Genomic DNA, 57,671 nt, shown 5'->3' on the forward strand with positions numbered 1-57,671 from the left:
CCGGCCAAGCTCGCCGTGGTCCAGCGACCAACCCTGCACTAACTTTGACCTTGGACCACCTCGTGGGGGCCGATCAGCCTAGTCACTCCATCACCCCTCCACCTGTCGAACAGGTCCGACCGACGACAGCAATCGCGCGCTGCGTTCCCGCACACCTGTCTCGTGCAACATGACCCGAAAGGATTTCGCCATGACTACCACCACTCCGCATCAGTCCTGGTTCGTGACCGCCGAAGGCCCCGCCGGATTGAGATCCAGTCTCTCGCCGCTGCGCTGGTCGCTGGTCGTCATCTTTCTCTGGTTCGGCTTCATGAAGTTCACGGCCTATGAGGCTGGCGGGATTGCCCCGTTCGTGGCGAATAGCCCCATCATGGGCTGGTTGCACGACGTCTTCGGCATTCAGGGAACAAGCCGTGTGATCGGCATCTTGGAGCTGTCGACCGCGATCGCGCTCGCAGTCGGCGCCTTCGTTCCAGTGGTTTCGGCCCTGGGTGCCGCGATGTCGATCACGACGTACCTGATAACACTGACGTTCTTTGTGACCACCCCCGGCGTGGCCGAGCACACCGCCGGTGGATTTCCCGCAATCTCCGCGATGCCCGGACAGTTCCTCCTCAAGGATCTCGTCCTGCTGGCGGCGTCGATAACGCTGCTGCTGGCATCCGTGCGACGGCCCGACGGTCGGCCGCGCGGCTGACGTCACGATCTCGATCCACCTTACGATCGTCGGATCGGTGAAACGACAGACGATAGGGGGCAGCCTCGCTACGGTTGCCCCCGCACAGATCTACTGTCCAACCCCGATCTTATGGATCGGGGTTGTAAACTTCGCCTTCTTGTATCGCCTTTCGATTTCGATACTCGCTCGGATCGATCAGGTACGTCTTCTTGAAGGCTCTCGAGAAGCTGCTGCGGTTCCGATACCCGACAGCTTGAGCGATCTGATCGATCGGCAGTACGTTCGTGGACAGAAGTGCCGCCGCGTGTCGTATGCGCAGCTGCCTGAGCGTCGACATCGGCGAAGTGCCGAAGGCCTTGGTGAAGCGAGCCAGGAAGGCGGATCTGCTCAGACCGGCGACATGGGCGAGGGACGATACGGTATGGTCCGCCGCTGGTCGCGCGGCCATTTCGGAGAAGGCCCGCGAGATCTGCGGATCGCTGAGCAACGAGAACCGCTCCGCCCAAACTTGCTGCGAGACGAGCGATCTCCGGAATATCGCAATGAGAACAAGCTTGAGCAGGCCTGCGGCCATTGCTCCGGTGCCGACCTCCTGTGCGGCGAGCTCGTCGACCGCCTCACGAAATTTGTGGTCGATTTGATCGATTTCGTCGAAGTATTCGACGATGGGCACCCGAAGCGTGTCGAAGACGTCGATCGATGTGCCATACAGCGCCCGAAAGTAACCGCAGACGAGGACGAGGTGGGCCGCACTCGGGCCGGCTGTGAAGCGTCGGACCGATCCGGGCGCCGAACTCAGAGGCCCCCGGTTGACGGTTCGCATGGGTAATGCGCCGGGGGTTTCGAGGGCGAACGCCGTGTGCCTCGGAAGAATGACGAGGGTGTGCGGCCGAAGATCGATGGGCGCACTCCTGCTCGTGATGAGCGTGCCTCGACCGGCTATGTTGTAATGGATGCTCGGTGCATCGGTGCCGGCCAACTCGAGGCGCCAGCCGGATGCGACGAGGCACTCCACCAACTTGACGAAGCTCACTTCAAGTACGTCGATGGCCGCATCGACGGTGTGTCGTGAAATCGTAGCTGGCACAATAGGAACTTTCAATTCTCCGTACCTAGATCAGGTGCAGCTCGTGTGCGTGAACACAGGTCCGTGTCAAGCAATCGATGGTCAATTCGTCGCCCCGTTCACAGGACAGGTGGGATGTGCGGTCCTATCGACATCCGAAGCAACCTCGGCGGCTTCGCCGTGGCTACAGGAAACCTCGTGATGTGCGATCAGGGCGCGCCCATGTGGGATGCTCGCGGTCCGCCATCAACCCTCGTCGCAACGGTGACGACAGAGGTGCGAGACGTTCTGCAACCAATTCCGGACCTTCGGCACGCTCCATTTCGGTAGGCTCGCAGATGGGCGCTCAATCGCACGCTACGTTGCGGCGCCTCAAGGCGGTTGAGAGAGGGGATGACGTTCGATGTCCAGGTTTGCATTCCTCCGGGTTGCTGCTGCATCGGTGGCGGTGTCAGGATTAATGTCGAATCCGAGCCCATCGATTGCGCAACAATCGAGCTGCTACAAAGCGGAGTACACGTCGGATGGGGAGCTGGTCCTTCCGAAGCACTTCGAGCGATGGATCTATGTCGGCTCGCCTCTTACACCGAATGCACTCAATAACGGGCACGCCGGCTTCCCAGAGTATCACAACGTCTACATCGAGCCGTGCTCCTACGATGAATATAAGAGGACCGGAAGTTTTCCGGAGGGCACCATCCTCTTCAAGGAACTTCAGTTGACTCTACCTAAAGAAGAGGCCGACGGGTCGCGCGTCGAGCCATCTGGGCGTGGCTTTTTTCCGGGCAAGCTCAACGGAGCCGACGTGACGGTCAAAGACACAGCGCGGTATACCTCGACCGGCGGATGGGGTTACTTCAACTTCAATCACCACGAGCCGAAAGCGGCAACTGCAACGGTGCGCCCGAAAAGCGAATGCGCCTACTGCCACATGGCCTCAGCAAAGAAAGATGAAGTCTGGACACAGTTCTATCCGCGATTGGACGATTAGTTAGATCGTATACTGTGTGGAGATACGATATGTATCGTCGCTATCTGCTCCATGTCTCTGGCGCATTGACGCTGCTGGCCACGTCGGCGGGATTGCTGAGTCAGCCTTCCGCTCAGCCGATAGACCAAAAGAAGCCGCAGCTTGTGGATGAATCCGGCAATATCCGCGTGCCGAGCGACTACCGGGAACGCTACCGGTTCCTCGGTTCCTGGGCGGTCGCATCGGAGAATGGCCGGGGTTCGAAGGAGATGCACGTGGTCTACGCATCACCCGGTGCTGCGCAGACCTATCGCAACGAGGGTTCGTTTCCAGACGGCGCTACCCTGGTCAAAGAAGTTTATGAAACCAGCACCGGTGAATTTACGACCGGGACGGTAAGTCGTGCGGATCATCTCAAAGGTTGGTTCGTCATGGTGCGCGACGCCGGAAATACTCACCAAGACAACCCACTTTGGGGCGAAGGTTGGGGCTGGTCGTGGTTCGATGCGGGTCAGCCCGACAAAGCCACGACAGTCAGCTATCGAGACGAATGTTTAGGGTGTCACGTTCCTGCTCGATCGACGAACTGGATCTATGTCGACGGATACCCATCATTGAGAAAATGATGCGCGGCAGCTTCCGGAGTGACAGGCAGGGTTTACAGAGACCCGGTTTGGCTCGGTGAACCTTGAAGCGGCGTGTGGTGCCTGCGGCCGCTCCGCCGAGCCTTGTGGTTGGCTCGATCGGACAGGCACGCGGGCATCGAGCGGTTCCAGCCAGGACTTCGCACGCCCGCTCCGAAAGGCTGCGTGCGTCATGACGGATATCGCTCGACGCACAGCATCCGCGGCTGAGAAGCCACCCGTACTCGAGAGGTACAACGATGTTCAGAGCGCTTGCACCCCTTCTCGCGACAACGGCGCTGATTGCTTCTCCAACTGCGTCGGCCGAGACGGCCTCAATGACATCCGTCGACACAACCTATCGTACGGTTGCGGTCGACGGCGTTACAATCTTCTATCGAGAAGCCGGCCCGAAGGACGCTCCGACAATCCTTCTGCTTCACGGCTTTCCATCATCTTCGGCCATGTTCGAGACGCTGATCCCTCGTCTCGCAGACCGCTTCCATCTGGTGGCACCCGATTATCCGGGCTTCGGCCTGAGCGAGGCGCCACCGCCGGAGCGATATGCCTACACGTTCGACCATGTCGCCGGCACGATCGACCAGTTTGCGGAAAAGATCGGCCTGAACCGGTACAGCCTCTTCCTTCAGGATTATGGCGGCCCCATAGGCATGAGGCTGGCTCTTGCACATCCCGAACGTGTGCAGGCGCTGATCATCCAGAATGCTGTCTCTCATGAGGATGGGCTTGGACCGCTCTGGGCAACCCGTCGGGCATTCTGGCACGACCGCGCCTCCCATGAGGACGCGGTGATCGATAGCTTCCTCTCCCTGGAGACGACGAAGCAGCGTCATCTCGGAACCAGCCCGCATCCAAAGCGATACGACCCGCATCTGTGGCTCGACGAGTTCGCCCATCTGTCCCGGCCAGGTCAACGACAGATCCAGTCCGATCTGTTTTATGACTATCGTACCAACGTCGCCTCCTATCCGATGTGGCAGACTTGGCTCCGGCAGAAGCGGCCTCCAACCCTCGTCGTCTGGGGGCGATACGATCCGTCCTTCGCGATCGGCGGTGCCGAAGCCTACAGGAAAGACCTTCCGGACGCAGAAATCCACATTCTCGATGCGGGACACTTCGCGCTTGATGAGCGCGTCGACGAGATTGCAGCGTTAGTCCGAAACTTCATGGCCAAGCAAAACCTCGATTGAAATGGCGAGGCTTGACTGCAAGGCCGTCATCGCAGTTTCGATTTGATAATGAGCATTGCGCGAGCGACTCTCTTTTCGTGATTCCCAGGTCTTGCGTCTGTTTGCATTGCGCGAGAGAATTACCCAGAAGGTGGGTGGCCTTATCGATGTCTGTTGCGGACACTCGCAGTTCTGTCACTCCGTCGATCTGTCGTCTCCGCTGCCGGTCGCAGTGATATGTACTCTATTCGATGTGTCCGAAGCAGACGAGTCGCAGCTTCCACGTAGCCGATGAGGTATCCATAAAGCCTGTATCTCGATGAGGCTTCCATCTGAGACTAGCTGGTCACGCACCTGAGCCGAAACACCAGCGCGTTCGGGATCGTTCAGTCCAAAATAGCAGCAATCGACGTGCACGCTGCGGTCGCGTATTCCTTGCGAGCTGCGGTCGATATATTCGGAACAGCTACACTTCGTTCGCGACGCCGAGTGAGTGTTCTCAATTCCAAAGCTACGGAGTTTCAAGATGAAAGTCCTGATCGCGGCCTCGGCTTTGACAGGGCATGTCAATCCGCTGCTGGCCATCGGAAACCTCCTGCGCGCCCGCGGCGACGACGTGCTGTTCACAACGGCCGAGACGTTTCGGACCCGGATCGAGGCAGCAGGTCTGCGTTTCGTCCCGTGCAATGATGGTGGAGCCGCCGCCTACCTCGACGTCAGCCTGCCGCCGGGACCGGAACGCTGGCGGCATGAATTCGAGCGGCGCTTCATCGACGGCATGCCTGGCCAAGCAGCCGGCTTGCGGAGGCTGATCGCAGATCATCGGCCTGATATCGTGATCGCCGGCAGCCTTTTCCTTGGCGTGCTGCCCTTGCTCCTCGACAGGCAACCCCGGCCGCCGATCGCCGTCCTGAACGTCAGCTTCCTCTTCCTCGATCGGCCTGATCACGCGCCGGTGGGGGCCGGCCTGCCGCCGGCAGGAGACGAAGCCGAGCGGATGCGCTACTCCGCCTTGAAGGCGGGGACGGATGCCGCCTTCGTCAATCCCGTGCGCGCCCACACGGACGGCCTGCTCGCCGGACTCGGGCTTCCGCCCCTGCCGGCTTCCCTGCCTCACTCGATCGTCGTGCTGCCGGATCTCTTCCTCCAGCCGACGGTCCCCGCCTTCGAGTACGACTTCGGTGCGCTCCCGTCCGGCCTACGCTTCGTCGGCCTCTTGCCCAACCCGCACGCCGACATACCGGTGCCGACTTGGTGGCCCGAGCTCGACGCGTGGCGCGAGGAGGGCGGCCACGTCGTGCTGGTCACGCAGGGCACACTCGCCAATGCGGACTTCGGGGCTCTGGTCGAGCCGACACTGACCGCGCTCGCCGACCGGGACGACCTGCTCGTTGTCGCGACCACTGGCGGGCGGCCCTTGGACGTCTTGCGGGGACCGCTTCCCGCCAATGCCCGGGTCGCGAGCTTCCTGCCGTTCGACCTGCTGCTGCCGAAGGTAGACTTACTTGTGACCAACGGCGGCTATGGCAGTGTCTCGCAGGCGCTGGCCGTGGGCGTGCCGATCGTCTCGGCGGGGCGGACGGAGGACAAAGCCGAGGTCGGCGCGCGCATCGGCTGGTCGGGGGTTGGTATCGACCTCACGACGGACGCGCCTACCGTTGAGACCTTGCGCACGGCCGCCCTACGCGTGTTGAACGAACCGAGCTTCCGGGTCCGGGCCGGCGAGGTAGCCGAGGCGTTCGGAAGCCTTGACAGCGGCGACGAGATCCTCGCGGCGCTCGATGCCCTCGTCAAGGGTGGCGCTCTCGTGCCAGCATCGCCGAAACGGGTTCTTTGCAGATGAGACCTGCATGACCGGGCAATCGGCGTGTCCAGCAGGGCAAAGTCCACGCTCACTGCATCTGTAAGCCGTGTCTTATACCTTCTTGGCGCTGCACTACCAGGCGATCTGGCTGCGGGCCTAAGGCAAACTGCAGTCCGAAGTTGCGGCGCTGGGGGATCGCCGCAGCCGCTACGGGACGACGGCACGGCTGCTGATGCCTGAGCTTCTGGACCGCCTGAGTACGCGCTCGGAAACGCTGCCGCTCATCCGCTATGACTTCTTCCAAGAGCTGAGCGACCTGCGGCGCACGGTGAAGGCCGTGCGCCTGTCGCGGCGGATCAGCCGGACCACTCCTTCAGTAACGTGGTCGAGGTGGAGATGTATCCCGGCCCCAGCGGACCTTCCGGTAGCGACCATGTCTGTTTCAAAGCCCCGCCCGCTCTCAAGCAGACCGCCCGCTTTCCACCCTACCCGGTTGTAGGCCCCGCCCTCACCGGCAGCCTGGAAGAAGGCCTTCCCAGAGCGCACATCGGATCCCAAGGGCCACGGAGGCACTGCGCCGCTCCATATCGTGCCCTTATGCGAATGGGCCGCCGCCGCAGCCTTCACGGTGAGCGTCCGCTATGGAGGCGCGTCGGCGGCTCGTTAGATGGCCGGAATGGGCGCAAAGCTGAACGACCGGTTCTGCGTGCGCTGGCGCTCTCACGTGACGTAGTCTAACTGAAAGCGACTGAGCCGCATTTGTTGTTTAGTCCAGAGAAGTGGACCTTCGTTGCGGCTCGTCCAATCGTCTCAAAATGCTCTTTCCGCGGACTTGTAATTACCCACGGGGTGGATCGGTCGGCGGCGGAACGCCCGCGGCTGCGCCGCTTGCCGGGACGAGCTTGCCTCTTGCGCGGGTCGGATTTCGCTGATTCCCTGGCGGGATGGGCCGCAGCGAACTGGAACGGCTGAGCCGCGAGGAGCTGATCGAGCTGGTGCTGCGGCTGCAGCGGCCAGAGAAGACCTCGCGCACCTCATCCAAGCCGCCCGCGACGGATCGCAAGGAGCAGCGGGAGCATTCTAAGCCCGGCGGCGCCAAGCCCGGTCACGAGGGTCACAGCCGGGTGCTGAGCGATGATCCCGATACGATCGTCCAGCATCGTCCCGAGGCGTGCGCGTGCTGCGGCGCCAGCCTGCACGCCGCACTTCCGGCAGAGATCGTCAGCGTCTCTGAGCAAATCGAGCTGCCTGAGGTGGCGCCGATTGTGACGCAGCACCAGCGCCTTGCCGTTTGTTGTCCGAGCTGCGGGACGCGCGTGATCGCGCCACCGCCCGAAGCGGCGCGCGGCACGCCCTTCGGTCCGCGGCTGCATGCGGTGGCGACGTACCTCAAGACCTTTCAGGCGCTCTCGTACGAACGGCTGCAGGCGGCGCTCTCCGATCTGTTCGGCCTCACCCTCAGCCAGGGCGGGCTGATGAACCTGCTCCGGCGCGCGCAGGACCGCTTCCGTGCCGGTCGCGACGCGGCCATCGCGACCCTGCGCAAGGCTGAGGTCGTCGCCTGCGACGAGACTGGCGTGCGCATCGAGGGCTCGAACGCTTACCACTGGCTGTTCCACTCGGCGCAAGCCGTGGTGCACACCGCCTCCCCGACGCGCGGCGCTGTCGTGGTGCGCGAGATGATGGACGGGCACCGACCGGCGGTGTGGATCTCCGACCGCTACACCGCCCAACAGGGCCACGCGGATGAGCACCAGACCTGCCTGGCGCATCTGGCCCGCGATGTCGCCTATGGCGTCGAGGCCAGCGACGATCCCGTGCCCTGGCGCCTGCAACTCTGGTTGCAGCGCGTGTTCGCCCTGGCCGAGCGCGTCACCGACTTGGCTGCCGCGACGCTCTCGGCCAAGCGCCGCAGCCTGGATCGGCAACTGGGTGCCATCCTCGCCACGTCGAGCCGCTGTGATCTGAGCCGCGACCTGCAGGCCAAGATCAGCCGCGCCCGCGATCAGCTCCTGGTCTTCCTCGCCTATCCCGGAAAGGTCGAGCCGACCAACAACGGCTCCGAGCGGCTGCTGCGTCCGGCTGTCGTGCAGCGGAAGGTCACCAACGGCTACCGGGCCATGTGGGCGGCCGAGGGCGAGGCCGCCATTCGCACCGTCGTCGACACCGCGCGCCTCACAGGCAGCAGTCCCTTCGGCGCCATCCTCAAAACCATCGGCGCCTGAGCCCAGCCATCACAGGCCTGGGTAATTACGCGGACTTTGAGCCTGGCCTGTACGGACTGCGTTCCCGCGCAGTAAAAGCAGGCACGCAGTCTCGTCTCGCTATCAGCGCACAATCCGGGATGCGCCCTTGGCCATCAGCGGACTGCCCGGCTGGCATCTTGGCCATGGCCACTTGGTCCCTCCCCCCATTCTTGGCGGTGTAGAGTGCCATATCGGCGCAGTGCATCAGAATCTCGTATCCGCCCACACCGCACGCTTGTGCGATCCCGATGCTGACACTGACTCGCAGCTCAGGGAACTCGGCGACGAAAAGTTGCGCAAAGGTTCGGCGGAGTTCCTCGGCCCGGGCAAGGGCCTCCTCGGGGGAGGCATCCGGCAAAAGGCAGGCGAATTCCTCGCCGCCGAGGCGCCCCAGCAGCGCGTCCTGCGGCAGCAGGGAGGTGGCCATGGCGCAGAAGCTCACCAGCACCGCATCGCCGACCGCGTGGCCATAGCTGTCATTGACGGCCTTGAACCGGTCGAGATCAATAAGCAATAGTACACTATCTCGATGCTCAGCCAGTATAGACTCGGCGGCTTTCGCGAAGGCGCGTCGATTGTGTACGCCCGTAAGCGCATCGGTAGAGGCGGCGATGCGCTGCTCGCGCTCGGCCCGCTCCTTCACAAGCGCCAAGAAGGTGAAGGCCGAGGCGATCGAGAACAGCATGGTCACGAAGCACAGGATCGCCACCCAGGGTGTGGCGATCGGGTTGGATCCGAGTTGTGGTGCCGTCAGGGTCGGCGGGATCCGGACGAAGTAGACTGCACCATGAAGGCCTAGCACAGTGAAAGCCGGAACTCGGGAGGCGAGCCGCTCCGCGCGGCCGCGCCAGATCTCCACGGCGGCCGAACTGCAGTAGAGTGTCGCCACGGCCGAACCATATAGGATCCGCAGCGTAACTGACGCGTAGAAGGCCGGAACCAGGCAGAGGACACACCAGAATATCGCGCCGACGAACGCAACGCCTAGGCGGATCGAACGACCCTCGAAGGAGCGGACGCCGCTCCAGATCAATCCATAAGCGGCCTGAACGAGCACGTTGGCCAGCCCGATGGAAAGCAGGTCAGGGACTTGGTCGCGTAGAGCGATGCCGACGGAACCGATGGCGCCAATGAGATGTGCCGCTCCCCAGAGGCTCAGAGAGCGGGATCCCTGCGACTCACGCCCCGCTACCAGAAGTAACGTGCCAACCAGGAAAGTTGTCGCAGAGCTGGCGATCAGCAAGGTGGCCGGATCAAGGTACATGGAAGTCGCCAACACTTAGTCTGAACAGGTGCGCGTCTATGCACTTCATTTCACTTCCGAGCCGATGAGATCGCTGACGCTCCGCTTCAACTATCAGTATAGCATGTCTTGATTGTGGCAGTAGACCGGCTCGCTCCGAAGCGCTGCATCGCGGAGGTGGACGTTTGCCGCTGCTCAGCCGACCGCCTCGCTGATCCATAATGAGTCTGGGCAGTATGTTTCCGCCTGATCTGGTTTGGATGGCCTGCGCGCCAAGTGCAAATCCGAAGCAGCCCTATGCGATTGAAGGATATTGCTCGGTACCTTGAGTATGATGGCTCTTAATATTGACTTTAATATTCATTCTTTGCAATCGCTGTTTGGCAATCATAACGATATGGGCGTTTTAATTCATAATGTGTCGAGGCGATTTTGCCAGCTATCCTTAAGGGTAGCGCAACGGATGCCGGTGCAGGGACCGGCGCATCAACTCGGTATTTGGCAGTTCCTGATGCGTATCTCCCTGGCCCATAAACTCGTGGCCGTGATCAGCCTGCTCGGCCTCGTCGCCGCCGGCATCTCCGGCTTTGCCCTCCGCCAAGCCGATCAGGAGCAGCAGCGCGCAGCAGCGACCGAAGCGGCCTGGAACGCCGGCCTGCAGGCGCGGACCTTGGCCCAGGCCATCGAGCACGCAGTGGTGCAGGCCACCGCGGTCTACACCGCCGAAGACACCCAGGAGGCCAAAGCCCGGCTCGCCGGGCTCCAGAGCGCCCTCACCGATGTGGAACAGGCGCGCGGTCCCTTTCTCACTGCCATGGACGCGCAACTCTCGCCCGAGCGCAAGCGCAAGCTCGACCTCGCAGTGAAGGAGTTCATCGCCTATCAGACCGAAACAGCCGAAATGGGCCTGACCCTCTCGCCCAAGGCCGCCCTGATCCAGGCCACCGACGAAGCCACGGTGAAGAACCGTGAGCGCATGGTCGCTGAGATCAGCAATCTCGGACGCGAGATGCTGGCCCACCTCGACGCGCAGCGCGCAGCTGTCGCGGAGGAGCGCCATCGGGCCACACTGACCCTTCTGGTCGCGCCGGCCGTCGCTCTGCTTCTGGGTCTCGGTGTCGCCTTCTGGGTTCTCGCAACCCAGATCCAACGACCTCTGCACCGGCTCAAGGCCGCCATGCAGGCGCTCGCTGCCGAGAAGCTCGACGACCAAGTCCCCTTCACGCGTCGCGCCGACGAGATTGGCGAGATGGCGCGCGCGATCGAGGCCTTTCAGGTCGCGCTGATCGAGAAGCGGGATCTCGACGCTGGCGCGGAGAAGCGAGCGGCTCAGGACGCAGTCCGAGCCCAGGTCCTGGCCGAGGCCACGCACGCCTTTGAGCTCGAGACCAAGCGAGCCGTAGCGAGCTTGGCGTGCTCGGCTCAGGCGATGCAGGCCACGGCCGATGCCCTGTCCGGCACCGCCGGGGACACGACGGCGCAGGCTACGCGCGTGGCGGTCGCATCGAGCCAGTCGGTCGAGGTGGTCAACAGCATCGCCGGTGCCGCGGAACAGCTGTCGAGCTCAGCCCGGGCCATCGAGGAGCAGGTACGGCACACGAGCGAGATCGCGGCCGCGGCCCTGGACGATGCGCGCGGCCTGGAGACGACCGTGGTGAGCCTGTCGCAGGCCGCCGGCGAGATCGGAGCCGTGGTGACGCTGATCCGCAGCGTGGCCGCGCAGACCAACCTGCTGGCCCTCAACGCGACCATCGAGGCGGCGCGCGCCGGCGCTGCGGGCCGCGGCTTCGCGGTGGTGGCGGCTGAAGTGAAGGAACTCGCGACGCAGACCGCATCCGCGACGGACCGCATCACCAGCCAGGTCGCGGCGATCCAAGCCGCCGCCGACGGGACGGTCGATGCGATCGGCTCGATCGGTGGCACCATCGCGGAAATGAGCAAGACGGCCTCCGACGTGGCCGCGGCCGCTGAACAGCAGGGACACGCCAGCCAGGAGATCGCCCGCGCTATCGCGGGTGCTGCGGCCGAAGCCCGGACCGTATCCAACAGCATCGGCGGTGTGCAAGAGGCGGCCGCCTCGAACGCGGCACAAGCTGATCAGGTCCGAAGTGGCGCCTCGCAGGTCAACACAGGCACCGCCAGCCTGCAGGCTGCTATCGACACCTTCCTCGACCGGGTTCATGCGGCGTGAGGCGGGTCACGCGCATTCTCGGCAGACCAGGCGCCCCAAGCGAGCCTGAGCACGTCGCGCCGATGATCTAACCCGCGCGTCGTATGAACGCTGCGTATCGCGCTCCAACCTCAGGGTTTGCGGGCCTGCCAGCCTTGTCGGGGGCCAGTTTCTTCGCCTTGCGCTTGCCGACCTTCAGCGCCGCGTCCGCATCCTCGTCGCCGGCCCGCTCGGACAAGGCAAAGTTGTGCAGGTCCGGCAGCGCATCCTGCCCCACAGGAGAGGTCTCAGTCATAGCGTAAAAGGCGGCTCGAACGATCTCCTTCTTGTTCGCCTCAGGGTACCGTTCCCGTATGGCGGCGCGCAAAGCCTTCGGCTTCATCCCCGGCGTCGCGATGCTGCGCAGCGTCGCCGCGATCTCCTCGATGGAGGCCATGCCTTCCTCCTCTCTCAACGAACGCGTCACCTGCCTCTTAACACATGTGACGTTTCGATGACACGGACACACGCCCGGCTTCTTACCTGCGGTGGCTTGTTCACGCCGGCGTGAAGTCATAGCAGATCGACACGTTCCTTCCCGAGACCGGAACGCACTCAGGGCGCTCCTCTCAAAGGAGAGCGCCCGTTTTTGCCTCGCCGTATCGAGACCTCCGCGCGAGCGGCGAACCGTACGGTCCTCGCCGCTCACTGTTCCCGAAGCTGGTCGGCACGCTGGCAAGCATCGACACTTTCTCCAGTTTGCCAACTAGTCGCGAGATTGAGGACTGGATCATAGCCCGGAGACGGCCCCCAACAGCGCGCTGGCTCAAAACCGGTTGACGGCATGCCACTCACTCGCAAATTTCTGACGGCTCCTTCTATTGCATATCTCATCCTCTCATTGCTTCAGCGCTGGCAGGTAAATCGGTCTTATACCCGAACCGGCCTCGGCAGGTGTGTCGGAATTGAGTAAGTATTGATCTCTTCCGATCGCCATTGAAGCGCCGCATCTCACGGCGGCTTCCCGATTTTAATCCAATCTCAACCGCCGCGTTGCATTGGTGATCTTATCTGTCTGTGCGATCTCCCCGGCGACATGTCGATCCAGGCTCAACATCGCCCATCCGACGCGTCGGGCAGCGCAGCTCACATCCTAAGCGAGCGTTGGTCTGCTGCTCGAAAGCCGGGTATGGCGCTGCCTCGCTACGAGGACGTTGCCCTTGGCACGCTCGGACGGTTCGCCGATAGCACCGCCATCGTGCGTCTCGATGGCGATGAACTCTCCATCGTGCGCATCGCACCACACGTCGCAGTTTGGCTGCATGGGGCGGCCGATGGTCAGTCCCCGCGGGAGCGCAGCGACTGCACACGGGTCCTGCGCCAAGTCGTGCACCGGGCCCTGCAAACCGGCCGGCCCGCGCAGGAGGCGGCCAGCCGCGTCGAGAACGGCGTCGTCGAAGTACATCAGATCCTGGTGTTGCCCCTGGAAACGCACTGGGGCTTTCCCGTCGCGCTCGTCCATGTCGGCGAACCCGAGAGCCGATCCAGCCTCGTCGAACAGGTCTATCACTCGACTACCGAGGGGATCCTCGCGTTGATCCCCGTGCGTGATGTCGATGGTGCCCTGCAGGATCTCCAGATCGTCGCTTTGAATGCCGGCGCTGCCACGTTGATGCGCCAGCCGGCCAGCGCCCTGTTGTGGCAGCACCTCTCAGCGATCCGGCTCGGAAGCCGGGCGGAGGATATCGTCACCCGCCTGCACGCTGTCGTCGAGACTGGCGGCCGTATCGATTTCGAGCTGGATTATGTCGTCGATCAGAGGGAGTTGTTCCTCAAAGTCGCGGCCTCAACCTTGGGCGACCTGCTCGTGATCACGCTGGTCGACATCACGGAGTTGCGCACCCGCGAGGCGTCATTCCGGATGATGTTCGAGGCCAATCCGTTGCCGATGTGGGTCTGTGACGCTGCCTCGTTGCGGTTCCTCGACGTCAACGCCGCCGCGGTCGAGCATTACGGCTACAGCCGCGAGCGCTTCCTCACGATGACGGCTCTCGACATCCGGCCCGAGGCGGACCACGCCGCGGTCCAGGCGGTCCTGACGAACCGCGTGAGCCCCTACGACGGCGAGCAGATCTGGCGTCATATCAAGGCGGATGGATCCTCGATCGAGATCCTGCCGTACATACGTTCGCTGATCCTCAGGGGGCAGCCGGCCGTGCTGGTGGCTTCCATCGACGTCACCCAGCGCCGACTCGCCGAAGCGGAGCTGCGAAAAACGCGCAGTTTTCTCGACACAGTCGTCGAGAACATTCCCGCGATGGTGTACGTGCAAGACGCAGTCGCACACCGTCTCCTCCTGCTGAATCGGTCCGGAGAGGAACTGCTCGGCGTGCCGCGGACGGAGCTGATCGGCGAAACCGCCCATGAGCTGTTTCTGGCTGCCGAGAAAGGGCCTGCCGCTTCTCGCGAAGAGCGCGTTCTCCTAACGTCTGATGGCGGCGCTCTCGTCGAAGAGCGCGAGATCAACACACCCGCCAACGGAAAACGCCTCCTCCACATCAAGCAGCTGTCCGTCGCGGATGAGGCGGGACGGCCGCAATACCTGCTCGGGATCGCCGAGGACGTCACTGAGCGGCGCGCCGTCGAAGCGCGGATCGCCCACATGGCGCACCACGACCCGCTGACCGACCTGCCGAACCGAGCCTATTTCCGCGAGCGCCTGTGCGCCGTCCTGGAGCGACAGCAGCGCCGTCCGGACCAGTCCGCGGTGCTTTGCCTTGATCTCAACGGCTTCAAGGGGATCAACGATACGCTCGGGCACGCGGCCGGCGACGCGGTGCTGCGGGTGGTCGCCGAGCGCCTCAGGGCCTGCGTGCGCGCGGAGGACATGGTCGCCCGCCTGGGCGGCGACGAGTTCGCGATCCTGCAGGAGAGCGCGTCATCGCCCGAGGCGGCGGGCCACCTCGCGGCGCGCCTCGTCGAGCACCTGGCCCGACCGTTCACCGTCCTCGGGCAGGAGGTGGTGATCGGCGCCAGTCTGGGCATCGCCGTTCTGCCGGGCGACGGAACCACCCCCGATCTCCTGCTCAACAACGCCGATCTCGCGCTGTACCAGGCCAAGGCGGAGCGACGCGGCACGTTCCGGTTCTTCGAGGCGGGGATGAACGCGCGGGTCCAGGCGCGCCGTGCGTTGGAGCGCGCGCTGCGGGAAGCGCTGAACACGGGTGCCTTGGAGCTGTACTACCAGCCGCTCATGAACCTGCGAGAGAACCGCATCATCGCCTGCGAGGCGCTGCTGCGCTGGCGTCATCCCGAACGCGGCTTCATCTCGCCGGCCGAGTTCATCCCGATCGCCGAGGAGACGGGTCTGATCGCACCGATCGGCGAGTGGGTCCTGCGCGAAGCGTGCCGGGAAGCGTCCACCTGGCCGGGCGAGATCAAGGTCGCGGTCAACCTCTCGCCGCTGCAGTTCCGGCAGCCGGGCCTCGTCCCCGCCGTCGTGTCGGCGCTGGCGAATGCGGGGCTCGATCCGAAGCGCTTGGAGCTGGAGATCACCGAGTCGGTGCTGCTCGTCGACAGCGACGCCAACCTGGCGGTCCTTCACCGTTTGCGCGACCTCGGTGTGCGCATCGCCATGGATGATTTCGGCACCGGGTACTCGTCGTTGAGCTACCTGCGGGCGTTCCCATTCGACAAGATCAAGATCGACCAGTCCTTCGTGCGCGAGCTCGGCGCTAACCGTCACTGCGCGGCGATCGTGCGGGCGGTAGCCGGTCTCGGCGCCGCTCTCGGGATCACAACGGTGGCCGAAGGTGTCGAGACCGCCGAGCAGCGCGATCATCTCCAGCAGGAAGGCTGCGACGAGATGCAAGGCTACCTGTTCAGCCGCCCGCTGCCGGTCGCCGATCTCGCGCGATTGCTCGCCCAGCCTGAGGAAACCGCGCAGGCGGCTTGACGCACTCTGATGCGCGGCAACAGCTGTGCAGTCGGGGTGTGGACGGGACGACTGTCTGGTCCCGCCAACAAGGACTTAGCGCGACCGTGCCGCTCGAGTGCCGCTCGTTTTCTTTTCTGATCAGCCATGGTCTTGCTTTGAGCCCCACGGCGGCTTCAACGCCGACCGCTAAGCGCGCGGCATTCGGTCTACGGTAGCTTTCGTCGTCGAACATCCTGCGCGTGTCGAACGCTTCACCATCACGAGCAGAGGCCCTCGCGGAGCTGCGGGATGTAACGGTCCGCCGCTCTCCGCAGAAGGGCAGAGCTGGTGAAGAGTGGTTGACCCCGATCAAGCGGGTTATTTAGCTCCAGCCTGGTATATTCAACTGAGGCGCTCGACTGTCGCATCGCGAGAGCCTGCCCTCTTGCCGTCGACGTGTGGCGTGTCTCCCGACGCAATGCGTCGCTTGGTCAAGCAGGCGCCAATCTCCTGCGCAGCTTCAGCATAAAGTTTGGCGCGCTGTCCTAACATATTCCGCGTACTGATAGTCCGATTGCTGCTCATCTTCGCGCGCGCCTTATCAGATTTGGATTGCAGCTTGTTGATCAGCTTCTCGTATGCTCCTTCAATCTTGGTGGAAATTTCATCGGCTTCCCGAGCCAAGCGATCTAATTTCTGCGCCATGAGGTTCGCCTCCATCTTCCATACTGGAATCCGATCACCCTCTACGCGCGGCGGCCTTGATGCAGGTCAACGCATCCAGTGCGTCGAACGTTGAATTGCTCAGCGACCGCAGACCGGAATCAGCGACATCATCACGGCCGCGCCGAATGAGCACGCCTCGGAGCGCACCTTCGCGAAGCGGTCCGGAGCCTGACAACGAAGGGTCTCGATCATGGCCATGAACTCACATCCCGCTCACGAGCATCACATGCTTGCGGCGACGCACCATGCCGCGGCGGCTCATCATCACCACGAAGCCGCTCATCACCATGCTCACGGCAACGCGGAAGAGGCGAAGCGCCACTCCACCAGCGCGCACGAGCATGCCGAACACGCGCATCGCCATACGGCCAACGCGCACAAGCATTCCAGCAAATGATTAGAGAGGCAGGACGCGACTTTCGAACGGCGCCCTGCCCAAGGCCGCGCGGACAGATCGTCGGTCGCCCCCGATGCGATCAGCGGCCCGGCTCTATACTGCCCTGAACCGGGCCGCTTACGAACTTTTTCGCAACAAGGGATCGTAGGATCTACTCGGTATGAGCCTCAACCTGCTGCGGGGTGTGATCGTCGCCCGTTGGCTTTGGGCGGTACGATCCTATTGGTGAGACGTTGCGACAAGAAGCTGGCGGTCGGATATCTTGCCCTTAGCCGCGGCGCGATGGCACGAAATGCTGGCTGCGACGGCAGCAACAACGCATGCACGCAGATGCTGGGTGGTGAACATAGGATCTCCTTGAGCGTCACCTCAGCACTCGGTGTCGAACAGCCGCCGCAGAATGGCCGAGCATGAGCAACGTCGTCTCCTTTCCAAACGACCGAAGCCGCAGCGGTTATGGCAGACAAGCGATCGTCGTGACCGTTACCGATCACGACAGGTCGATGCTCACGACCATTGCGATCTTCGCGCCGTCCAAACCGGTGTGCTTACTCGTACCGATCGAGCCCGTGCGGCGGATGCGCGCCATCGCCGCGCTACGCTACGCGCTTACCAGGCTCGAAACGCCCAAAACCGACCCTGAACTCGATCCTGAGCTCGGATCCGACGGGACACTGCTCTGACGCAGCGGCGACTGGACGAAATAACTCTGACCTGACGACAGCGCGTGTCAACCATCCACTTTGAACCGAAGATGCTTTGTCATCCGCTAGTTCTTCATGAGCTTCGGCTGCGGCCGTCAAATGCTCGTGCGTACGACCCCGCGATTCGACGAAGTGTGGTTCACACGGGTTCGGCTGCCTCGCGGCCCCGGCCCCCGTTCGGCCCAAACCTCATTTGGTACGGCGGAACGGCCACCAAGAACGGGGCTGATTGATCGCTTGGCACTGGCTAGCCGAGGTTTTGGCCGGCGGCCGCCGCAGGTTCTAAGCGCGGGATGCGACCACGCGAGGGCCGCCGCTGCCGTCCGTGACGCGGCGCACCGGGAAGTAGGCGGCCTTTCTCGACGCGTTCGGCTATGTCCGGGCGGTCGCGCTTGCGGCGAGCAGCGAAGTCGCCGGCTGAAGTGCCGCCGCAGTTCCGGGCTCTAACCGTAATATTATTACAGCTAGTGGCGCGCCGGCCCAACGTAGCCGTTGATTCAGATCAAAACGCAACTGAGCGCGGGGTGCATCTTGCCTTTCCTAAGCAGGGAGCAGGCTCATGCTGCTTACGAGGTGCCCAGCATGCCGACAACGGCTCCGATCCTCTGCGAGGATATGTGAGAAGTGCGGCGTCCTGACGGGCGTCACGCGCCGCAGTAGCCACGATCCGCCCATTCACGACTGGGTCGGCGTCGGCGTTATAATCCTCATCGCGGGCATATACTTGATCGCACTTCACGCCGTGGTCTATGAGGCGGCGCGCCCGCGACAGCTGCTGCCAGCGCTTACCGCCGAGTGATTACCCTTCTGATCGACGCTCCGGTCAGAAAGAAAACCCGGTCGATCGGGGGAGATCGCCGGGCGGAGTTCCAAGGTTCACATGCTGAGACGGTTCCCAGCGCGGTTGAGCTAGCCTCGATCGCGCGCGATGGCAATCGACTGTCTGCTTACAGCGTGACACTTCCGACAGGATCGTCTCGTGCGGGGGAAAGGTCGTTTCACGGCGGCGCCACATGAAATAGCTACGCTACAACGGTGAGGATTGCGAGTGCGATTGGCGCCGCCAGAACGATGCTCGTATTCCAGCGTGGTCATGTTCGCACGGCAACGATGAGCGAACATTCATCGATTTCAGTGACATCCCTCAATATTCTTAACGCAGTGACATCATAGATGGCAGCGCAACGCCCTGAGGTTGCGCAGAGGAGCTACCTCTTAGCCGAATGCTGACCGAAGTTGCAGATCATTATGCCGGTGAGATGGCAGGTCGATTGCGTGCAACTGAATGTATAGACTTGCTTTTGCGCCTTTCCTATTCCATCCCGCAAAAATCGAGGGGTACACAGGAACGAACGCCGTGAGCGAAGAAGCACAGCAAGCTGGTCTCAACCTCACCGGTCTGGCCGCCGACATCGTCTCAGCCTATGTCTCGAACAACCCTGTGCCGCCTACCGAGCTGCCGGCTCTGATTGCACAGGTGCATTCGGCAGTCGCCAACCTGGGTACAGCCACCGCAGTAGGAGCTGCAGCTTCAGACGCTGAGGTCGCGAAGCCGACGCCCGCCCAGATCCGCAAGTCGATCCGGGATGATGGGATCGTGAGCTTCATCGACGGCAAGGTCTACAAGACGCTCAAGCGCCACCTCACCGCTCATGGGTTTGATCCCCGCGCTTATCGCGAGCGTTACGGCCTCCCGGCCGATTATCCGATGGTCGCGCCGAGCTACGCCGCACAGCGTTCAGTTCTCGCGAGGGCTAGCGGGCTCGGGTCGCATGGTGGACTTGTCAATCAGCGCAAGGCACGGAAGAGCGCCTGATCGGCAGTCAAGCGTGGCGCGCGAGATTGTTCGCGCCTTATTGGCCCTGGAAGGGCAGCACTTGCGCAATCATGCTGGCGACTTCAGGGCATACCGGTCGGCCGAAGGTATCAGCACAGCTTAGCCGAATGATGCGAGCGCCAGAAGTCTCAATCGGAGCACTCTCGATCGGATTTTTAGTTCGACGCTTGGCAGCTCCGATCCAGCGCACCACCCAGTGTTCTCGCCCGCGGCGTAAGGCCGGCGGTTGCTCGCATTTGGACCCGCGCCGGGTCGAGTGGCAGCCATCGCGCTTGATTAGAGACATGGGCGAAGCTCTCCCATGGAGTCTCGGATGCTATCCGTAGCTTCACTGTAAGCTGTGCTGTCTTCTTCGATAGGCCTTGATCTATATCAACCCCTGCGCGGGCTGTGAGCCGGGGCTGGCCGAGGTCGTAGCTAGGTGCGGCGATCGTCGATGAAGGCGATCATGGCCGGAACCGGCAGTCGAGCTCCGCCTGGGTAAAATACGCGCCTGCCTTCCTCAGGATCTCATTGGCTTGCTGCAGTTCGCGCTTCTCTCGCTCGAGCGCCTTAATCCGCTCGCGCTCGTCCGTCGTCGGCCTGCCCCGTACGCCCCGGTCACGTTCGTCCTGTCTCACCCAGTTGAGCAGTGTCTAACCCGAGCAGCCAATCTTGGCGGCGGTCGAGCGGATCGCGCCGTACGGCGAGGCGTGCTCGCCCTGGTGCCCCAGTACCATCCGCACCGCATGCTCGCGGACGTCGGAGGAAAATGGTGGAGTATGCTTCATAATGGCTCCGGTCTCTCAAGAGTGGGAGCTTCCGAAAATCCCGGCGCGGTTCACGATGATGCAATCGGCGGTCGGCCTACCGTGAGCGCTGTGCCGCTCTGGTGCGCGGACGCACCCGCGGAGGGTAACCGGGAGCGAGGCCTGTGCGAGTTCCGAGCAATCGCGAATGCAAGGAGGTCTCCCATGACCAAGCCTACCGCCGCTATCGCCGCTACGCTCCTCCTCACCCTCGGCCTGCAGGGCAACGCCGTGGCCCGTGGGCGCCTCGCCATATCCGCGCCATCGGAGCCGGCCGTGCAGACCGGGGTGATACCGCCTCCCGCCGCCGGCCCGCTGTTCCGGCAGATCATCCGTTCGGGTGTCACGAAGCCGGCCGGTGCCGCCCTCGATGCACGCCTTGGCACCAAGCCCTCCCTCGACGCCGAGAGCCGCAGGCTCAATCACCTGATCCGCACGGCCGTCTGCACCGGCTGCTGAACCACCTACAGCCTCGCTGGAGGTCAACGATGATCCGCGCGCTCCCCGTTCCCGCCTATGCAGGTCCCTCGCTCATCCCCATCGGGCCCGCGGTTCCTCCCTTTGAGTGGGTGCTCCCTGCGGCGGCGTTCGTGCTGCTCTGCGTGTGGAACCGATCAAGCGCAGCCTCGATGACGCGGCAACTCAGCCCGGACGTGCTCCCGATCTGATCATATGGGCCGGGCTTGCGCGCCGACAGGCTCACCGAGGCGTTCGTGAGCGACCTGTTAATTCGGTCAGATGCGGGGCTGTCGAAGGGGCAACAGGCTCCGATGTTCGCGCCAGCGTTCACGCATCGTCTGAGTGTTCGCCCTTCGACCTGAAGGCACGCGGGCTCTCGCCCGTCACCCGTGCGAACACGCGGCTGAACGCGGCGGCGCTATCGTAGCCAGCCTCGGCGGCGACGCGCTTGACCGGCCGCCCCTTGGCGAGGCTGCCTCGCGCGATCATCATGCGCCAGCGCGTGAGGTACTCGATCGGTGTCTGACCGACGACCTCCTTGAACGCCGCGGCGAAGCGCGTGCGCGACATGCCGACGACCTCGGCGAGGTCGTCCAGCGTCCACGCCTTGCGCGGCCGATCATGAATCGCGGTCAAGGCGCGCGAGAGGCGGGGGTCGGCCAGCCCCGCGAGCACGCCGCCCTGGATCAGGCCCCGGGTCATCACGTCGCGCACGACGACGATCAGCAGGTAGGCGAACAAGCTGTCGAGCGCGGCTTGGCGACCATCTCCCTCGCCGAACGCCTCAGCAATCAGGAGCGCGCAGGTCGGCACCAGCACCGGGTGGCGGCTCAGCGGCATGACGATCAATTCGGGGAGGCCATGCGCGATGGGATTGCCGAACCTGCCGCCGAGGTCGACAGTGGCGCAGGCCAGATCCGCCCCGCGTTCGGCATCAGCCACGAACCGGTGCGGGCGCCCACGGGGTAGGAAGAGGAGCGTCGGCTCGTCGATGACGAGATCGTCCTGCCCCGCCAGCACAAGCCGCAGCGCACCGGCCTGCATCAAATGAAGGTGGCCTGCATCGCCAAAATCCTCGGTCTGGCAGAGGTTGCCCGTGAAGAAGGTCCGCGCCGTGGGGGCGGCGTGAGCGAACAGCGCCGCGAAATGGTCCATCTCGACCTCGCCAATGGGACGATCGGCAATGATCCTGACACCTTCGATGCTGCGTAGTCGCTCATAGAGCTGTGGTGCAACCCGCACGGACGTAGTGAAGGACATCTTCCAATGCCCCGCATCACCCCCATCGACCCCGCCCATGCCGATCCCGCCGTCCAGTCGACGCTCTCGGCTGTAAAGGGCAAGATCGGCATGGTGCCGAACCTCTTCACGATATTCGCGCGGTCGCCCGCCGCGCTGAACGGCTACCTGGCCTTCTCCGACGCGTTGACCCACGGTGCCCTGACCGCCAAGCAGCGCGAAATCATCGCGCTGACTGTCGGGCAGGCAAACGGCTGTCATTACTGCCTCTCGGCCCACACCTTGATGGGCAAGGGCGCGGGCCTGACGCCCGAGGACATCCTGGCCGCGCGCCACGGAAAGGCGCAGGACCCGGTCGACAACGCGGTCGCTGCTCTCGCCCGTCGCGTAGTCGAGGCGCGCGGCCAAGTCAGCGATGCCGATCTCGCGAGCGCCCGCTCGGCCGGCCTCGACGACGCCCGCATCGTCGAGGTGATCGCCGGCGTCGCGCTGAACGTGCTCACCAACTTCACCAACAACGTGGCTCAGACCGACATCGACTTCCCGAAAATCGAAGTCGCGCTCTCGGCCTAACGCCCACCGAAGGGGCGCGATGCGCAAGGATCGCGCCCCTTCGGTAAGGCCGCGCCAAGCACGGCGAATTGCGCCAGCAAGCCGGCGCCGATCCCCGACAGCGCGGCCGGTCCGACCATCAGCGCGACACCCAGGCTTCTGCGAGCGGCAGGCCTTCGACGCCGTCCACCTGTGGACATTCCAGGGCCCTCACGCCGCCCGTCACCTATACGAGTCGCACGGCTTCCGGCTTGTAGAGGAGCGGCCCGGACGGCAATGGGAGGCCGAGGTGCTGGAGCAACGTTTCGCGCGGCCGATCACGCGGGCGGATTGATCCTCGGACACAACGGCGCTCGATGGGCGGCGCCGTGTTCGCTTGGTTGCACGGGCTGCGTAGAGGGATGGGCGGAAAGGGGGCGTGCCAGGTCCGTGAAGGGCTGTCGGATTGTCTTACCCTGATCTCCGGGTTTGGGATCGAGGAACAACATGGCCGAGGAGATCAGTATCGGGCCGCTGACGGTGCAGTTCCTATGCTCCAAGTACGCGATGAACGGTCGCCTCGATTTGTTCGAGATGACCGCTCCGCCACACGGCCACATGCCCGTCGCTCACTATCGCCGCGCCTGAGACGGAACCGTCTACAGCCTGACCGTCACCGTCAATGCCGCGAGGCGAGCCGCATGCGCTCCGTCCGAGCTAGACCCTGTTCATGCTACGCAGCACCGCGCACAGTTTTGAAAACCGCAACGGCGCGGTGGCGACCTGCCTGTCGACCCTGATGCCGGGCGTGCTTGGGCAGGGATATTTCCGGGCGCTAGCCGCGCTGGTCGCCGAGGGGCCGCTTACGGGACGTTGTAATGGCCGACTGAATGGCCGGGTTGGGCGCAATCCCGAATGTCTGGTTTCGGGCGTTAGGCCAATACCGGCTGATGGCGCATGTAGTAAGCAATTCCGGCTCCACACAATCGCATGACGTCGTGGCCATCTGTTCGGGCCGAGACCGCGCTCAGGGGGGGCTCGGCGAGCCGTCCCAAGCGAAGACGCCGCCGGTGTCGCTGAGCACAGGTCATCCAGCACGCGCAGGAGATGCGCTGCGCTCTCCTCGGGTGACAGAGGCCGATGGCCGTCGACTCCGGCCGGAAGGGCCGCGACAAGCCGGACGTGACCATGCCTGGATGCATGCCGACTACAATCGCCTTCGGTCGGCTGCTTGCGACCTTGATCGCGAGCGTTCGCAGGATCTGAATCAGCGCCGACTTCGAGGTCCGGTAGGGGTACCAGCCGCCCTGTCGGTTGTCGCCGATCGATCCGACCCGCGCCGACAGGGGCGCGAAAACGCATCGCTCCCGCCGCGCCAGCAAGGGCACGAATGTCTAGTGCACTGACTCAGACGGATGGTTCAGGGGATCGGCCGACGGCTTCGAGGATATCGGTGGCGGGCTTTGTCCAGACGAAGGGTCTGGCGCGCTGGTTGTGCTCGGCGATGTAGCGTTTGATCGCCGCCTGCAGATCGACGACGCCGGTGAAGGAGCCTCGCCGCAGCCGACGACGGGTCAGCGCTGAGAAGAAGCCCTCGACCGCGTTGAGCCACGAGGCCGAAGTCGGGGTGAAGTGGAACGTCCAGCGCGGGTGCCGGGCGAGCCAGGCGCGCACCTTCGGATGTTTGTGGGTAGCGACGTTGTCGAGGATCGCGTGGATCGCCTTGCCGGACGGGACAGCAGATTCGACGGCGTTGAGGAACCGGATGAACTCACCGTTCCGGTGGCGCTGCATGCAGCGGCCGAGCACGGTGCCCGCCAGGACGTCGAGGGCCGCAAAGAGCGTCGTGGTGCCGTGACGGGTATAGTCGTGGGTCTGGGCGGCAGGATGGCCGGGGGCAGGCGGACGGTCGGGGCGCGTCCGCTCCAGCGCCTGGATCTGGCTCTTCTCGTCGATGGACAGCACCACCGCGTGGGCGGGTGGGGCCATGTAGAGGCCGACGACATCTTCGACCTTGGCGGCGAAAGCGGGGTCGCGCGAGCGCTTGAACGTGCGCAGCCGATGCGGCTGGAGGCGGTGAGCCTCCCAGATCCGCTGCACGGCACGCAACGAGATCCCGACCGCGCGGGCCACGGCCCGGCCGGTCCAGTGGGTGACCTCGCCCGGCGGCTCCGAGCAGGTCAGCGCCAGTACCTCGGCCACCGTCTCGGTTGAATGGGGCGGCGTGCCGGGCGGGCGCGTCTTGTCGCGCAGCAGACCTTCGACGCCAGCCTCGGCGTAGCGCCGCTGCCAGCGCCACACGGCCGGGCGGCTGACGCCCGCCCGCCGGGCGACGTCCTGGACACAAAAGCGCTCGGCCGAGAGCAGGACGATGCGGGCACGCTGGGTATGTTTGAGCGGGCGGGAGCGGTCGCTGGCGATCGCAACCAGTCGTGCCGCATCGCTCGCATCGAGAAGCACACAGACCGTCTGAGCCATGGCCCAGACTCGCACGTCTCATCGGACGCGTGAATCCTCTGTCCGCGTCACTGCACTAGCGACGGACACGGCTGGATCAGGTTGACACGATCTGGCTAAGCCATCTCCACGCCGACTATGCCGGCGGTCTCCTGACGCCGAGCCGCCGCGCACGTTTCGCCAACGCCGAACTCGTGCTTCAGGACGGGGCGACATCGTCCACTCGCGGCTGCTGCAGATGCCGCATCCGGACTGGACGGTGATCTGGGACACCGACCCGGCGCAGGCAATCGCGACGCGGCGGAAGATCCTCGACCGTGCGGCGACGGAGGGTTTGAGCGTTACCGGCATTCGCCTCGCCGCTCGCGATAGTATCGAGCGGGCGGACGCCGACCACGCGCTGCGTTAGAATCCCTTGGTCCTCGATTCGACGCGCTCGCTAAAGCCGAACCGGTATCCGCTCCGACGGAGAGCGCCTCGGGAATCCCGGAGGGGATTAGTCCCCATCGGACGATGGCGATTCCAGCCGATAGAACCTCGACAGGGTGCGGGCGTAGCCTCTTTCGGGATCGTAGGTCAGGAGCTCGCTCGTCCAGATCTCGCCGTCCCTGAGCAGCGGATGGCCGAGGACGATTCCGACGAGATGGGGGACGGGGTACGCGATCACCCGCCACTCCCACAGTCTCGGCGCATCGCGCAGTTCATCCTGACCCGGGTGCCGGCCGCGGGCGATGCGATCGAGGTCGTCGGCGATGGCACGGTACTTCCGCGCGATCTCCGCGAGATGGGGAAAGGGGCCGGGCCCTTGGTTCAGGACAGACATGGACATGCTCCGCCGCCCCGGCGCGCGATGTGGCCGGTTCGAGTGTGAGATTCGGGGTTGGCTTGTGGTGGATGACAGTCGGAGGCGTGGTCGGGCGGGGCGGGGGAACGAACGTCCTCGCCGCGACACGCCTCCGATCTTAGACTCGCAGGTCTTTCAAGGCGTCGCGGCTGGATTGGGTGTGACGCTTCAGAGCCTCGAACGCAGTGCGTCGTCTAAGGATCTCGGCCAAGCCTTCGATGACAGCCTCACGGTCGCCGTCGAGGATCGCGCAGAGGCCTTCGATGGCCTCGGCCAGCGGCTGCAGGTCGCCGATCTCGAATGCCTCAGGAGGAAGCGCGAACATCAGGCCGCCCCCATGTCGAGTGCCGGTACCGGCGTTCCGGCCGAGCTCGCAGGCGCCGAGTGATCCAGCATGATCCGGTCGATGTCTTGAGCGGAGAGGTAGCCGACCTCGGCAAGTTCCGAGGCGATCGCCCGCAGCGCCGTCGTTTGCGTTTCCAGGACAGCACGGGCCCGCGCGTAAGCCCTCCGCAGCCGATCGGAAGCGGTCTCGACGAGCCCGCCTACGAGGAAGATATGCCGTTCGGCCGGGTCGACGTAGTAGGGTCCGAGCTTGCCGAGCCCGAACTGCAGGTCGATGCCGTGGGCGAGCGCCGTTGACTGGGCGAGATCCGATCCCGGGCCGAAGCCGCTGCCGATCGAGACGCCACCGAGTTCGATCTCTTCGGCCACGCGTCCGGCGAGCATCGTCGCGAGGGTCGCCTCGAGCTGCGGCAGCGTCGAAGCACCGTCGACTGGGTACTCGAACTGGGCCTGGCCACCACCGTCGTGGAGCGACAGGTCTACGAGCGCTCCGCAGCCGAGCGACCGGCCGACGATCGCGTGACCCGCCTCGTGGATGGCGGAGCGTCGTCGCGCGTCTGGGGACATCGCGAGCCGCCCCTGACGGATCTCTGCCAGGATGTCGTCGAGGCCGATCTGGCGCCCGGCACGGCGCGCCGCCCCCCTGGCTCGACGCACGAACGCCTCAACATCGGCTCCGGTCTTGCCGCGCGCGGCGAGCGCGAGCGGCATCAAAGAATCTCCGGCCAGCGCCTCGGCGCCGAGATGATGCCGGAAGATCTTCAATAAGCTCGTGGTGTTCGGCCGCTCGATCGCGATCTCGCGATCGAGGCGCCCCGCCCGCTTCACGGCTGGATCGATGTTCTGCGGGTGGTTCGTGGCAGCGACGACGACCACGCCCGGGCGCTCTTCGACGCCGGCGAGCAATTCGAGGAACAGGTTCACCACCTGGGTCCAGTACTGGACGTGCTCGCCGCGGATCTGTGCGCGGTCGGAGATGCCGTCGAGCTCGTCGATGAACAGAATGCAAGGCGCCTGGGTCCGGGCTTGGGCGAACACTCTGCGGATCGCCTGCAGGGTACCGGAGAGGTAATCCGATGCGTTCCACTCCGCGACCGAGGTCGCCACCAGCGGAACCCGAGCGGACTTCGCCAGGGCGCGGGCGAAGCTGGTCTTGCCGACGCCCGGCGGGCCCGACAGCAGCAAACCCCGATTGTCGATCTCGGCCCAGGCGAGGCGACCGAGACGATAGGCTTGCAGGTCAGCAGCAACTGCCAGGCCCCAATCCTTGGCTGCACCATACCCGTCAAGTTCCTCGAGTGTCGGACCCGTTTGAAGGTAGTGGGCTTTGGCTGCGATTACCCGGGCGATTGCATCGATACAGGCATCGGGTGAGGCAGCACCCCGGAATGCGATCGGCAAATCGGCGATGTCGAGGGTGCGAACCAGCTCGGGATCAATCTGCCGTGCTGGGCTTTCCCCGGTGACCGCTTCGATGATGAGGTCGAGCGTGCTCTGATCCAAGCCGGGGAGCGCGATGCGATGCTCGGCAGCGCGCAGGAAATCGCGCGGCAGTTGGCGGATCGGATCGGGTGCGCATCCAACGATGGGAACCCGCGCATGGAGCGCCGAGGCCACCATGAGGTTGCCAGTATCGGGTCTGTGCTCCTTTTGCGAGCCGTCGCGGACGAGCAGGCCGGCCTGCGTCGGTTTCAGAGCGACCGCTCTGTTGCCGCTCAGATCCATCACCCGGACGCCGGGTCGGAAGGCGCATTTTTCAAGGACGTCCCGCACCGGTTCGACGAGATCCGGCATGTGCGTGGTGATGACAACGACCGGGGCTTCGCGCCGCAGACGACGAACGAGGCCGTCCTCGGCCTCGATGGCACGAGCGACCAGCACGGCCACCGCGGCGAGGTCTGCCGGGATGGGCACGTGCTCGGCCTTTTTCTCGCCCTCGGTCTGGGCGAGGATGAGTTCGACCGGATCGTCGCTACTGTCGTCACAATCGGGATCCGAGCTGAATTCGCGTTTGAACTTAGTGTTCTTGCGCTCTTCCTGTGCCAGGGTTCGAAGGAACGCACGGGCAAGCGCATCAGACGGCTTAGCGTCTGGATGCTGGTCGTTCAGCTTCGTTAAGGTCGGCAACATGACGAAATCTCCCGCGGCCGGGCAGCGGCGCCGGCCGTCAGCGTGATGGCTGGATTGGTTGCAGCGACGCGGCTGGCTCGATGGGATCGGAGCGCTCGGCGGGCGTCGGCATCAGGAGATCGCCTCAAACCAGGCGACGAACGTTTATAGAACAAAAAATGAACAAAAACAGCGCCGACCGGCACATATCCACAAGGGAGGCATCGCTTAAGGAGCGACAAATATGGTGTCGTTACGTCCCATTCGTACAAACGTCAGGCTCTTCGGGGACCTGAAAGAATGGCGTCGGAGACCAATACGGTGGCAACGCGTGGTGGGTGCGTGCCGAACTCAGAAGCACGTAGTCGCATGCTGCGGGCAGGTGACCTGCCACGAGCGCATCCCTCCGCGTTACGGAATGGCCCGGTCAGTGTGAGCGGTTTGTCGCGCACCTCAAGTAGTGGCGCCGGATTTCACCAAGCGCGCCATAGATTGGACCCGAGATTTCGGGCAGAGCAAGACCAATATTCCCAGCTGAGCAGCGACTTTGGCAATCTGTCTGAAACGGATAATTTTCCCTACACACCAAGAAGAGTTGTGACACGCGCCGAAATAGGCGGGTCAAGCTGTCTGGCATCTGCTGCACTTACGCTTCCATTTGGGCATCGCGCAAAACGTGTTCGCGGCATCGCTGGTAGGACCGATCGCACACCGGGCACCAGCGGCAGTTTGGAGGCCGTCTGGCTTGGAGGGAGTTCGAAATCAACTGCCAGCGCGATATAGTGGAAGGAACACTCATGCCTCGGTGGGCTCGCGGCAACGGCGCCGGTGCCGCACGGCTGATGCATCTGCTGCGGCTTGCCTCCTCGCGCGAGATCGAATGACAGGGGAAGAGTTTAAGGCTCGCCTACGTCTGCTGCGCCGGACCCAGACCGGTTTCGCGGCTGAGTTGGGCGTGGCGCTCCGTACGGTTCACTACTGGGCGCATCGTGGCCCCCCCTCGGAGGTCAGCTACCTTCTGGACATGTTGACCAGCTTGGAACTCCCATTTGGCCCTGACGCAGCTGCCTCTGATGGCTACATCTCTTCAGCATTATTTACGGACAAGGTCGTGAAGGTCATTAATCGACTAAGCAAGGAGTCGGAAAAATTAGGCCGCGGAACTGAATTCGAGCAGGCAATCACAATTTGGATCAAAGAAAACAGCTAAAGGAAGAACGCATTAAAAGGAATCCTATTAGCTGGCTAAATATTATATGAATGCACATCTTCATTAAAAGATTCACAATAAAAATCTGTTCGGTCCAAGTTTTGCTCGAGATACCCGCAATACCACCGAAAAGATATCATATTGCGCCTGCAAATATTGCCTCTATCATGCGGCAAGCCTCGTTGAGACGAATGGAAACGACTTCCCCGAGCGCGGTTTGGATTGCGCGGTTTGATAGAGGGATATTCCAAACGGCTGACGACTGCAGAGTACCGGATTGCGCTTCCAGCGATCTTGTCGCACACCCGATGCTGCATTCGAGGGTCAATGACATGTCATCAGCATATTTGTCAGACCGACCATACATTAAAACGACAAAAAATACCGGTCAGATGCCGGGATTTCGATCCTTCAAAACATCAGCGCCGATCTTATATCCTGCGCGGTGGCACCACGATCTCTTGATACAACTAACTCTTAATCCATACGTGACGGGAATAAGTCCTTGCAGCACCAAATGGCCTAACGGCGGCTTAAATCTCTTCATAGATTGCGGCGGAGAGATTTTTCAATTGACTGCCATGCGCGATGAAGATTTCAACCAGCTTCAATTCTTAGACAGTCATCTATTTGTGAAACGGTCCGTCGTTTTATCCGAACCGTCACTGTCTAACGCTAGAGCCATCTGGTCAACCAGGCGAACACCAATTTCGCCCAGTAACAGGCTGCGCGTTCTCGAGCGGCTGGCTGCACACCCCAGTGGATTGCCCATATCCCAACTAACGAATTGTATCCAGAATTCCTCAGCCGATCCGATCGATACTATCCTGGCGCTTGTATGCCTTGGGCTTTCGATTTTGGACTTGGGATTGATGCTATGCCCTGACACAATAATCCGTCTGAACAGCCTTTCAGATCGCGATGGCAACCGGCGGCCGCAAAATAGCTTCGAGCATATCGGCGGTCTTCTCGCCAAAGTTAAAGCGGACCAGGCGCCCGTGCTGGACGACGGCCGTTAAGGGAAAGCCCAGGCTGAAGTTCGGCGCCCGAGTGATTCGCGTCGCGCCAGAAAACTGCACCCGAAGTGCCGGTTCAAGCGTCCTCTGTACGAGGCGAATCACCCCCGAAACCGAACAATTTTATCGGCCGAAAAATCGGTCCCCTGTACCCGCGCACTCGACACTCACGCGACATCCTAACAGATGTCGAAGGAATGCTCACGGGTGCACTCAGCCCACTGACGAAACCACATCTGAAGGAATGAAACACGAAATTTGATGTTTTGATCCTTCGGTACAAAGGAATAATGTTCGACCAGCTCGAAAATCCGTTCCTTATGGTCGACTCGACATATTTATTTTTGTGAAACCGTTGACTTCGACACACTTATGTGGCAGCCGACCAAGATGACGATGGTCTGCCGAGTGCGCTATAGCTGCAGACGCAAGCAATAAGCTGTTGCGTTTCTCGTTCCTTTGTATGAACGATTAAGCGAATCGGATTGGGGCCAAGGTCGCGGTCTTTACCAAGACGTCGACTGTCCGCCGTCAGCACCCCTGAGACAGATTGAGGCTCTTCACGAACAGAGGATGGCTGGTTCATCGTAGCCCCCAGGAGCGAAGATGAAACAGACATCCGGGCCGGCGCGGAAGCCGGCAGAAGCCGTGATCAAGGACATCCGCCGGGCCACACGTCGGCAGTTCTCGTCCGAGGAGAAGATCCGCATCGTGCTGGAGGGCCTGCGCGGTGAGGACAGCATCGCCGAGCTGTGCCGGCGCGAGGGCATCGCGTCCTCAATGTACTACGGCTGGTCCAAGGAGTTTCTGGAAGCTGGCAAGAAGCGGCTGGCTGGCGACACAGCCCGAGCCGCGACCGCCGATGAGGTCAAGGAACTGCGCCGGGAGGCCGGGGCGCTGAAGGAGGTCGTGGCCGATCTCGTCCTGGAGAACCGCCTGCTCAAAAAAAGTATGACCGGGGCTGGGGGCGACGAGGCATGAGGTACCCGGCCTCTGAGAAGCTGGAGATCATCCGGCTGGTCGAGCAATCCCATCTGCCGGTGTGCGCCACCCTGGAGAAGCTCGGCATCACCCGGGCGACGTTCTACCGCTGGTACGACGCTTTTCAGCGCGGCGGCCCCGAGGCATTGGCGGATCGCCCGTCCCGACCCAGCCGGGTCTGGAACCGGTTGCCCGCCGAGGTTCGCGATCAGATCGTCGCCCTCGCGCTGGAGGCGCCGGAGCTCAGCCCCCGCGAGTTGGCGGTGCGCTTCACTGACGAGCGGCGCTACTTCGTCTCGGAGGCCACCGTCTACCGCCTGCTCAAGGCCCAGGACCTGATCACCAGCCCGGCCTACATCGTCGTCAAAGCCGCCGATGAGTTCCGCGACAAGACCACCGCGCCCAACCAGCTCTGGCAGACGGACTTCACCTACCTGAAGGTGATTGGCTGGGGCTGGTACTATCTCTCGACGGTGCTCGACGACTTCTCGCGCTACATCGTGGCGTGGAAGCTGTGCACGACGATGCAGGTCGGCGACGTCACCGCCACGCTCGACTTGGCGCTGACCGCCGCTGGCCTCGATCAGGTGCAGGTGGTGCATCGGCCACGGCTGCTCACCGACAACGGATCGAGCTACGTCGCGGGTGACTTGGCTGACTGGCTCGGCAGCCGGGGCATGACCCACATCCGCGGTGCGCCCCGCCATCCTCAGACGCAGGGCAAGATCGAGCGCTGGCACCAGACGCTCAAGAACCGCATCCTGCTCGAACATGCCTACCTGCCCGGCGAACTCGAGGCGCGTGTGGCCGCCTTCGTGGAGCACTACAACCATGTTCGGGCTCACGAGAGCCTGGGCAACCTCACCCCTGCCGACGTCTACTTCGGTCGCGGAGAGGCCATCTTGCGTGAACGGGCGCAGATCAAACGCCAGACCCTCATGGACCGCCGCTTGCGCCATCACGCGCAGGCTGCCTAACCTCTCAATCCAGATGGACCAGAGCCTCCGTTCCTGAGCTTCCCGACTCGTCTCAAATCATCTGACGACGGACAATACAAGCAGGGATGCCGCCGCCCTCGCGCCGCCGTGAGGAGCTATCCAGTAGCGAAGGTCCGGTCTTCCGATCGGAACGCTCCGTCTGAAAGTCCGTTCGCCCAACCGGGCGCGTATCGAGAAGCTGGAGAACCCGGTCGCGCTTGTGACCGCCCCATCTGCGCTGCGGGATGCATCGTAATAGTGTTTCACCAGGTCGACCAGTTCGGAAAAACTCGTGCCTGCTGGTGCGGTCGCAGGCCAGCAGGTCTTGTATCCGATTACGTCGAATGCAACCGGACGGCGCAAGCGGCCCTGGCCGGTCCGTACGATTGCCTCGAGCGGCCAGACTCTTCGACTCGATCGTTCCGGGGCGGCCGGGGCGACCCGGTTCATGCACGGGATGTCGTCCGCCATGTCTGCCGCGCGTAGGAGCTCCAACTCCCACGGTCCGCGCACGAACCGATCGTGCACGATGGGTCCATCGCCTCTCCAACCGATTCCGAGCAAGTGCTCGCCGACCTCGATATCCATGACGTGTTGACACTCGTCCGCTTTGGCCCCGAATGGTGTGTTCCATCGGATCCCTCCACGCCGCGATATCGAGTCTGGTTCCGCAACGTAGTATTGAATCGAGAAGCCTTGAAAACGGACGGCCCGTTTCTTCATCGGCGTCTGTGGGCCGTCGCATCCGTGCAGGGCGAGAATACGCAAGGCAGCTTCGCGCAGCACCCTGCGGGCCACCCCGGTGGGCGCTTCGAGGCGGTTGACATGAATGGTCGACATGCGGGTCTCCGGACGGGACCCTTCTTCAGATCACCTGGTTCTCCGAAAACGTCAAAGCCTCCTGTGTACGGCCGTTCCAACCATGGACGGATCCGTCACGATCCGACCCGTTGGCCAAGGGGGCGGATCAGCTTCCGCATCGACGACACTGCTGCGGAGTGCCTTGGCGGCGAACCGGTGGCTTGCGGCGTTCCGCACCGGCCGAATTCCACCGAACACCGACTACCCGAGCTCGACGCGACGTCGCGGGCCAGGTTCCATGCCGACATAAGGAGCATGCAACCACAGTCAGATCCCCGGTTGCCCGTGTGCGTTGTCCTGCGCTGCGTAGACCCCCGCCAGCGTCGTCAGCTTGGCGGCGTCCGTGCGCGCGTCCGACCCGAAGGGCTTCGAGTCCAGCGCACAACCCAGCCTTTCGGCTGGAGGACTGTTCATGCTCGCCGAGCGCGTGCGCGGCGAGCGTCGGCGTCTCGGCACATCCGCCGGGATGCGGTCCGGCTGCACCGGCAGCTTCTCGGCCCGCGCGCCGTTTTAAACCAGTGCACCTTCCGCGGGGAGGCACGTCGGCGGCGGAACCCGAGAGCGGCCAAAGAGCGACCGGCAAATCCGAGACCAATCGGCCAAACAGCGCTGTGCCGCTCCTAAACCTACTTCGTCGTGCTAGGCATGGAAGGCGCGGTGGCTCTCATCGAAGGCGGCCTGGAAAGGTCGGAAAGATCGTTGCGTCGCCATCATCAGAGAGGACAGCCGTCCGGGATCCGAGAGCTCTGCTGCAAAGTGGTTGCGAAGACTGTCGGCACGATGATCGGGCAGGGCGGAGACCCGAGACTCGCAGCGGGCAGGTTCGAGAAGCATGTGCGTGAGTACTCCGCCGATGTGGATCTTGCCATGCTCGTCGCCTTGGCGGGTGCGGACGAACTACCGGAAAACGGAGGTCAGAAGACCCGTGGCCCGAAACCGTCGCCGCACAGCGGGAACGCCGAAGCGTCGGTGCGGATCGGCTTCCTCCGCTCCTTCCCGACTCCTTCCCGTTCCGCCCCGCGCTGCCCGATCGATCGCCTGGCAATGGATTTGAGCGTTCCTTCGAAGGGTTAGGACGCGGAAGGCTGCGGCGGAGATCATCGGCCCCGTTCCGGGAATCCGCCGCCGCAACCGGAGAGGACGGCCGTTCCTTCGATCATGGGAAGCGGCACCGCTCCGAGCGCGACTCTGGGTTGAGGGGCGCCCGCCGACGGGAAATGGGGATCGGATTGTCGGGGGGCCGGAAGTTCGCGAACTCGGCAGGCCGGGCGATGCGTACCCGGGCCGGTCCATCGGAGCGATGCGAGATCGTAAGTCCAAGCCGTTCGACCCGACCGACGCCCGTTGATCCGAATGGAAGCCGATTCCGCCCACGCGACGGCCCGATGCCGAAGCCGGCACGATGGCGGCCGGCGACGGTACGACCCCTGCGCCGGCGTCCGGCGGCCGAGCGCGCCGTGCGGGGGATCGTGTCGGCGTGCCAGCACCGGCTCTCGCCGCGGATCCGCCCTCCGGCGGGTGAAAGACCACGTCGTCGGGCCGCTCGTCTGCGGACCGGGGAACCCCCGCATGAACCCGTCGTTTGTGTCGGGCTCCGCGATCCTGCATCGCACGTGCGCGCGGACCTCGCGGGGTCGCAGGACCGGGTGTCGTCGCGGTGCAACCGCCAAGCTTGACGGGTGGAGGGGAGGGGACGCCATGCCCTACCGGACGATCGCGGGCGCGGGAACGCGCTACGCTCTCCTCGCATTCGATGCAGAAGGGCGCGAGAGGACGGACGATCCCGATGCCGCCGACGGATCGTTTTCCCGGAAGGTGCTCAACGATATCGCGTCCGAGCGGCCCACCGACATCTTCATCCTATGTCACGGCTGGAAGGGCGACATCCCCGCGTCGCTTGATCAATACGATCGGTGGATTGCCGCCATGGACCGCAGTCCGGATCGGAGCGAGGCCGAAGAACGCAGACCCAAGTTCAAGCCGTTCCGCATCGGTGTCCACTGGCCGAGTCAACCGTGGGGGGACGAGGAACTCGGTTCAGGCGCCGGAGCGTTCGACGGCTCGGCGGATCCGATCGCACTCTACGTCGACAGGTTCGGCGACCGTCCGGGACTGAGGGAACGGATCGCGACCGTATTCCGCGCAGCGGCGCTCGATCCGGCCGCCGACCGGTTGCCGCCGGATGCCGATTCGGCCTACCGCGACATCGACGGCCTGCTCACGGAAATGGGCTCGTCCGGCGTCGCCGCTCCCCCCGGAGGCGATCGCGAACCGTTCGACCCTCAGGTCTACTTCGAGGCTTCGCTCGAGGAGGAGAGTTTCGGATTCGGTTCCCGAAGTCTCGGCGGGATTCTCGCTCCGTTGCGGCAGCTGTCGTTCTGGAAGATGAAATCGAGGGCCCAGATCGTCGGCGAGGGCGGGATGCACGCGCTTCTACGCGAGCTTCAGTCGTCGAGCGCCGGCACCACGGCGCGGGTACACCTGATGGGTCACAGCTTCGGCTGCATCGTGGTTTCCGGCATGCTCTGTGGACGCGGCACGGCCGATTCCAGCGCGAAGAGCGTCGCCTCGCTCGCTCTGATCCAGGGAGCCCTCTCGCACTGGTCCTATTGCGGAGAGATTCCGGACGCCGTCGGACGTCAAGGATATTTCCGGGGGTTGCTCGACGACCGGCTCGTAAAGGGCCCGATCGTGACGACCCGCAGCATCTACGACACGGCGGTGGGCCGGTACTATCCGCTCGCCGCGGGCGTCGCCAATCAGATCGAATTCGCGGCCGGGGAACCGCCTCGCTACGGCGCCTTGGGTGCGTTCGGTGCCCAAGGCCTCGACCCCGAGGCGATCGCGCTCGCGATGAAGCCGGCAAACGAGTCGTACGGTCTGGAACAGGGCCGGATCTACAACGTCGAGGCCAGCCGATACATCCGCAACGGCGACGGTGCCTCGGGGGCTCACAACGACATAGATGGGCCGGAAGTCGCCCATCTGATCTGGGCGGCGGCTCTGGCCGGGAAGTGAAACGAAGGACATGCCCGGTTTCGACGCGGACGGCACCGACCAGGACGAGCTTCATGCCAACGGCGTGGAAGCGGAGACCGGACGTCCTCTACCGCCGCCCGAGAACGGCTCCGGCGCGCGGATCGTCGATATCGCCGGCGGATCGATGGCGCGGTTCGAGGACGAGACGGTCGCCGGCAGGCACGCGGCCTCGGATTGCGGGGTCGACACGTTCGGAACCGACTCGTCCGTCGAAAATCCCGAAGAGCTCGATCAGGCCGGGTGGGGCATAGTCTTCCCCGCGGAGGTGGATGCCGAACCCTACAAGGAGGCTCTTCATCCACTCCTCGACCTGCGCAGAAGTCAGGCTGGCGATCTTTTCCGCGTCTTCGAGAAGGATGCGGGCATCCGTCCCGGGGAGGAGGCCACGGCGTGGCTGGCGAGGCAAGGCGAAGGTCCGGGACTCGCGGCCGTCGATCCGAGTCGCGGAGTGCCGTACTATCTTCTGATCGTCGCTTCGCCCGAAGACGTTCCGATGTCGTTCCAGTACCTGCTGGATGTCTTCTGGGCTGTCGGAAGATTGCATTTCGACAATATGGAGAATTATCGACGCTACGCAGAAGCTCTCGCTCAATACGAGAAGGGAGAACTGATCTTTCAAAAGAGCAGGCGGTCCGTTCTCTTTTCTACCGCGCATGAGTTCGACCGGGCCACTGCGATGTTCACGCGCGACGTGGCGAAGCCGTTTCGCGACGGCTCCGGATCGGCCGGGCCGCTGGGCAAGAGGCAAGGGTTTGCCTTGACCTCCCTCTTGGAGCGCGACGCCAGAAAATCGAGTCTGCTGGCCGCTCTCGGAGGCGCCGAGGGACCTCCGTCCCTTCTCTTCTCGGGCACGCACGGAATGACGTTCGGCAAGGACGATCCGCGTCAGAGGGACTGCCAGGGAGCTCTCGTCTGCGACGATTGGGAAGGATATGGCGCCGTCACGGAGGACGATTGGCTCTCCGCCGGGGATCTGCCGGCGAGCCTTCGGCTGAACGGCATGATGCACTTTCTGTTTGCGTGCTACGGCGCCGGCTGGGAGGCCGTCGACACCTTCCGCGATGGACCCGACGGTCGCGGTCGTCAGATCGCGGACAAGCCCGCGATGGCCAGGCTGCCGCAGGCCATGCTGAGCCGCGGAGCGTTGTCCGTGATAGCGCACGTGGACCGCGCGTGGTCGTATTCCTTTCGCACGCCCCTAGGTCGTCCTCAAAGCCACCCGATACGGGACGTGCTGACCAGGCTCATGCAAGGCAAGCGGATCGGAAACGCCATCGATCAGTTCAACGCGCAGTGGTCCGCGTTGACGATACCCATTGCCGAGATCATGAGGAACTCGGCCGGCGATCCTGCCACGAGAAGTAGGCTGGCAAAACTGTGGATAATCCGGGACGACGTCAGAAACTACGCCGTGCTGGGCGATCCGGCGGCGCGCATAAGGATGGACCTGCTGTCGGCGGAGCCTTGACGATTGGCTCCGCATCGGCGAGATCCACGTCCGCTGCCACGCCCTCGACGACCTGAGGCTAAGCAGGTCCGGCGGATCGAGGAATGGCGCTTCGGGTTCTGACGCAGGTCAACTACTCGGCTGGAGAAAACGCCGAAGGTGACAGCGGCCTTGCATTCACCGCGGAACTCCTCGGGGCGCTCGTGCGTGCCGATCGCGACCTGCATTTCTATGTGCTGATCCCCGAGCGCGCTGCGGCCAGCTGGACGGAAGCGCTGGGGGACGATCGCATCACCTGCATTCCGGTACCTTTGCTGCCACGCATGCACGGCGGCGATTTTCAGTTCGATCCGGCGGAACTCTACAAGCGCTTCGATTTCCGGCGGTACGACGTCGACGTGCTGTTTCTCAACCAACCCGAGACGGCGCCTGCCTTCCTGCAGTTCATGAACCGGCAGACGTTCCACAACGTCCCCGCCGTCGGATACATCCATTGGTTCGACGTAAGACGGCCATCCACGCCGAAGCACGACCTCCATCGTCCGGCGCTGCTCGCGACTCTGGCGGGGTTGGGATCGATGTCGCTGGTCGGTTGCAATTCCGAATACGGGCGGAAGCAGATCCTGGCGAAGGCTCGTACCTGGTTCAACGACGACTTCGTTGAATTGCTGGACCAGAGAATGAGAATCCTTCCACCGGCAGTGGACGTGCGAGGGCTCGTCCCGCGAGGAGGACGCACTTCCGACACTCCCGCGCGCATCCTGGTCAACCATCGCCTGCTGAAGTACACGGGCGTGCGCGCTCTCGTCTCGGACGTCCTCCCGCGGCTCTGGGAAAGGCGACAGGATTTCCATGTACACCTGACCAACCCGACCAGGGTGCGTCTGCCTGGTACGATGACGCGTGCGGCTTGGCTGACCGTCGAAACGCTCCCACGTAGCCGCTATCGGGAGGCGCTCCGTACGAGCGATCTGGTTCTCGCGCCGCACCGCTCGACTCATTGGTCCATCTCCACGCTCGAGGCGATCTGCGGCGGATGCGTTCCGCTGATGAACGTGGAGAGCTTCCTACTCGAGATGATGGAGCCGATTCTCTCGGGTCTGGCCCCCTCGGTACGTCGCCACGTCGAGGTCCGATGGTTCTACTTCCGCAGCGAACTCACGAACCGCCTTTGCGATCTTCTCGACAGGCTGCCGGAGGAGGCGGAAGTCGCTCGCGAGGTCGCACGTCGCGCTCGCGAAGTCTATTCGTGGGAAGCCTGGACCGGACGGTGGCTGGACGTATTCCGGGCCGCGGAAGGCGGCATACCTGTCATGTCGGACAGAAACCCATCCCTGCTGCGTGTGAAGGATCTTCTCGAACTCAACGGAGAAATCTCCAAAGAGGCCATCCTGCGCGAGTTCTCATGGGCCCCCAAGCAGCGTGCACTCGCCTGGACGTCGTTGCGCAAGAGCATCCAGATGTTCGCCCCCGACGATGCGTCCGCTCCCGAAGCCGTGTTCGGACGCGTTCCGACGCGCGTGCGCCTAGCCGGCATTCGGCCGCAGTCCGCCACGAGCCTCGCGCCACTGGAGGCGTCGCGCGAAAGCGGTTAGTATCCCGCCATGTTCGACCAGGGCATAGCGCAATTTCTCGGCCTCGGCCTTCAGCCGACGCTTCGGCTCTGCCTCCCGCGGTTCCGCCAGGGAGTGGTGGGCGCACGGGATGGGGATCCGTTCCGGTATCCGAGCAACGCGTACGCCGAACGCGACGTGCGCTCGGCGCTGCATGTCCATAGCCTAGCCTCGGAGGCCGGTGCGGCTGTCGGGTTCATCTCGCCGGACGATCTCGCCACGGATCTTGCATCGTCGGAGCCGGACGCGGCGACGTCGGTGGTGTTCGGCAGCCGAAGCAATTCCGCTCTCGACGAAGTTCTCGGCTCGACGGGACTGCAGTTCATCTTCGATTTCGACTTCGGCTCCCAATGGGCGATCCGGCTCGCCGACGGCGCTCGATACGCATTGGACGATCCGTCGAAGCTGAGCCGCGACGAATACTCCGCCAGAATCGATTACGGCGTGGTCGCGGGCTGCCGGTCGGCCGGCGGCCGTTCCAGGTCGGTATTCATGGTGGCCGGTCTGGGTGGAAGAGCCACCGAGGGTTGCGGGTTGTATCTGCAACGTCGGTGGCGGTGGCTGGCCGATCAGGTCGGAGACCGCGCCTTCGCGGCGGTGCTGCGCTTCGATCCACCCGTCGATCCCGCGTCGTCGACCCTCGAGAGGCTGGTCATCCACTGACGAGCAGTGGTTCGCGGCTCACGACCACCCTCGTAACTTCGCTGGTGCCCTGTCGCGTCTCCAGCACGAACTGGAAGCCGCCTGCTCCGAACCGGCGCACGATTTCATCCCGCTTGTCGAAGAGATACCGCCCAGCTGCGAGCGTGCTCGAACTCCACATGCCTGCAATGACGAGCAGGACCCGGTCGTTTTGGGGGTCCACGATCTTCTCGACGAGAGCGTAGTCGCTCGCATTCGGGGTGGGCGCGGCGGCCAGTGCCGGGTTGGCGACGTCGTAGAAGATTCCCTCCCGCCGGTCGATCAGGCGCCATGGCCCGCACTCGGTAAATTCGAAAGCGAAGTCGCGGCTGTACTGGGGAAGCTTCGACCGCGAGAAATCGTGCGATCGGCTTCCGACGAGCACGTAGTGAGTGAACTCCTTCGCCTCGAAGGATGCGTCGACCACGTGGCCGGGTATGATCCGGGCGCGGCGCGCAAGATCTTCGGATTTCGGCAGAAATCTTCCGACGAGTTGAATCAGCGGCTCGACCGCCTGCACGTCGTTGGCGGCGATGGTCGGCCCGCGATACCGGTAGGCTTCGTCATCGGCTTCCGGCGGCGGCGCACCCGGTTGGCCCTCGGGCGAGCCGAGCTTGAACCGCGGCAACGAGAAGGCGAACCGGGAGGTCTCTTGATCGGCGCTCAGCAACGTCGACGTCCTGATGATCTCCTCTTCGCTCGGCCGAGCGATGTTAGCGAAGACTCCGCCCCCGTCGCCGAACCGACCGCGCAAGCGCGTGTAGAGGGCCGCAGTCCCGCGTTCCCAATCCGCATGCGCCGCCAAGGCTGCGGCAGCCTCGCCATAGGCATCGAAAACGTCAATGGTACCGTCCGCGACGACTCCTAGAAACCGCCCGAGGAAGGCGAGCCCCGAGGAAACCGTGACGGGACGCTGCATCGCCACGACGGAGCCGACGTGTCCACCGATCATGAGACGCTGTGCGACGCCCCCGAGCGAGTTCTTCGCGGTCACGGCGCCCGATTTGCACGAGCATAGGACTACCAGACATCCACGATGAACACCGAGTTCGTGCGCCACGTCCTCGCCGACCCATCTGCTTGCGGCGCCGCTCTCGTCCTCGAGCACCATGAAACCGTCCCTTTCGGCGGTGGCGCTGCCGCCGTGGGCGACGATCACCACTGCGTCATAGGCATCCCGCTCGCCGAGAGCGCGCCTCAGCGAGCCGCGTGTGGCATGCGGAACCATGTTGCAGGTCGCCTGAGGTATCGCGTCGATCGCCTTCCGCAGTTCGCCGACTACCCGATCGTGGTCGAAATCGGGGTGATCGGTCGGGTTCGCGACCGCGACCAGGAAATGCCGGAAGCCGTGCGATCTGGCATCCTGGGTCGAACCGTCGTTGATCCAGCGAAATGGGATCCTCTCGCCTCCGGCGAGGTACCGATCCCCGTCGTGCAAAATCTCGAACGGAAGCAAGTGCATTTCCGGGGAAGCCGTACTGAACGCCAGAAGAACACGACTTGCGGCTCGCGCGCGTTCGAGCGCGGTCGGCATTGTCCTTCCAGGTCGGCCTGCAAGGAGCAGGTCGTAGAGCTGACGACCGAGCTCCATCGGCGACGCACGTTCCGCGCTTTGCCAAGCCTGGAGCATGGACGAGACTTGTTCCGGCAAGGGCCAAGAGAACGAGCCGAATCCGCTCGCCCCGACCGGAGAGTCTTGGATGTTCGAGAGGCCGCCTGTCGAAGCGAGCCGGTCGACGTTCGTCGCGATGAGCGTCGTGGTTTTCGTCAAGCGATCAGTCCCGGCTGCTCGTCTGAGACCAGGAAACGCTGAACCGCTCCTTGAGAGCGGCGATCCCCTCCGCCCGCACCCTCTCGCCGTCGTATCCCAACTGGCGGTAGAAGTTGGGCCGGAGTTGGAAATCCGCAGCCCGCCGGATGACGCTGGCCTGCTCGCCCAAACGCTGGAAGCGCGAAGCGAGCTTCAAGGCTGTATCCCAGTCGTCCGCGGCCATGGCAGTTCTGATCGCGGCCAGCTTGGTGTCCGACGAAAGCGTCTTAGGTGCTTTGCCCTTCGACGACGCCACGGCATCTCGTCTCTGATCCGTTGTCACGATATCGGCTCCTGAGCCTTCCGGCAGGCGGTCGGCGAAAGATCGGTGTCGGGAACGAACCGGTCGGATGCACTCATCGTCCCGGGTTCAGATAGAGTCGTCGTGCCGACTCGTCGATGCAAGCCCGTTGCAACCGAACCAGTGCGCGCAGGCTCCGGTTCGACGGAGGTCGCCAGCCTCCGTAAGCGGATTGCGAAAGGAGGCCGCGGTCAAGCGCGAGTCTCGGCAGCGGTCGCCGGTAGTTGGCTCGGCCGAGAACGATAGGCGATCATATCGTCGACGCTTAGAGTGGCCCGAGCGCCCGGACACCGACGGTGCAGTCGAAGATTGCGGGGCACGGTCAGACGAGGACTGGCGAATGACGCCCGACCCGGTAGCGGCCGAGCACCGCGCATTCGTGACAGCCGGGTTCGCAGCAAGCGCCGATGCGGGCTTCGCTTCTCGCAAACCGAGAGTCCTGCGCGGGGCCGGAGCGATAACCCACACGGTCGCGTCTCAGGTCGCCGAAGACTGGAGGCGACCGGACGGCGGGAAGGCGCGCGTCGTTCGCCCCTGTGGCACACCGGCACGTTTGAGCCGCAGCGCAGGACGCCGAAACTCGGCTGAATGTTCAAGGCCATTACGCAAAAGGGCCGTGGCCGGCCGCCGCCCCGCCCGCCCAGTCGACGTCCCAATCCACCTGTCGGCGATCACGTCCGGATCGTCCGTATGAGAGTGGACAAAACGAAGAGGCGACCGCTTGCGAATCGGCGCCGAAGCACGCGCCTTGGGCGACACTGCCTAAGCGGTTGCGGGCTCGACCGGAATCCCATGAAGGTTGCGGTCGCGATCGGCGCCGATCCTGACCCCACCGAAAACCCGGATTCGTTGAACTTGTAGGAGATCGGGGATCGACTCCGCCAGGGGCACGCTTTGGTGTTGAATTGGACTTACGCCCGACGTTGGCGCCCGAAGCCGCGCTGATTCACATAGACCCACTTGCTCCTGCCCGACTTCGGTTTCCGTCATCGTCTCGATCGCGCTCAGCTGGTCCGGACCGACATTCCGACCAGACCGGTTCAACGCCATCATACAACGGAGATCTGTAAACGAGCGTTCGTTCAAATCGAACGACCCGGGTCCCGACGTCGGTTCCGCCATCCCTCGAGTTCGGACTTGAGATAGCGCACGCGGGCTCCGATCCTGTGGAACGGCGGGCCGTTGCCCGTCAGCCGCCACTTGTCCAAGGAGCTTTTGCTGACACCCAGGAAGCGACTTGCCGCGCGGACGTCCATGCCTTCCACGTCGCCGGTCGAAACGACCCCCGGCGCACCGACGTCGCACGGCGTCTGCCTGCCGGTCGCTGTCGGGCCGCCCTCGTCGCCGGGGCGCGGCGAGGGCGGTTCCGACCGGGCGACGTGGATCGAGAAGTACACATGGCCGTCCGGCGACGTGCACGTTCCGGCGGCCCAATCGATGGACGAGGATGCCCATACGTCGGCAGGCACCTCCCTGAAGCCGTCGACCGGTCTGGGACCGCCCCTTGCATGGACGGCCAGGACGTCGCCGACGATCAGAGCCGAATGGCGGCTGATCAGCGCCGACCAGAAGGCGTCGACGAGGCCGGCGCACAGCATCGCCGATGCGGACGGCGACGTTCGCGATGCCGCGGATCGGAAAAGTGCGGGATGCGAGCTCACGCACACGCGGTAGCCGTCACCCGGCCCCATGTCGTCGTCGACCGGATCCCGGGCGAGCACCTCGATCAGTCCGGCGGACCAGTCCGCCCGAACGAGCATGTGATCCGGCGCGTCGACCGCCAACGCGCGCTCCAACTCCGCATCCAGCTCGAGATCGCGAGCGCACGGCTCCTGCATCCGGCGCAGAGTGAACGGAGCGAGATGCAGCGGGATCCAGTGCGGACGAATCTTGGTCGGGTATCTCACGACCGTTCTCCGCCATCGGCCGCGTTCGACCGTTCTCCACCGAACGCGTCGCGTGTCGGCGCGCCCAGCGCCGCTGCGAAGTCGGTCATGCATGGGCCGGCCGCTCTGGCCGCGACGTCGTGCTGGACGTGGGCGTAGATCAGCGTGGACCGAAGGTTGGCGTGTCCCAGCAGGGCTCCGGCCAGGGGGATGCTCAATCCCTGGGAGATCGCGTTCGATCCGAAGGTGTGCCGCAGGAGGTGCGGGAACAGCCTGTCGAGTCCGGCGAGGCGCATGATCAGTGGCAGGTACCTTTTCGTACCCGTAAACCAGCCGTCGCCTCTTTTCGCCGGGAAGACGTAGGCGGAGTCGGCTGTCTCCTTCAGCTTCCGCAGGAACGCCACCGCCGGGGGCGTGAGAGGCCGTTTGGTCTCGCTCTTGGAAGTCTCGAGTTCCAGGCTTTCATGTTCCAGCCTGACCTCGCTCCATTTCAACGCGGCTCCTTCGTTCCTCCTCAGGCCGGTCAGCAGCCAGAGACGGATCTGGTCCGTTGCGACGCGCGGGACGCCGTGACTCGTCTCCGCCTCGACGAGTGCTCGCCCGAGGCGCTGCACGTGCGCAGTCGTCAGGTAGTCCTTGCGCTCGTTGTCCACCTTGTTGACCCGCGCGTTCGCGACGGGATTCGCCTTCATGAGATTGTTGTCGACTGCGAACGTGCAGACCGCCGATAGATCGCGGACCACCTTTCGCGCGGCACCGCGTCCGCCGCGGACGACCGCTCCCCTGCCGGTCCGCTCCTCAGTCTTCGCGGCTGTCGCTCCGGAGCCGACCTTCCTGAAGAGCGACTCGACGTGCGTCTTGTCGAGTTCGACGAGCCGGAGCTGGCCCAGGACCGGTACGACGTGGTTGCGCAGCCGCGCCATTGTGTACTTTGCGGTCTCCTCCGTCATGTCCTCGCCCTTGCGGCGTCCTTTCAAGCGGACGAGGCCTTCCGACCCGTATAGGTCGATCAGTTCGTGCACGAACAGGCAGTTCTTCGCCGCGACCCGCTCGGCTGCCGGATCCTCGCCCTTCCGGGCAAGCACGAGCTTCTCCGCCGCTTCGCTCCGCGCTTGGCTCACACTCATGCTGCGCACGTCGCCGAGCTTCATCTTCTTGGAAGGAAAGCCGCGGCCTCCGAGACGATAGTGGATGTAGAAGGATTTCGCGCCGGTCGGCTCGATCCGCAACCCGAACCCGGGCTGATCGAGATCCCAGATGAAATAGGAGGTGGGCTTTGCGGCCGCCTTTTCGATGGTCCTGAGCGTCAGGCGAACGGCGTTCCTTCGCTTCATGGTCTTGCTCCTTCAGGACGCACGCAGGCAGCACCGTGTCGGAAACGGGCGGCTACGCCATGAAACGGCGCAAAGCGAATGCAGTCAATACTGCAACGACTTGCAATGATGAATGAAAACTTTTGAAATCGGCGGAAACACAGGGAAACGACTTCATACATCCTTGCCAAGGTTGGGGTCGAGGGTTCGAATCCCTTCGCCCGCTCCAGTTTTCCTTCCCAACCAGGATCTCGCAAAACGCCCGTACGGGCGTTTTTGCTTTTGAGGCTGCGTGCGTCGTCGTCGTGTGACTTGCGGAAACCTTCGGGCGGCCAGTTCTTCGGCGGACCGCTGGATCCGCCCGTGAGATGACGCAGACCGCCGAAGCGACGCCGGATCCAGCGTCGCTTCGGCGAAGACTGCCAGCTCAGCCGCGCACGCCGTCCGCGAAATGCTCGCGGATCCAGCACTCCCCCGAGATTCGGGCGCCGTTCTGCGTCACGAACGCGTATGGTGAATGCTCGACGACCGCGCCTCCGCCGGCCCGGATGATCCAGCGGAAGCACCGCGGATCGCTCGCGCAGGGAATGACTTCGACGCTGTGGGCGGGTATCAGATTACTCGACATGGTGGATTAACGTGTCACGCCGGAAATCCGCTCCAACCGACGTGGCGGCGCAGTTACTTAAGTGTGCAATCGCACGCTCGTAGGAGTTGCATCGGCGGCTTGGTTCTTTCGGAGATCCGTTGGCCGTGACCGCCCGATGTGAGGACGGCGCGGCAAGGGCCGCCCGCGAAGTCCCGCGTCCCCGCACGGATCTGCGCGGCCGCGCACCGGCTCGATGACCATTCCCCACCCGCCCGCGACAGAGGACCCGGCATGCCGATCAAGGCGCTCAACGACCGCAAGAAGCTGTCGAGCGATTTCAACGAGGCCAACGACGCGTTCATCGACGAGGTGCTGAAAGCCCTCCAGTCCGGGCAAATTCCGATGGATCTCGCCCGCGCCTACCTCGCGCATCCGGTCGCGATGATGCACACGGATGGCGCCCAGGCGGTCGCCAACTACTTTGACCGGATGCTGGCGCAGCGGCCGAACATCGACTGGACGCCGGGCGACTGAACGGCTCGGGCCTCAAAGAGGGATAGCGGATGACCGTCGACGAGGTCGAAGACCTGAAGCGCGCACGCGGTGCCCTGGCGCGGCAGAGGAACGCCATCGCCAAGCGCCTGGGCGGGATCGACGTCGCGCCGATCTCCATGGCCGAGGACCTGACCCGGACCCTGCTGGCGATCGAGGCCGTGGACCGCGCCCTCGTCGATGCCGGGCAGCCGCACGTCGATATCGGCGCCTCGCACGACGCGTAGCCGAATCGGGCCGGGCGCCGGTCGGAACCTTGCGCGCAGCACCGGGCCGGGCATACAGGCGGGACGGTGCGAGGAGACCAGACGATGACCGACCGCCTGCCCGGCTTCAATACCCTTGCGATCCATGCCGGCGCCGCGCCCGACGCAGCCACCGGCGCGCGGGCGACGCCGATCTATCAGACCACGAGCTTCGTGTTCGACGATGTCGACCACGCCGCCTCGCTGTTCGGGCTCCAGGCCTTCGGCAACATCTACACCCGCATCACCAACCCGACCAACGCCGTGCTGGAGGAGCGCATCGCGGCGCTGGAGGGCGGCACCGCGGCGCTCGCCGTGGCCTCGGGCCATGCCGCCGAGTTCCTGACCATGCACGCGCTGATGCAGCCGGGGGACGAGTTCGTCGCCTCGAACAAGCTGTATGGCGGCTCGATCAACCAGTTCAACCACTCGTACAAGAACTTCGGCTGGTCGGTGGCCTGGGCCGACAACGACGACCCGGCCTCGTTCGAGGCGGCGATCACGCCGCGGACCAAGGCGATCTTCTGCGAGTCCATCGCCAATCCGGGCGGGGTCATCACCGATATCGCGGCGCTGTCCCAGGTCGCCAAGAAGCACAACATCCCGCTGGTCGTCGACAACACCATGGCGACGCCGTACCTGATCCGGCCGTTCGAGCACGGGGCCGACATCGTCGTGCACTCGGCCACCAAGTTCCTGGGCGGGCACGGCAATTCGATCGGCGGCCTGATCGTCGACGGCGGCTCGTTCCAGTGGGCCGGCGATGCCCGCTACCCGATGATGAGCCAGCCCCGGCCGGAATATTCCGGCATGGTGCTCGCCGAGACCTTCGGCAATTTCGGCTTCGCGATCGCGTGCCGGGTGCTCGGCCTGCGCGATCTCGGCCCGGCCCTGTCGCCGTTCAACGCCTTCCTGATCCTCAACGGGATCGAGACCCTGCCGCTGCGGATGCAGCGCCACTCGGACAACGCCCTGGTGGTGGCCAAGCATCTGGCGCAGCATGAGGCGGTCGCCTGGGTGAGCTATCCGGGTCTGGAGACCGACCGCTACCACGCACTCGCCAAGCGCTACACGCCGAACGGTGCCGGCGCGGTCTTCACCTTCGGGTTGAAGGGCGGCTACGAGGCCGGGGTGAAGCTGGTGTCGAACCTCCAGCTGTTCTCGCACCTGGCCAATATCGGCGACACCCGTTCTCTAGTGATCCACCCGGCCTCGACCACGCACCGCCAGCTCACCGACGCACAGAAAACCGCCGCCGGCGCGGGCCCCGAGGTGGTGCGGCTGTCGATCGGCCTCGAGGATCCGGCCGACCTGATCGAGGATCTGGACGGCGCGCTGAGCGCCTGAGGCGCCGATCCGATCAAATCGCCTCATCCTTGAGTTCGCCCGCGGAGCGGGCGTCTCAGGATGTTGGGTCGGGGAGGGACCGCAGGTCGGGGCTAGAACGCCTCGTCCGCCAGCGCCATGGTGGTCTCCGCCCCGGCCTTGATCCGCGCGAGGCGCAGGCCGGTCTCCGGCAGCATCCGCTCCATGAAGAACCGGCCGGTGGTGAGCTTGGACTCCCAGCGGGGCGAGGCCGACTCGGCGTTGCGGACCTGGGCCGCCTTGGCGATCCGCGCCCACATGTAGCCGAGGGCGACCAGGCCGAAGAGGTGCATGAAGTCCGTGGCGCCGGCGCCGGCATTGTCGGGCTTCGAGAAGGCGTTCTGCATCAGCCACATGACGGCGCCCTGGAGGTCGTTCAGCCCGGCCTGGAGCGGCTGGGTGAACGGCGCCATCGCGGGATCCTCGCCGTGGTCCTTCAGGAAGGTCTGGACCTCGCCCAGGAAGGTCATCATCGCCCGGCCGCCGTCCTTGGGCAGCTTGCGCCCGATCAGGTCCATGGCCTGGATGCCGTTGGCGCCCTCGTAGATCATGGCGATGCGGGCATCGCGCACGAACTGCGACATGCCCCATTCCTCGATATAGCCGTGGCCGCCGAACAGCTGCTGCGCATCCACCGCGTTGGCGAAGCCGCGGTCGGTGAGCACGCCCTTCACCACCGGGGTGAGCAGGCCGAGATGGTCGTCGGCGGTCTGGCGCTCCTTGGCGTCCTCGGACCGGTGCAGGATGTCGGCCTGCAGCGCGGTCCAGAGCATCAGGGCGCGGGCGGCCTCGTTGAAGGCCCGGATCTGCATCAGCGTGCGCCGGACATCCGGGTGGACCAGGATCGGGTCGGCGGCCTTGTCGGGCGCCTTGGCGCCGGTCAGCGCCCGGCCCTGGAGCCGCTCCTTCGCGTAGGCGACGGCGTTCTGGTAGGCGACCTCGGACTGGCCCAGCCCCTGGACGCCGACCGCGAGCCGCGCCTCGTTCATCATCACGAACATGGCGTTGAGGCCGCGATTCTCCTGGCCGACCAGCCAGCCCGTGGCGCCGTCGTAATTCATCACGCAGGTGGCGTTGCCGTGGATGCCCATCTTGTGCTCGAGGGAGCCGCAGGACACGCCGTTGCGGGCGCCGAGCGAGCCGTCCGGGTTCACCAGGAATTTCGGCACCACGAACAGAGAGATGCCCTTCGTGCCGGCCGGGGCGCCCTCGATCCGGGCGATGACCAGGTGGACGATGTTCTCGGCGAGGTCGTGCTCACCGGCCGAGATGAAGATCTTGGTGCCGGTGAGGCTGTAGGAGCCGTCGCCGTTCGGCACCGCCTTGGTCTTCAGGAGCCCGAGATCCGTGCCGCAATGCGGCTCGGTGAGGTTCATCGTGCCGGTCCAGGCGCCCTCGACCATCTTGGGCAGGTAGAGCGCCTTCTGCTCCTCGGTGCCGTGGACGAGGAGCGCGGCCATCGCGCCCTGGGTCAGGCCTGGATACATGCCGAGCGCGAGGTTCGCCCCCGACGCGAATTCCTGCATCGCCGTGTTGATGGTGTGCGGCAGGCCCTGGCCGCCGAACGCTTCCGGGACCGCGAGACCCATCCAGCCGCCCTGCGCGTAGGCGTCGTAGGCCGCCTTGAAGCCGGTGGGCGTCCGGACGCTGCCGTCGGGCTCGCGGCGGCAGCCTTCGAGATCGCCCGCCCGGTTCACCGGGGCGAGGACTTCTTCGGCGAGCTTCGCGCCCTCGCGCAGGACCGCCTCGACCACGTCCGGGGAGGCGTCGGCGAAGCCGGCGAGGTTGTCCCGGTTATGGAAGCCCAGGACATCGTTGAGCAGGAACAGCGTGTCGTCGACCGGGGCGCGGTAGTGCGGCATGACGGGATTCCCCCTCGCTCAGGCTGATGCCACGTTCGGCCCGCCCGTTTGCGAGCATCTAAGCGCGCCGTCGCGCCGGGAGCAACGGTTCTGCCGTCGCGGCCGCGGGATGTGTCACGCCTCCGCGCGCCGGCGCTGAAGATTACTGGGTCAACCGCACCTTAACCGTGTGTTTACCAAGAAAGTTAAAGGTCCTCTCGAACGATCCGGCACCCGCGTTCCGTGGATACCGTCTCTCGGTCCCGTCCCGCGAACAGGATCAACGCCGAACGCTGCCGACGACAGGCCATCGATGACCCGCAACGCCATGCCGCAGCTCGACAGTTTCGACCCGGAGGTGCTGGACGCCGCCCGGGACGTGGCGGCGCGAGCCGGCGTTCCGCTCGAGACCTGGATCGCCTCGGTGGTGCCGCAGCAGCAGGGCCTCCAGGGCAACCGCCGGCAGCGCCGCCGGCAGAGGGCCGAGCAGGCCGCCCGCCTGGATTCCCGGCACGAGATCGACCAGCACGAGGCTGCCGCGGATCAGGACGCCCGGTTCGAGCGGCACGCCGAGACCCATCCGGACCCGGCACCGGATGCCTACGGCCAGGGCTTCGCCGCCCTGATGAGCCGCATCGACGGCCTCAACCGGACGCTCGACGAGGAGCGGCGCCTGGCCCAGGAGGCGGAGGCCCGGCGTCTGGCCGAGATCGAGGCCCGGATCGAGCGCGCCCTGAAGGCGAATCCGGTCCAGCAGGTGACCGAGCGGCTCGGCGATATCGAGCGGCGGATGTCGCAGCTCGGCGAGCAATTCGCCTCCGCGCGTCCCTCCGCCCGCCGCGGACGCCCGGACGCGGTCGAGATCCGCAACGCCGTCCAGGATATCCGCCAGCGCCAGCGCGAGCTGTCGGAAGGCGTCGGCGCGCGCGCGCTCTCGGGCGCCCCGGCCGATGGCGGCGTGGTCGCGAGCATGCGCATGGACCTCGCCCGCCGCCTGGAGGCGCGGGTCGAGGAGATGTCCGCCCCGTCGGCCGCGGTCTCCGAGCTGCAGCGCGAGACCGTGCGCCTGCGCGAGGCGATCAATCAGCTGGCGACCAGCCGGGATGTCGGCGCCCTGGAGCAGGCGGTCACGACGCTGGCCCACGGCATCGAGCGGGCGCAGGTCGGCACCGATCTCGCCGCCATCGCGGCTCCGGTCGAGCAGGTCCGGGCGCAGGTCGAGCGCCTGGCCGAGGAGGTCGCCGAGAACGTCCACACCCGGGTCGCCGACGACGTCCGCCGCCTGGCCGAGCGTCTCGACAGCGTCGCCGCGTCCGGCCCGGCCGGGTCGGATGGCCATACCCTGGCCGGCCTGTTCGCCGAGCTCGAGGAGATCCGCCGCCTCATCGGGGCCCTGGCGGGTCCGGAGCGCATCCAGGGTCTCGCGAACAGCCTGCAGGCCGTGAGCGCCCAGATCGCGCAGCTGCAGCGGACCGGGACCGATGCCAGCCTGCGCCCGCTTCTTGAGGAGATCCGCAGCGACGTGCGGACCGGCGCGCCGACCGCCATCGCCGAGCAGATCCAGACGCTCGCCGACAAGGTCGATGGTCTGTACACGCGCGACCAGAGGTTCGATCGCGCCGGGGAGCCGGATTCGGCCCAGTCGAATGACATGGCCTCGATCCACGCCATGCTGCGCAGCCTCGCCGACAAGGTCGACCAGGTCGGCAGCCGCTCGGAGCACGAGGGCCTCGATGCGCTGGAGAAGCAGGTCGTCTCCCTGGCGGGGCGGCTCGATGCCCCACGCGGCGGCGATCCGGCCCTGGCCGGGCTCGAACGGACCATGGACGACCTCCTGCAGCAGGTCGCGGCCCTGCGCGAATCGGCGCCGAGCGAGGCCGTCGTGGAGCGCGCCGCGCGCAACGCCGTCGCCCAGACCCTGAAGGGATCCACCCTCCCGAGCGCCGATCTCGGGGAGATCGGGCTCCTGCGGGCGAGCCTCGCCGACATGCAGGCGCGCCAGATCGCGTCGGACCAGCGTCTCGGCGCCACCCTGGAGGGCGTGCAATCCGCCCTCGAGCGCCTGGTCAACCGGCTGGGCCCCGCCGAAGCCGCGAACCCGCGCATGCCGTCTCTCGACGAGCGGCTGATGGCCTCGACGAGCGCGGAGATCGCCCGGGGCGCCGCGCCGGAGGCGTCGCGCCTGACCGACGATCTGCTGGAGCCGGGCAGCGGACGTCCGGGCCGTGAGCCGCGCGTGTCGCGAGAGACCGCGGTGCGCCGTCCGAACCGCGAGCCGTCCCGCCCGCGCCCGCTTCCGGAGGCCGGCGAGACCGATATCAAGACCAGCTTCATCGCGGCGGCCCGCCGCGCCGCCCAGGCTGCCCAGGCGGAGCTCGCCGCGGAAGCCCCGGCCGATCGCAGGGACCTGCGCGCCGGCAAGGGCGAGGCGGAAGCGGCCACGACGGGCGAGGGCCGGTTCGATCGCCTGCGCACCGAGATCAACCGCCGCCGCCGGCCGCTGCTGCTCGGGCTCGCGGCGATCGTGCTGGCGCTCGGCGCGCTCCAGGCGATCAGCCTGCGCGCACCCGAGGAAGCGCCCCGCCCGGTCCAGACCTCGCAGGTCGCCCCGGCTCGCATCGAGCCGGCCCGGGAGCCGCGCCAGGAGGCAGTCGCCGAGGTCTCGGCGCCGAAGCCGGCCATCGCCGACCCGGTGACCACGCAGGCCCTGCCGACTCCGCCTCCCGCCGAGGCGCGTCCGGCCCATGCCAAGGCAGCCGTGCCCCAGGTCTCGGGCATGAACACGATGCAGGCGGATCTCGGCGCCCTGCCGCCCGCCCTCGCCAAGGTCAAGCAATCCGCTCTGGACGGCGACGGGACGGCGATCTGGGATCTGGCGACCCGCGAGGCGGATGGCCGCGGCATGCCGCGTGACCTCGCGGTGGCGGCAAAGCTCTTCGAGAAGCTGGCGGTCGCCGGCTACGCGCCCGCCCAGTACAAGCTCGCCGGCCATTACGAGAAGGGCTCGGGGGTCGTCCGCGACCTCGACAAGGCCAAGCTCTGGTACGGGCGCGCGGCCGAGCAGGGCCATGCCCGCTCGATGCATAACCTGGCGGTGCTCTACGCCGAGAACCCCGCCGCCAACGGCAAGCCCGATTTCGCCTCCGCGGCCTCGTGGTTCCGGCAGGGCGCCGAGTTCGGCGTCCGCGACAGCCAGTACAATCTGGCGGTGCTCTACGCCCGCGGCCTCGGCCTGACGCAGGATCTCGTGCAATCCTACGCGTGGTTCTCCGCTGCCGCGGCGCAGGGCGACGACGACGCCGCCAAGAAGCGCGACGACGTGGCCAACAAGCTGAGCCCCGCCGACCTCGCCAGCGCGAAGAGCCTGGCGGCGACCTTCAAGCAGCGCAAGATCGACGCGGCGGTGAACGAGCCGCCCGCACCGAAGGACGGCGTCACGGCGCCGATGTCGCTGCTGGGTGCGCCGACGCCGAACCCGACGGCGTTCACCGCGCCGTCGCGCAAGTCCTAGCGTCGCGCGTTCAGGAGACCCGAAGCATCCTCCCGGACATCCGCCAGCGGTCTCCCGGGACGATGCTCTCTTTTGCCGCCCTGGTCGCAGCTTGACCGCTCAGCCCCGATGCGGGAACGCTTGACCCGGGCGGCACCCGCCTGCGTTGAAGAAGGCGTAGCCGTTGCTCGTGCGGCGGCTCGGAGAATGGATGGCGCACCGGAACTCGGTCCCGATCAGCGCGCTCGTGCTGGGCGTGGCCGGCCTGATCCCGTTCCTGGGCTTCGCGGCGCTGGCTGTCTCGGGCACCGATGGCGGCTTGAGCAGCATCGGCCTCTCGCCACGGACGATCCTGTCGGCGTACGGGGCGGTGATCGCGTCGTTTCTGGGCGGCATTCGCTGGGGCGCGGCGGCGGCCCGCAATTCCGGCAACGGCGATTACGTGATCGCGATCGTCCCGTCCCTGGTCGCCTGGGCCGCCATGGCCGCGCCCGCGCCGTGGGATCTGCGCGTCCTGGGCGCCCTGGTTCTGGCCTGGGGCCTGATCGACCAGGACCTGCCCCGCCGCGGCCTCGTGCCCCTCTGGCTCGGCCGGTTGCGGCTCGTTCTCTCGGGCGTGGCCGGCGCCGCCCTGCTGGTCTCGGCCTGAGCTTTCGCGCGACGTCCCGGCAACGCCGATCCTCGGCTCAGCCGTTAGCCGACTTCGGTCGGGCGCACCTGCTCACGAATCGGCCGCCATCTCCCGCAGCAGCTTCAGCACCGCGCCGCGGCGGGTCGGCGACTTGATGGCCCGGAACAGGGACGCCGCCTCCTCGCATTGCGCCGCGCTCGGCCCGTTCGGATCGACCGTGACCGAGTCGACGCGGAAGAAGTAGGACGGCGGCACGTCCAGCGTCTCGGCGATGCGCTCGAGCAGGTAGCGCGTGGTTGGGGGCGTTTCATCGTCGATCATTGGTTCGGTGCTCGCACCCGACCGTGTCACATATCGCGGCCGAAAAGATTTCCGCCACGGGGGGAGATTTCGCCGACAACCTATCGCCGAAGCGCCGCAGATGCCATCCTCAGGTTGTGGTGATCTGCGATTTGTCGCGCAACGTGCAAAACCCCGGGTCGAGCATGCCGCATTCGAGACATTTAGACCGGACGTTCAATATCTTGCGTGATCTTGACCGCGCCGCGACGCCGGACGAGATCGCCGGCCTGCTGGTCGGCGCCTTCAAGGGCCACGGGATTTCCTACGTCATGGCCGGCATCGTGCCGGAACCGAACCTGCCGACGCGCCGCCATGCGGGCTACGTCCTCGCCAGCACGATGCCCGAGGAATGGGCCCGGCGCTACGTGACCCGCGGCTACGCCCTGCACGACCCGACCGTTCGCCGGCTCTGCACCACCGCCTCCCCGTTCGATTGGAGTGCCGTGCAGCCCGACACCCCGGTGGCCGGTCGCGTGATGAACGAGGCCGGCGAATTCGGCATCCGGGCCGGGCTCACGATTCCGTTCGTGACGCTCGATGGCGAGCCGGGCGGTATCAGCTTCTCCGGAGCGGCAATCGAGATCGAGGCGGCCGACCGCATCGCGGTCAATCTGGTTGCGACCTACGCGGTCGGGCAGCTGCTGCTGATGAACGCACGTCCGGTGCCGGGTGAGCCGGTACGCCTGTCGCCCCGGGAACGCGAGACCCTGCAATGGGCCGCGGAGGGCAAGACCGACGCCGAGATCGGCGTGGTGATGGGCATCACCGCGTCCGGCGTCGATTACCACCTGCGCTCGGCCCGCGCGAAGCTCGACACGGTGAACAAGGCGCACACCGTTGCGCAGGCCCTGCGGGCCGGACTCATAACGTAGAGTTCGCGCCGCTCCGCCGGCCCAACCGCGATCCGCGATGGAAATTCACGGTTGCATCGAGCCTGCGCGCTACACGCAACCCTACGGTTTCACGTAGTACACACGCGACCACGAAGGCGGGACACTCACGGCATAGAGACGTGAGGTTGTTTCATGATCCATGTGGTCACCCCAGCCAACGCGCATCGCTACGGCGACGCGATGGAGCAGGCTTGGCGCCTGCGGCACCAGATCTTCGTCGAGGAAAAGGGCTGGACCGATCTCGCCCGGCCGGACGGGCGGGAGATCGACCAGTTCGACACGCCGCACGCGGTGCATTTCCTTGCCATGGAGGGCGACACCGTCATCGGCTACAGCCGCCTCCTGCCGACGACGCGGCCGCATCTCCTGTCCGATGTCTATCCGCAGCTCTGCGAAGGCGAGCGCCCCGTGGGGCCGCATCTCTGGGAATGGACCCGCCAAGGCGTCGCCCGCTCGCATCGCGCCCGCGGTCGGGTGGTCAACCCGGTCTCGATCGCGCTGCTCACCGGCATCGTCGAGTGGGGCAGGGAGCACGGCCTCACGGCGCTGCTGTTGCAGATGCCGACCCTGTACATGATCCACGTCATCCAGCTGCATTTCCGCGCCCAGCCGCTCGGCCTGCCGATCCAGATCGGCGGCGAGGAGATCATGGCGGCCACCGCCGCCTTCGACGACCGCACCCTGGCGCGGCTGCGCACGGTCCACGGCGATAGCCGGTCCGTCCTCGTATCCGAGCCGGCTTACCTGGCCGCGTGATGAGAAACCCCGACATGAACGATGCCCCGCTGGACGCCCTTGCGGCGCAGTGCCTCTCGGTGCGCGACCTCATCGATTCGGTCGGCGATCCGCTGATGCGGGCGGCGATCGACCTGCTGCTGATCGAGGTCGGCAAGGCGCTCGCCGAGAATTGCGCGCCGGATCACCGCGCCGAAGCCTGATCGTGCGCCGCAATCATCGCGGCCCCGGTCGGCGGGGCCGCGATGAACAATTTTCATCCGATGCCGATCGCCCTGATCGGCGTCGGAGCCGCCAGCGGACATGTGCCGCTCACGCCGCTCCGGGGCGCCGTTATCGCCGTCTGGCTCGCTAACCTGGGGCGCGGTCCCGGCTGGCCTCATGGCCTTCAGTCAGGTCATCGCCGTCCTCGTAGGCCGCAGCGCCGCCGAGGAATGAATCGACATGAAAACGGCGGGCGCCCCGAGGCGCCCGCCGCACAAACACGACCGGGGTAGGGGCGTTCAGACGCCCATCGCGGTCTTCAGGTTCTGATCGACCTTGTCGAGGAAGCCCGTGGTCGAGAGCCACTTCTGATCCGGACCGACCAGGAGCGCGAGGTCCTTGGTCATGTGCCCGGCCTCGACGGTGTCGACGCAGACCTTCTCGAGCGTCGCCGAGAACTTCGCCAGTTCCTCGTTGTTGTCGAGCTTGGCCCGGTGCGACAGGCCACGGGTCCAGGCGAAGATCGAGGCGATCGAGTTGGTCGAGGTCTCGCGGCCCTTCTGGTGCTCGCGGTAATGGCGCGTGACGGTGCCGTGGGCGGCCTCGGCCTCGACGGTCTGGCCGTCCGGGGTCATCAGCACCGAGGTCATCAGGCCGAGCGAGCCGAAGCCCTGCGCGGCGGTGTCCGACTGCACGTCGCCGTCGTAGTTCTTGCAGGCCCAGACGTAGCCGCCCGACCATTTCAGGCAGGAGGCGACCATGTCGTCGATCAGGCGGTGCTCGTAGGTGATCCCGAGCGGCTTGAACTTGGCCTCGAACTCCTCCTCGTAGACCTTCTGGAACAGGTCCTTGAACCGGCCGTCATAGGCCTTGAGGATGGTGTTCTTGGTCGACAGGTAGACCGGGTATTTGCGGGCCAGGCCGTAGTTCAGCGAGGCCCGGGCGAAATCGATGATCGACTGGTCGAGGTTGTACATCGACATCGCGACGCCGGCGTCCGGGAACTTGAACACCTCCTTCTCGATGACGGTGCCGTCGTCGCCCTCGAACTTGATGGTCAGGCGCCCCTTGCCGGGCACCTTGAAGTCGGTGGCGCGGTACTGATCGCCGTAGGCGTGGCGGCCGATCACGAATGGCTGGGTCCAGCCGGGCACGAGCCGCGGCACGTTCTTGCAGATGATCGGCTCGCGGAAGATCACGCCGCCCAGGATGTTGCGGATCGTGCCGTTCGGCGAGCGCCACATCTCCTTGAGGTTGAACTCCTTCACCCGCTGCTCATCGGGCGTGATGGTCGCGCACTTCACCCCGACGCCGTGGCGCTTGATCG

The 57,671-nt window shown here is 64.9% G+C and carries 46 protein-coding genes and 2 pseudogenes (1 of these 48 running past the window's edge); 28 read left to right on the forward strand and 20 right to left on the reverse strand.

Annotation, left to right across the window (positions count from 1 at the left end; all coding sequences use genetic code 11):
- Positions 1–190: 190 nt before the first annotated feature.
- Positions 191–697 (forward strand): YkgB family protein, encoded by a 507-nt coding sequence (locus LGR69_RS17995; protein ID WP_043388180.1) that lies wholly within the window; start codon positions 191–193, stop codon positions 695–697.
- Positions 698–806: 109 nt separating this feature from the next.
- On the opposite strand, the gene LGR69_RS18000 is transcribed toward LGR69_RS17995, so the two are convergent.
- Positions 807–1,766: a helix-turn-helix domain-containing protein gene (locus LGR69_RS18000; protein WP_210274611.1), complete on the reverse strand. Its 960-nt coding sequence runs from the start codon at positions 1,764–1,766 to the stop codon at positions 807–809.
- Between the two features lie 382 nt (positions 1,767–2,148).
- On the opposite strand from LGR69_RS18000, the gene LGR69_RS18005 reads away from it, so the two are divergent.
- The 5 genes from LGR69_RS18005 to tnpC all read left to right on the forward strand — a co-directional run bounded on the left by LGR69_RS18005 (position 2,149) and on the right by tnpC (position 8,557).
- On the forward strand, positions 2,149–2,736 hold the full coding sequence (locus LGR69_RS18005; RefSeq protein ID WP_081948857.1) for a cytochrome P460 family protein: 588 nt from the start codon (positions 2,149–2,151) through the stop codon (positions 2,734–2,736).
- A gap of 29 nt (positions 2,737–2,765) precedes the next feature.
- Complete coding sequence (locus LGR69_RS18010) at positions 2,766–3,341, forward strand: cytochrome P460 family protein (protein WP_081948859.1); 576 nt, start codon at positions 2,766–2,768, stop codon at positions 3,339–3,341.
- Between the two features lie 257 nt (positions 3,342–3,598).
- Positions 3,599–4,549 (forward strand): alpha/beta fold hydrolase, encoded by a 951-nt coding sequence (locus tag LGR69_RS18015; RefSeq protein ID WP_043388182.1) that lies wholly within the window; start codon positions 3,599–3,601, stop codon positions 4,547–4,549.
- 505 nt (positions 4,550–5,054) lie between these two features.
- Positions 5,055–6,371 carry a glycosyltransferase gene (locus tag LGR69_RS18020; protein WP_043388184.1) on the forward strand — a complete coding sequence of 439 codons (1,317 nt, stop codon included), beginning with the start codon at positions 5,055–5,057 and terminating at the stop codon, positions 6,369–6,371.
- Positions 6,372–7,276: 905 nt separating this feature from the next.
- The gene (tnpC, locus tag LGR69_RS18025; protein WP_043387809.1) at positions 7,277–8,557 is read left to right on the forward strand and encodes an IS66 family transposase; all 1,281 of its coding nucleotides are present in this window, start codon (positions 7,277–7,279) and stop codon (positions 8,555–8,557) included.
- Between the two features lie 25 nt (positions 8,558–8,582).
- Here the strand turns inward: tnpC and LGR69_RS18030 are convergent, their stop codons facing one another.
- Positions 8,583–9,842: a GGDEF domain-containing protein gene (locus LGR69_RS18030; RefSeq protein ID WP_081948803.1), complete on the reverse strand. Its 1,260-nt coding sequence runs from the start codon at positions 9,840–9,842 to the stop codon at positions 8,583–8,585.
- A 442-nt stretch (positions 9,843–10,284) separates the two neighbouring features.
- Here LGR69_RS18030 and LGR69_RS18035 point away from each other — a divergent pair, with 442 nt between their 5' ends.
- On the forward strand, positions 10,285–12,012 hold the full coding sequence (locus LGR69_RS18035; protein ID WP_230366879.1) for a methyl-accepting chemotaxis protein: 1,728 nt from the start codon (positions 10,285–10,287) through the stop codon (positions 12,010–12,012).
- Between the two features lie 67 nt (positions 12,013–12,079).
- Here the strand turns inward: LGR69_RS18035 and LGR69_RS18040 are convergent, their stop codons facing one another.
- Positions 12,080–12,427: a hypothetical protein gene (locus LGR69_RS18040; RefSeq protein ID WP_051976286.1), complete on the reverse strand. Its 348-nt coding sequence runs from the start codon at positions 12,425–12,427 to the stop codon at positions 12,080–12,082.
- A gap of 732 nt (positions 12,428–13,159) precedes the next feature.
- Between LGR69_RS18040 and LGR69_RS18045 the strand changes: the two genes are divergently transcribed.
- Entirely contained in the window at positions 13,160–15,925 is a 2,766-nt protein-coding gene (locus LGR69_RS18045; RefSeq protein ID WP_179240068.1) for a sensor domain-containing protein, read from the forward strand.
- Positions 15,926–16,288: 363 nt separating this feature from the next.
- Here LGR69_RS18045 and LGR69_RS18050 read toward each other — a convergent pair whose 3' ends face one another.
- The gene (locus LGR69_RS18050) at positions 16,289–16,591 is read right to left on the reverse strand and encodes a hypothetical protein (protein ID WP_179778341.1); all 303 of its coding nucleotides are present in this window, start codon (positions 16,589–16,591) and stop codon (positions 16,289–16,291) included.
- A 223-nt stretch (positions 16,592–16,814) separates the two neighbouring features.
- Positions 16,815–16,976: a hypothetical protein gene (locus LGR69_RS18055; protein WP_158713310.1), complete on the reverse strand. Its 162-nt coding sequence runs from the start codon at positions 16,974–16,976 to the stop codon at positions 16,815–16,817.
- A 443-nt stretch (positions 16,977–17,419) separates the two neighbouring features.
- On the opposite strand from LGR69_RS18055, the gene LGR69_RS18060 reads away from it, so the two are divergent.
- Together LGR69_RS18060 and LGR69_RS18065 are read left to right on the forward strand one after the other, a co-directional pair.
- Positions 17,420–17,692 (forward strand): hypothetical protein, encoded by a 273-nt coding sequence (locus tag LGR69_RS18060; protein WP_139239584.1) that lies wholly within the window; start codon positions 17,420–17,422, stop codon positions 17,690–17,692.
- A 1,378-nt stretch (positions 17,693–19,070) separates the two neighbouring features.
- The gene (locus tag LGR69_RS18065) at positions 19,071–19,529 is read left to right on the forward strand and encodes a Ros/MucR family transcriptional regulator (protein ID WP_230366880.1); all 459 of its coding nucleotides are present in this window, start codon (positions 19,071–19,073) and stop codon (positions 19,527–19,529) included.
- 444 nt (positions 19,530–19,973) lie between these two features.
- Here LGR69_RS18065 and LGR69_RS18070 read toward each other — a convergent pair.
- A pseudogene (locus LGR69_RS18070) lies at positions 19,974–20,320 on the reverse strand (transposase); the annotation flags it as partial.
- 183 nt (positions 20,321–20,503) lie between these two features.
- On the opposite strand from LGR69_RS18070, the gene LGR69_RS18075 reads away from it, so the two are divergent.
- A complete protein-coding gene (locus tag LGR69_RS18075) occupies positions 20,504–20,797 on the forward strand; it encodes a hypothetical protein (protein WP_043387824.1) in 294 nt (97 codons plus the stop codon).
- Positions 20,798–21,124: 327 nt separating this feature from the next.
- Here the strand turns inward: LGR69_RS18075 and LGR69_RS18080 are convergent, their stop codons facing one another.
- A complete protein-coding gene (locus tag LGR69_RS18080; protein WP_230366881.1) occupies positions 21,125–22,057 on the reverse strand; it encodes a helix-turn-helix transcriptional regulator in 933 nt (310 codons plus the stop codon).
- Between the two features lie 6 nt (positions 22,058–22,063).
- Here LGR69_RS18080 and LGR69_RS18085 point away from each other — a divergent pair, with 6 nt between their 5' ends.
- Positions 22,064–22,609, forward strand: coding sequence for a carboxymuconolactone decarboxylase family protein (locus LGR69_RS18085; RefSeq protein WP_043387826.1), 546 nt, complete (start codon positions 22,064–22,066; stop codon positions 22,607–22,609).
- Positions 22,610–23,074: 465 nt separating this feature from the next.
- Positions 23,075–23,215, forward strand: a complete 141-nt coding sequence (locus tag LGR69_RS18095) for a cupin domain-containing protein (protein WP_158713311.1) — start codon at positions 23,075–23,077, stop codon at positions 23,213–23,215.
- Between the two features lie 759 nt (positions 23,216–23,974).
- Here LGR69_RS18095 and LGR69_RS18100 read toward each other — a convergent pair.
- Entirely contained in the window at positions 23,975–25,045 is a 1,071-nt protein-coding gene (locus LGR69_RS18100) for an IS630 family transposase (RefSeq protein ID WP_170867530.1), read from the reverse strand.
- Between the two features lie 68 nt (positions 25,046–25,113).
- On the opposite strand from LGR69_RS18100, the pseudogene LGR69_RS18105 reads away from it, so the two are divergent.
- Positions 25,114–25,433, forward strand: a pseudogene (locus tag LGR69_RS18105) (hypothetical protein); the annotation flags it as partial.
- An 87-nt stretch (positions 25,434–25,520) separates the two neighbouring features.
- Here the strand turns inward: LGR69_RS18105 and LGR69_RS18110 are convergent.
- The 3 genes from LGR69_RS18110 to LGR69_RS18120 all read right to left on the reverse strand — a co-directional run bounded on the left by LGR69_RS18110 (position 25,521) and on the right by LGR69_RS18120 (position 28,343).
- Positions 25,521–25,847 (reverse strand): DUF6634 family protein, encoded by a 327-nt coding sequence (locus tag LGR69_RS18110; RefSeq protein WP_043388257.1) that lies wholly within the window; start codon positions 25,845–25,847, stop codon positions 25,521–25,523.
- A gap of 139 nt (positions 25,848–25,986) precedes the next feature.
- Positions 25,987–26,193: a hypothetical protein gene (locus tag LGR69_RS18115; RefSeq protein ID WP_043388259.1), complete on the reverse strand. Its 207-nt coding sequence runs from the start codon at positions 26,191–26,193 to the stop codon at positions 25,987–25,989.
- On the reverse strand, positions 26,193–28,343 hold the full coding sequence (locus tag LGR69_RS18120; protein WP_051976328.1) for an AAA family ATPase: 2,151 nt from the start codon (positions 28,341–28,343) through the stop codon (positions 26,193–26,195). Before LGR69_RS18120 ends, LGR69_RS18115 begins: the two co-directional genes overlap by 1 nt.
- Positions 28,344–29,202: 859 nt before the next feature.
- Here LGR69_RS18120 and LGR69_RS18125 point away from each other — a divergent pair.
- The gene (locus tag LGR69_RS18125) at positions 29,203–29,532 is read left to right on the forward strand and encodes a helix-turn-helix domain-containing protein (protein ID WP_139239616.1); all 330 of its coding nucleotides are present in this window, start codon (positions 29,203–29,205) and stop codon (positions 29,530–29,532) included.
- Positions 29,533–30,443: 911 nt separating this feature from the next.
- Here the strand turns inward: LGR69_RS18125 and LGR69_RS18130 are convergent.
- Complete coding sequence (locus tag LGR69_RS18130) at positions 30,444–30,653, reverse strand: hypothetical protein (RefSeq protein WP_043388260.1); 210 nt, start codon at positions 30,651–30,653, stop codon at positions 30,444–30,446.
- A gap of 501 nt (positions 30,654–31,154) precedes the next feature.
- Between LGR69_RS18130 and LGR69_RS18135 the strand changes: the two genes are divergently transcribed.
- Positions 31,155–32,506 (forward strand): IS3 family transposase gene (locus LGR69_RS18135; protein ID WP_230366882.1). Its coding sequence is split into 2 segments (ribosomal slippage): positions 31,155–31,490 and positions 31,493–32,506, totalling 1,350 coding nucleotides; the frame shifts between segments, so codons are not numbered across the junction.
- A gap of 57 nt (positions 32,507–32,563) precedes the next feature.
- Here the strand turns inward: LGR69_RS18135 and LGR69_RS18140 are convergent.
- The gene (locus LGR69_RS18140; RefSeq protein ID WP_139239595.1) at positions 32,564–33,346 is read right to left on the reverse strand and encodes a hypothetical protein; all 783 of its coding nucleotides are present in this window, start codon (positions 33,344–33,346) and stop codon (positions 32,564–32,566) included.
- A 1,719-nt stretch (positions 33,347–35,065) separates the two neighbouring features.
- Between LGR69_RS18140 and LGR69_RS18145 the strand changes: the two genes are divergently transcribed.
- From LGR69_RS18145 to LGR69_RS18160, 4 genes are all read left to right on the forward strand, one after another.
- Positions 35,066–36,385 (forward strand): hypothetical protein, encoded by a 1,320-nt coding sequence (locus LGR69_RS18145; protein WP_043388023.1) that lies wholly within the window; start codon positions 35,066–35,068, stop codon positions 36,383–36,385.
- A 10-nt stretch (positions 36,386–36,395) separates the two neighbouring features.
- Positions 36,396–37,874, forward strand: a complete 1,479-nt coding sequence (locus LGR69_RS18150) for a hypothetical protein (RefSeq protein WP_051976312.1) — start codon at positions 36,396–36,398, stop codon at positions 37,872–37,874.
- Positions 37,875–37,957: 83 nt separating this feature from the next.
- Positions 37,958–39,448, forward strand: coding sequence for a glycosyltransferase family protein (locus LGR69_RS18155; protein ID WP_043388022.1), 1,491 nt, complete (start codon positions 37,958–37,960; stop codon positions 39,446–39,448).
- A 9-nt stretch (positions 39,449–39,457) separates the two neighbouring features.
- Positions 39,458–40,129 carry a hypothetical protein gene (locus LGR69_RS18160; RefSeq protein WP_043388021.1) on the forward strand — a complete coding sequence of 224 codons (672 nt, stop codon included), beginning with the start codon at positions 39,458–39,460 and terminating at the stop codon, positions 40,127–40,129.
- On the opposite strand, the gene LGR69_RS18165 is transcribed toward LGR69_RS18160, so the two are convergent.
- The 4 genes from LGR69_RS18165 to LGR69_RS18180 all read right to left on the reverse strand — a co-directional run bounded on the left by LGR69_RS18165 (position 40,119) and on the right by LGR69_RS18180 (position 45,478).
- A complete protein-coding gene (locus tag LGR69_RS18165; RefSeq protein ID WP_081948841.1) occupies positions 40,119–41,918 on the reverse strand; it encodes a CHAT domain-containing protein in 1,800 nt (599 codons plus the stop codon). The genes LGR69_RS18160 and LGR69_RS18165 overlap by 11 nt on opposite strands.
- Positions 41,919–41,922: 4 nt before the next feature.
- Positions 41,923–42,213, reverse strand: a complete 291-nt coding sequence (locus tag LGR69_RS18170; protein WP_139239598.1) for a hypothetical protein — start codon at positions 42,211–42,213, stop codon at positions 41,923–41,925.
- Between the two features lie 1,127 nt (positions 42,214–43,340).
- A complete protein-coding gene (locus LGR69_RS32060) occupies positions 43,341–44,165 on the reverse strand; it encodes a helix-turn-helix transcriptional regulator (RefSeq protein ID WP_043388016.1) in 825 nt (274 codons plus the stop codon).
- Positions 44,162–45,478, reverse strand: coding sequence for a tyrosine-type recombinase/integrase (locus tag LGR69_RS18180; protein ID WP_059409799.1), 1,317 nt, complete (start codon positions 45,476–45,478; stop codon positions 44,162–44,164). Before LGR69_RS18180 ends, LGR69_RS32060 begins: the two co-directional genes overlap by 4 nt.
- Before the next feature lie 859 nt (positions 45,479–46,337).
- Between LGR69_RS18180 and LGR69_RS18185 the strand changes: the two genes are divergently transcribed.
- The 3 genes from LGR69_RS18185 to LGR69_RS18195 all read left to right on the forward strand — a co-directional run bounded on the left by LGR69_RS18185 (position 46,338) and on the right by LGR69_RS18195 (position 48,190).
- A complete protein-coding gene (locus LGR69_RS18185; RefSeq protein ID WP_050732968.1) occupies positions 46,338–46,580 on the forward strand; it encodes a hypothetical protein in 243 nt (80 codons plus the stop codon).
- A gap of 29 nt (positions 46,581–46,609) precedes the next feature.
- Complete coding sequence (locus LGR69_RS18190; protein ID WP_007561630.1) at positions 46,610–46,825, forward strand: hypothetical protein; 216 nt, start codon at positions 46,610–46,612, stop codon at positions 46,823–46,825.
- An 84-nt stretch (positions 46,826–46,909) separates the two neighbouring features.
- Positions 46,910–48,190 carry an O-acetylhomoserine aminocarboxypropyltransferase gene (locus tag LGR69_RS18195; RefSeq protein WP_230366883.1) on the forward strand — a complete coding sequence of 427 codons (1,281 nt, stop codon included), beginning with the start codon at positions 46,910–46,912 and terminating at the stop codon, positions 48,188–48,190.
- Positions 48,191–48,282: 92 nt separating this feature from the next.
- Here LGR69_RS18195 and LGR69_RS18200 read toward each other — a convergent pair whose 3' ends face one another.
- Entirely contained in the window at positions 48,283–50,070 is a 1,788-nt protein-coding gene (locus LGR69_RS18200; protein WP_230366884.1) for an acyl-CoA dehydrogenase C-terminal domain-containing protein, read from the reverse strand.
- Positions 50,071–50,362: 292 nt separating this feature from the next.
- Between LGR69_RS18200 and LGR69_RS18205 the strand changes: the two genes are divergently transcribed.
- Together LGR69_RS18205 and LGR69_RS18210 are read left to right on the forward strand one after the other, a co-directional pair.
- On the forward strand, positions 50,363–53,560 hold the full coding sequence (locus LGR69_RS18205; protein ID WP_230366885.1) for an SEL1-like repeat protein: 3,198 nt from the start codon (positions 50,363–50,365) through the stop codon (positions 53,558–53,560).
- A gap of 190 nt (positions 53,561–53,750) precedes the next feature.
- Complete coding sequence (locus LGR69_RS18210; protein WP_007561642.1) at positions 53,751–54,188, forward strand: DUF3429 domain-containing protein; 438 nt, start codon at positions 53,751–53,753, stop codon at positions 54,186–54,188.
- A gap of 72 nt (positions 54,189–54,260) precedes the next feature.
- Here LGR69_RS18210 and LGR69_RS18215 read toward each other — a convergent pair whose 3' ends face one another.
- Entirely contained in the window at positions 54,261–54,491 is a 231-nt protein-coding gene (locus LGR69_RS18215) for a hypothetical protein (protein ID WP_007561650.1), read from the reverse strand.
- A 203-nt stretch (positions 54,492–54,694) separates the two neighbouring features.
- On the opposite strand from LGR69_RS18215, the gene LGR69_RS18220 reads away from it, so the two are divergent.
- From LGR69_RS18220 to LGR69_RS18230, 3 genes are all read left to right on the forward strand, one after another.
- Complete coding sequence (locus tag LGR69_RS18220; protein ID WP_230366886.1) at positions 54,695–55,384, forward strand: autoinducer binding domain-containing protein; 690 nt, start codon at positions 54,695–54,697, stop codon at positions 55,382–55,384.
- A 153-nt stretch (positions 55,385–55,537) separates the two neighbouring features.
- On the forward strand, positions 55,538–56,161 hold the full coding sequence (locus LGR69_RS18225; protein WP_007561654.1) for an acyl-homoserine-lactone synthase: 624 nt from the start codon (positions 55,538–55,540) through the stop codon (positions 56,159–56,161).
- Positions 56,162–56,175: 14 nt separating this feature from the next.
- Complete coding sequence (locus LGR69_RS18230; RefSeq protein ID WP_163006204.1) at positions 56,176–56,343, forward strand: hypothetical protein; 168 nt, start codon at positions 56,176–56,178, stop codon at positions 56,341–56,343.
- 300 nt (positions 56,344–56,643) lie between these two features.
- Here LGR69_RS18230 and LGR69_RS18235 read toward each other — a convergent pair whose 3' ends face one another.
- On the reverse strand, positions 56,644–57,671 hold the 3' portion of the coding sequence (locus LGR69_RS18235) for an NADP-dependent isocitrate dehydrogenase (RefSeq protein ID WP_007561658.1). 187 nt of this gene lie beyond the right edge of the window; the window shows 1,028 of its 1,215 coding nt (coding positions 188–1,215); its start codon lies beyond the right edge, outside the window; the stop codon is at positions 56,644–56,646.

Origin of the sequence: Methylobacterium brachiatum, assembly GCF_020523825.1 — a bacterium.
Classification (GTDB): Bacteria; Pseudomonadota; Alphaproteobacteria; order Rhizobiales; family Beijerinckiaceae; genus Methylobacterium; species Methylobacterium brachiatum.

Coding starts and splice junctions, on each gene's coding strand:
- LGR69_RS17995 (WP_043388180.1), top strand. CDS start 191: ATGACTACCACCACTCCGCATCAGTCCTGGTTCGTGACCGCCGAAGGC.
- LGR69_RS18005 (WP_081948857.1), top strand. CDS start 2,149: ATGTCCAGGTTTGCATTCCTCCGGGTTGCTGCTGCATCGGTGGCGGTG.
- LGR69_RS18010 (WP_081948859.1), top strand. CDS start 2,766: ATGTATCGTCGCTATCTGCTCCATGTCTCTGGCGCATTGACGCTGCTG.
- LGR69_RS18015 (WP_043388182.1), top strand. CDS start 3,599: ATGTTCAGAGCGCTTGCACCCCTTCTCGCGACAACGGCGCTGATTGCT.
- LGR69_RS18020 (WP_043388184.1), top strand. CDS start 5,055: ATGAAAGTCCTGATCGCGGCCTCGGCTTTGACAGGGCATGTCAATCCG.
- tnpC (WP_043387809.1), top strand. CDS start 7,277: ATGGGCCGCAGCGAACTGGAACGGCTGAGCCGCGAGGAGCTGATCGAG.
- LGR69_RS18030 (WP_081948803.1), bottom strand. CDS start 9,842: ATGTACCTTGATCCGGCCACCTTGCTGATCGCCAGCTCTGCGACAACT.
- LGR69_RS18035 (WP_230366879.1), top strand. CDS start 10,285: ATGCCGGTGCAGGGACCGGCGCATCAACTCGGTATTTGGCAGTTCCTG.
- LGR69_RS18040 (WP_051976286.1), bottom strand. CDS start 12,427: ATGGCCTCCATCGAGGAGATCGCGGCGACGCTGCGCAGCATCGCGACG.
- LGR69_RS18045 (WP_179240068.1), top strand. CDS start 13,160: ATGGCGCTGCCTCGCTACGAGGACGTTGCCCTTGGCACGCTCGGACGG.
- LGR69_RS18050 (WP_179778341.1), bottom strand. CDS start 16,591: ATGGCGCAGAAATTAGATCGCTTGGCTCGGGAAGCCGATGAAATTTCC.
- LGR69_RS18055 (WP_158713310.1), bottom strand. CDS start 16,976: ATGGCGATGCGCGTGTTCGGCATGCTCGTGCGCGCTGGTGGAGTGGCG.
- LGR69_RS18060 (WP_139239584.1), top strand. CDS start 17,420: ATGAGCAACGTCGTCTCCTTTCCAAACGACCGAAGCCGCAGCGGTTAT.
- LGR69_RS18075 (WP_043387824.1), top strand. CDS start 20,504: ATGACCAAGCCTACCGCCGCTATCGCCGCTACGCTCCTCCTCACCCTC.
- LGR69_RS18080 (WP_230366881.1), bottom strand. CDS start 22,057: ATGTCCTTCACTACGTCCGTGCGGGTTGCACCACAGCTCTATGAGCGA.
- LGR69_RS18085 (WP_043387826.1), top strand. CDS start 22,064: ATGCCCCGCATCACCCCCATCGACCCCGCCCATGCCGATCCCGCCGTC.
- LGR69_RS18095 (WP_158713311.1), top strand. CDS start 23,075: ATGGCCGAGGAGATCAGTATCGGGCCGCTGACGGTGCAGTTCCTATGC.
- LGR69_RS18100 (WP_170867530.1), bottom strand. CDS start 25,045: ATGGCTCAGACGGTCTGTGTGCTTCTCGATGCGAGCGATGCGGCACGA.
- LGR69_RS18110 (WP_043388257.1), bottom strand. CDS start 25,847: ATGTCTGTCCTGAACCAAGGGCCCGGCCCCTTTCCCCATCTCGCGGAG.
- LGR69_RS18115 (WP_043388259.1), bottom strand. CDS start 26,193: ATGTTCGCGCTTCCTCCTGAGGCATTCGAGATCGGCGACCTGCAGCCG.
- LGR69_RS18120 (WP_051976328.1), bottom strand. CDS start 28,343: ATGTTGCCGACCTTAACGAAGCTGAACGACCAGCATCCAGACGCTAAG.
- LGR69_RS18125 (WP_139239616.1), top strand. CDS start 29,203: ATGACAGGGGAAGAGTTTAAGGCTCGCCTACGTCTGCTGCGCCGGACC.
- LGR69_RS18140 (WP_139239595.1), bottom strand. CDS start 33,346: ATGTCGACCATTCATGTCAACCGCCTCGAAGCGCCCACCGGGGTGGCC.
- LGR69_RS18145 (WP_043388023.1), top strand. CDS start 35,066: ATGCCCTACCGGACGATCGCGGGCGCGGGAACGCGCTACGCTCTCCTC.
- LGR69_RS18150 (WP_051976312.1), top strand. CDS start 36,396: ATGCCCGGTTTCGACGCGGACGGCACCGACCAGGACGAGCTTCATGCC.
- LGR69_RS18155 (WP_043388022.1), top strand. CDS start 37,958: ATGGCGCTTCGGGTTCTGACGCAGGTCAACTACTCGGCTGGAGAAAAC.
- LGR69_RS18160 (WP_043388021.1), top strand. CDS start 39,458: ATGTTCGACCAGGGCATAGCGCAATTTCTCGGCCTCGGCCTTCAGCCG.
- LGR69_RS18180 (WP_059409799.1), bottom strand. CDS start 45,478: ATGAAGCGAAGGAACGCCGTTCGCCTGACGCTCAGGACCATCGAAAAG.
- LGR69_RS18185 (WP_050732968.1), top strand. CDS start 46,338: ATGCCGATCAAGGCGCTCAACGACCGCAAGAAGCTGTCGAGCGATTTC.
- LGR69_RS18190 (WP_007561630.1), top strand. CDS start 46,610: ATGACCGTCGACGAGGTCGAAGACCTGAAGCGCGCACGCGGTGCCCTG.
- LGR69_RS18195 (WP_230366883.1), top strand. CDS start 46,910: ATGACCGACCGCCTGCCCGGCTTCAATACCCTTGCGATCCATGCCGGC.
- LGR69_RS18200 (WP_230366884.1), bottom strand. CDS start 50,070: ATGCCGCACTACCGCGCCCCGGTCGACGACACGCTGTTCCTGCTCAAC.
- LGR69_RS18205 (WP_230366885.1), top strand. CDS start 50,363: ATGACCCGCAACGCCATGCCGCAGCTCGACAGTTTCGACCCGGAGGTG.
- LGR69_RS18210 (WP_007561642.1), top strand. CDS start 53,751: ATGGCGCACCGGAACTCGGTCCCGATCAGCGCGCTCGTGCTGGGCGTG.
- LGR69_RS18215 (WP_007561650.1), bottom strand. CDS start 54,491: ATGATCGACGATGAAACGCCCCCAACCACGCGCTACCTGCTCGAGCGC.
- LGR69_RS18225 (WP_007561654.1), top strand. CDS start 55,538: ATGATCCATGTGGTCACCCCAGCCAACGCGCATCGCTACGGCGACGCG.
- LGR69_RS18230 (WP_163006204.1), top strand. CDS start 56,176: ATGAACGATGCCCCGCTGGACGCCCTTGCGGCGCAGTGCCTCTCGGTG.